This is a genomic window from Polyangium sp. y55x31 (assembly GCF_029946505.1).
GTDB lineage: Bacteria > Myxococcota_A > Polyangia > Polyangiales > Polyangiaceae > Polyangium.
Window position 1 is genome coordinate 1 of the sequence record NZ_JARZHG010000048.1, and the last position, 56,647, is coordinate 56,647.

Annotated in this window: 50 protein-coding genes (1 of these 50 cut by a window edge); 26 read left to right on the top strand and 24 right to left on the bottom strand. The window is 68.5% G+C overall.

The window, feature by feature from the left end; translation table 11 throughout:
• Positions 1–227: 227 nt before the first annotated feature.
• From QHF84_RS44280 to QHF84_RS44290, 3 genes are read right to left on the bottom strand one after another with little or no spacing between them, the layout of a single operon-like run.
• Positions 228–1,022 carry a hypothetical protein gene (locus tag QHF84_RS44280; RefSeq protein WP_281319648.1) on the bottom strand — a complete coding sequence of 265 codons (795 nt, stop codon included), beginning with the start codon at positions 1,020–1,022 and terminating at the stop codon, positions 228–230.
• 56 nt (positions 1,023–1,078) lie between these two features.
• The gene (locus tag QHF84_RS44285; protein ID WP_281319649.1) at positions 1,079–2,251 is read right to left on the bottom strand and encodes an ArsA-related P-loop ATPase; all 1,173 of its coding nucleotides are present in this window, start codon (positions 2,249–2,251) and stop codon (positions 1,079–1,081) included.
• A gap of 49 nt (positions 2,252–2,300) precedes the next feature.
• Positions 2,301–2,699, bottom strand: a complete 399-nt coding sequence (locus tag QHF84_RS44290) for a hypothetical protein (RefSeq protein WP_281319650.1) — start codon at positions 2,697–2,699, stop codon at positions 2,301–2,303.
• Between the two features lie 143 nt (positions 2,700–2,842).
• Here QHF84_RS44290 and QHF84_RS44295 point away from each other — a divergent pair, with 143 nt between their 5' ends.
• From QHF84_RS44295 to QHF84_RS44305, 3 genes are all read left to right on the top strand, one after another.
• Positions 2,843–3,232 (top strand): hypothetical protein, encoded by a 390-nt coding sequence (locus tag QHF84_RS44295; RefSeq protein WP_281319651.1) that lies wholly within the window; start codon positions 2,843–2,845, stop codon positions 3,230–3,232.
• A gap of 88 nt (positions 3,233–3,320) precedes the next feature.
• Positions 3,321–4,049, top strand: coding sequence for a CpsB/CapC family capsule biosynthesis tyrosine phosphatase (locus QHF84_RS44300; RefSeq protein ID WP_281319719.1), 729 nt, complete (start codon positions 3,321–3,323; stop codon positions 4,047–4,049).
• Positions 4,050–4,063: 14 nt separating this feature from the next.
• Positions 4,064–5,365, top strand: a complete 1,302-nt coding sequence (locus QHF84_RS44305) for a nucleotide sugar dehydrogenase (protein WP_281319652.1) — start codon at positions 4,064–4,066, stop codon at positions 5,363–5,365.
• A 5-nt stretch (positions 5,366–5,370) separates the two neighbouring features.
• On the opposite strand, the gene QHF84_RS44310 is transcribed toward QHF84_RS44305, so the two are convergent.
• Positions 5,371–6,090: a hypothetical protein gene (locus QHF84_RS44310; protein WP_281319653.1), complete on the bottom strand. Its 720-nt coding sequence runs from the start codon at positions 6,088–6,090 to the stop codon at positions 5,371–5,373.
• A 141-nt stretch (positions 6,091–6,231) separates the two neighbouring features.
• Between QHF84_RS44310 and QHF84_RS44315 the strand changes: the two genes are divergently transcribed.
• Entirely contained in the window at positions 6,232–7,095 is an 864-nt protein-coding gene (locus QHF84_RS44315) for a HEPN domain-containing protein (RefSeq protein WP_281319654.1), read from the top strand.
• A gap of 6 nt (positions 7,096–7,101) precedes the next feature.
• Here QHF84_RS44315 and QHF84_RS44320 read toward each other — a convergent pair whose 3' ends face one another.
• Both QHF84_RS44320 and QHF84_RS44325 read right to left on the bottom strand, forming a co-directional pair.
• Complete coding sequence (locus QHF84_RS44320) at positions 7,102–8,943, bottom strand: tetratricopeptide repeat protein (protein WP_281319655.1); 1,842 nt, start codon at positions 8,941–8,943, stop codon at positions 7,102–7,104.
• A 9-nt stretch (positions 8,944–8,952) separates the two neighbouring features.
• Positions 8,953–10,263, bottom strand: coding sequence for an ATP-binding protein (locus tag QHF84_RS44325; protein ID WP_281319656.1), 1,311 nt, complete (start codon positions 10,261–10,263; stop codon positions 8,953–8,955).
• Positions 10,264–10,713: 450 nt separating this feature from the next.
• Between QHF84_RS44325 and QHF84_RS44330 the strand changes: the two genes are divergently transcribed.
• Both QHF84_RS44330 and QHF84_RS44335 read left to right on the top strand, forming a co-directional pair.
• On the top strand, positions 10,714–11,484 hold the full coding sequence (locus QHF84_RS44330) for a hypothetical protein (RefSeq protein WP_281319657.1): 771 nt from the start codon (positions 10,714–10,716) through the stop codon (positions 11,482–11,484).
• A 358-nt stretch (positions 11,485–11,842) separates the two neighbouring features.
• On the top strand, positions 11,843–13,363 hold the full coding sequence (locus QHF84_RS44335; RefSeq protein ID WP_281319658.1) for a D-arabinono-1,4-lactone oxidase: 1,521 nt from the start codon (positions 11,843–11,845) through the stop codon (positions 13,361–13,363).
• Positions 13,364–13,382: 19 nt separating this feature from the next.
• Here QHF84_RS44335 and QHF84_RS44340 read toward each other — a convergent pair whose 3' ends face one another.
• Positions 13,383–14,303 carry a LysR family transcriptional regulator gene (locus QHF84_RS44340; protein WP_281319720.1) on the bottom strand — a complete coding sequence of 307 codons (921 nt, stop codon included), beginning with the start codon at positions 14,301–14,303 and terminating at the stop codon, positions 13,383–13,385.
• Between the two features lie 110 nt (positions 14,304–14,413).
• Between QHF84_RS44340 and QHF84_RS44345 the strand changes: the two genes are divergently transcribed.
• A complete protein-coding gene (locus tag QHF84_RS44345) occupies positions 14,414–14,884 on the top strand; it encodes a MauE/DoxX family redox-associated membrane protein (RefSeq protein WP_281319659.1) in 471 nt (156 codons plus the stop codon).
• A complete protein-coding gene (locus QHF84_RS44350; protein WP_281319660.1) occupies positions 14,881–15,882 on the top strand; it encodes a polysaccharide deacetylase family protein in 1,002 nt (333 codons plus the stop codon). The genes QHF84_RS44345 and QHF84_RS44350 overlap by 4 nt, the downstream gene beginning before the upstream one ends.
• Positions 15,883–15,925: 43 nt before the next feature.
• On the opposite strand, the gene QHF84_RS44355 is transcribed toward QHF84_RS44350, so the two are convergent.
• A complete protein-coding gene (locus QHF84_RS44355; RefSeq protein WP_281319661.1) occupies positions 15,926–16,849 on the bottom strand; it encodes a LysR family transcriptional regulator in 924 nt (307 codons plus the stop codon).
• Positions 16,850–17,026: 177 nt separating this feature from the next.
• Here QHF84_RS44355 and QHF84_RS44360 point away from each other — a divergent pair, with 177 nt between their 5' ends.
• The 4 genes from QHF84_RS44360 (at position 17,027) to QHF84_RS44375 (ending at position 19,834) form a co-directional block, all read left to right on the top strand.
• Positions 17,027–17,686: a hydrolase gene (locus tag QHF84_RS44360; protein WP_281319662.1), complete on the top strand. Its 660-nt coding sequence runs from the start codon at positions 17,027–17,029 to the stop codon at positions 17,684–17,686.
• A gap of 102 nt (positions 17,687–17,788) precedes the next feature.
• On the top strand, positions 17,789–18,253 hold the full coding sequence (locus tag QHF84_RS44365) for a hypothetical protein (protein ID WP_281319663.1): 465 nt from the start codon (positions 17,789–17,791) through the stop codon (positions 18,251–18,253).
• Complete coding sequence (locus QHF84_RS44370; RefSeq protein WP_281319664.1) at positions 18,250–18,885, top strand: hypothetical protein; 636 nt, start codon at positions 18,250–18,252, stop codon at positions 18,883–18,885. The genes QHF84_RS44365 and QHF84_RS44370 overlap by 4 nt, the downstream gene beginning before the upstream one ends.
• A gap of 64 nt (positions 18,886–18,949) precedes the next feature.
• Entirely contained in the window at positions 18,950–19,834 is an 885-nt protein-coding gene (locus tag QHF84_RS44375; protein ID WP_281319665.1) for a heparin lyase I family protein, read from the top strand.
• Positions 19,835–19,871: 37 nt separating this feature from the next.
• On the opposite strand, the gene QHF84_RS44380 is transcribed toward QHF84_RS44375, so the two are convergent.
• Positions 19,872–21,248: a hypothetical protein gene (locus tag QHF84_RS44380; RefSeq protein WP_281319666.1), complete on the bottom strand. Its 1,377-nt coding sequence runs from the start codon at positions 21,246–21,248 to the stop codon at positions 19,872–19,874.
• A gap of 263 nt (positions 21,249–21,511) precedes the next feature.
• Between QHF84_RS44380 and QHF84_RS44385 the strand changes: the two genes are divergently transcribed.
• Genes QHF84_RS44385 through QHF84_RS44395 form a run of 3 tightly spaced genes read left to right on the top strand, consistent with a single transcriptional unit; the run spans position 21,512 to position 23,804 of the window.
• Positions 21,512–22,591 (top strand): lysylphosphatidylglycerol synthase transmembrane domain-containing protein, encoded by a 1,080-nt coding sequence (locus QHF84_RS44385; protein WP_281319667.1) that lies wholly within the window; start codon positions 21,512–21,514, stop codon positions 22,589–22,591.
• A gap of 30 nt (positions 22,592–22,621) precedes the next feature.
• Positions 22,622–23,065 (top strand): hypothetical protein, encoded by a 444-nt coding sequence (locus tag QHF84_RS44390; RefSeq protein WP_281319668.1) that lies wholly within the window; start codon positions 22,622–22,624, stop codon positions 23,063–23,065.
• Positions 23,066–23,075: 10 nt separating this feature from the next.
• Positions 23,076–23,804 carry a glutathione S-transferase family protein gene (locus QHF84_RS44395; protein ID WP_281319669.1) on the top strand — a complete coding sequence of 243 codons (729 nt, stop codon included), beginning with the start codon at positions 23,076–23,078 and terminating at the stop codon, positions 23,802–23,804.
• Here QHF84_RS44395 and QHF84_RS44400 read toward each other — a convergent pair.
• From QHF84_RS44400 to QHF84_RS44415, 4 genes are all read right to left on the bottom strand, one after another.
• Complete coding sequence (locus QHF84_RS44400; protein ID WP_281319670.1) at positions 23,801–25,204, bottom strand: FAD-dependent monooxygenase; 1,404 nt, start codon at positions 25,202–25,204, stop codon at positions 23,801–23,803. The two genes, QHF84_RS44395 and QHF84_RS44400, sit on opposite strands and share 4 nt — an antisense overlap.
• A 23-nt stretch (positions 25,205–25,227) precedes the next feature.
• Positions 25,228–29,073 (bottom strand): serine/threonine-protein kinase, encoded by a 3,846-nt coding sequence (locus QHF84_RS44405; protein WP_281319671.1) that lies wholly within the window; start codon positions 29,071–29,073, stop codon positions 25,228–25,230.
• Positions 29,074–29,144: 71 nt separating this feature from the next.
• Positions 29,145–29,972 (bottom strand): hypothetical protein, encoded by an 828-nt coding sequence (locus QHF84_RS44410; protein ID WP_281319672.1) that lies wholly within the window; start codon positions 29,970–29,972, stop codon positions 29,145–29,147.
• Entirely contained in the window at positions 29,969–31,129 is a 1,161-nt protein-coding gene (locus tag QHF84_RS44415) for an endonuclease/exonuclease/phosphatase family protein (protein WP_281319673.1), read from the bottom strand. Before QHF84_RS44415 ends, QHF84_RS44410 begins: the two co-directional genes overlap by 4 nt.
• A 219-nt stretch (positions 31,130–31,348) precedes the next feature.
• Here QHF84_RS44415 and QHF84_RS44420 point away from each other — a divergent pair, with 219 nt between their 5' ends.
• On the top strand, positions 31,349–32,239 hold the full coding sequence (locus tag QHF84_RS44420; RefSeq protein WP_281319674.1) for a hypothetical protein: 891 nt from the start codon (positions 31,349–31,351) through the stop codon (positions 32,237–32,239).
• 9 nt (positions 32,240–32,248) lie between these two features.
• The gene (locus QHF84_RS44425) at positions 32,249–33,481 is read left to right on the top strand and encodes a hypothetical protein (RefSeq protein ID WP_281319675.1); all 1,233 of its coding nucleotides are present in this window, start codon (positions 32,249–32,251) and stop codon (positions 33,479–33,481) included.
• Between the two features lie 7 nt (positions 33,482–33,488).
• On the opposite strand, the gene QHF84_RS44430 is transcribed toward QHF84_RS44425, so the two are convergent.
• Positions 33,489–35,258 (bottom strand): hypothetical protein, encoded by a 1,770-nt coding sequence (locus QHF84_RS44430; RefSeq protein WP_281319676.1) that lies wholly within the window; start codon positions 35,256–35,258, stop codon positions 33,489–33,491.
• A 118-nt stretch (positions 35,259–35,376) separates the two neighbouring features.
• Between QHF84_RS44430 and QHF84_RS44435 the strand changes: the two genes are divergently transcribed.
• Positions 35,377–35,853, top strand: coding sequence for a hypothetical protein (locus QHF84_RS44435; RefSeq protein WP_281319677.1), 477 nt, complete (start codon positions 35,377–35,379; stop codon positions 35,851–35,853).
• A gap of 48 nt (positions 35,854–35,901) precedes the next feature.
• Entirely contained in the window at positions 35,902–37,158 is a 1,257-nt protein-coding gene (locus QHF84_RS44440) for a cyclic nucleotide-binding domain-containing protein (protein WP_281319678.1), read from the top strand.
• Positions 37,159–37,471: 313 nt separating this feature from the next.
• On the opposite strand, the gene boxB is transcribed toward QHF84_RS44440, so the two are convergent.
• Both boxB and boxC read right to left on the bottom strand, forming a co-directional pair.
• Positions 37,472–38,911 (bottom strand): benzoyl-CoA 2,3-epoxidase subunit BoxB, encoded by a 1,440-nt coding sequence (gene boxB, locus QHF84_RS44445; protein WP_281319679.1) that lies wholly within the window; start codon positions 38,909–38,911, stop codon positions 37,472–37,474.
• Positions 38,908–40,602 carry a 2,3-epoxybenzoyl-CoA dihydrolase gene (gene boxC / locus QHF84_RS44450; RefSeq protein WP_281319721.1) on the bottom strand — a complete coding sequence of 565 codons (1,695 nt, stop codon included), beginning with the start codon at positions 40,600–40,602 and terminating at the stop codon, positions 38,908–38,910. Before boxC ends, boxB begins: the two co-directional genes overlap by 4 nt.
• 70 nt (positions 40,603–40,672) lie before the next feature.
• Between boxC and QHF84_RS44455 the strand changes: the two genes are divergently transcribed.
• Together QHF84_RS44455 and glgA are read left to right on the top strand one after the other, a co-directional pair.
• Positions 40,673–41,509, top strand: a complete 837-nt coding sequence (locus QHF84_RS44455) for a shikimate kinase (protein ID WP_281319680.1) — start codon at positions 40,673–40,675, stop codon at positions 41,507–41,509.
• Between the two features lie 4 nt (positions 41,510–41,513).
• Positions 41,514–42,962 (top strand): glycogen synthase GlgA, encoded by a 1,449-nt coding sequence (gene glgA, locus QHF84_RS44460; RefSeq protein WP_281319681.1) that lies wholly within the window; start codon positions 41,514–41,516, stop codon positions 42,960–42,962.
• 36 nt (positions 42,963–42,998) lie between these two features.
• Here the strand turns inward: glgA and QHF84_RS44465 are convergent, their stop codons facing one another.
• Positions 42,999–44,219 (bottom strand): DUF3829 domain-containing protein, encoded by a 1,221-nt coding sequence (locus QHF84_RS44465; RefSeq protein ID WP_281319682.1) that lies wholly within the window; start codon positions 44,217–44,219, stop codon positions 42,999–43,001.
• Between the two features lie 155 nt (positions 44,220–44,374).
• Here QHF84_RS44465 and QHF84_RS44470 point away from each other — a divergent pair, with 155 nt between their 5' ends.
• From QHF84_RS44470 to recN, 4 genes are read left to right on the top strand one after another with little or no spacing between them, the layout of a single operon-like run.
• A complete protein-coding gene (locus QHF84_RS44470) occupies positions 44,375–44,737 on the top strand; it encodes a DUF1232 domain-containing protein (RefSeq protein ID WP_281319683.1) in 363 nt (120 codons plus the stop codon).
• Positions 44,738–44,749: 12 nt separating this feature from the next.
• A complete protein-coding gene (locus QHF84_RS44475) occupies positions 44,750–45,583 on the top strand; it encodes a hypothetical protein (RefSeq protein WP_281319684.1) in 834 nt (277 codons plus the stop codon).
• A complete protein-coding gene (locus tag QHF84_RS44480) occupies positions 45,580–47,034 on the top strand; it encodes a hypothetical protein (protein WP_281319685.1) in 1,455 nt (484 codons plus the stop codon). The genes QHF84_RS44475 and QHF84_RS44480 overlap by 4 nt, the downstream gene beginning before the upstream one ends.
• Positions 47,035–47,089: 55 nt before the next feature.
• Positions 47,090–48,838 (top strand): DNA repair protein RecN, encoded by a 1,749-nt coding sequence (gene recN / locus QHF84_RS44485; RefSeq protein ID WP_281319686.1) that lies wholly within the window; start codon positions 47,090–47,092, stop codon positions 48,836–48,838.
• Between the two features lie 310 nt (positions 48,839–49,148).
• Here recN and QHF84_RS44490 read toward each other — a convergent pair whose 3' ends face one another.
• From QHF84_RS44490 to QHF84_RS44500, 3 genes are read right to left on the bottom strand one after another with little or no spacing between them, the layout of a single operon-like run.
• Entirely contained in the window at positions 49,149–50,675 is a 1,527-nt protein-coding gene (locus QHF84_RS44490; RefSeq protein WP_281319687.1) for an FAD-dependent thymidylate synthase, read from the bottom strand.
• 16 nt (positions 50,676–50,691) lie between these two features.
• Positions 50,692–51,513, bottom strand: coding sequence for a type I methionyl aminopeptidase (gene map, locus QHF84_RS44495; protein WP_281319688.1), 822 nt, complete (start codon positions 51,511–51,513; stop codon positions 50,692–50,694).
• Complete coding sequence (locus QHF84_RS44500) at positions 51,510–52,103, bottom strand: cobalamin ABC transporter substrate-binding protein (protein ID WP_281319689.1); 594 nt, start codon at positions 52,101–52,103, stop codon at positions 51,510–51,512. The genes map and QHF84_RS44500 overlap by 4 nt, the downstream gene beginning before the upstream one ends.
• A gap of 188 nt (positions 52,104–52,291) precedes the next feature.
• On the opposite strand from QHF84_RS44500, the gene QHF84_RS44505 reads away from it, so the two are divergent.
• Positions 52,292–53,128: a hypothetical protein gene (locus QHF84_RS44505; RefSeq protein WP_281319690.1), complete on the top strand. Its 837-nt coding sequence runs from the start codon at positions 52,292–52,294 to the stop codon at positions 53,126–53,128.
• Between the two features lie 77 nt (positions 53,129–53,205).
• On the opposite strand, the gene QHF84_RS44510 is transcribed toward QHF84_RS44505, so the two are convergent.
• The 4 genes in view from QHF84_RS44510 to QHF84_RS44525 are tightly spaced (at most 55 nt apart) and all read right to left on the bottom strand, a layout consistent with a single transcriptional unit that may run on beyond the window.
• Entirely contained in the window at positions 53,206–53,472 is a 267-nt protein-coding gene (locus QHF84_RS44510; RefSeq protein ID WP_271919358.1) for a NifU family protein, read from the bottom strand.
• A gap of 41 nt (positions 53,473–53,513) precedes the next feature.
• Positions 53,514–54,791 carry a M28 family peptidase gene (locus QHF84_RS44515; protein ID WP_281319691.1) on the bottom strand — a complete coding sequence of 426 codons (1,278 nt, stop codon included), beginning with the start codon at positions 54,789–54,791 and terminating at the stop codon, positions 53,514–53,516.
• A gap of 55 nt (positions 54,792–54,846) precedes the next feature.
• Positions 54,847–55,707 (bottom strand): hypothetical protein, encoded by an 861-nt coding sequence (locus QHF84_RS44520; protein ID WP_281319692.1) that lies wholly within the window; start codon positions 55,705–55,707, stop codon positions 54,847–54,849.
• A gap of 41 nt (positions 55,708–55,748) precedes the next feature.
• Positions 55,749–56,647, bottom strand: the 3' portion of a protein-coding gene (locus tag QHF84_RS44525) for a hypothetical protein (RefSeq protein WP_281319693.1). The gene runs 262 nt beyond the window's last position; only the last 899 of its 1,161 coding nucleotides appear in the window; its start codon lies off the right edge, out of view; it ends in the stop codon at positions 55,749–55,751.

The following is a 56,647-nucleotide window of genomic DNA, read 5'->3' on the forward strand; positions in this document are numbered from 1 at the left end:
CGCGATGCGCGGTTTCTCGGACGGGCCCGTGGCAAGACCACGAACGGCGTTGCCAACGGAGACATCAGCGTTGCCCGATGTGCTGGGAACGTGTTCCTGTCGACAGCGCGCATCGCGCGCTGTCGCCCCGGGTCCAGCGCTTGCGCTGGTCCGGGTCCAGGGGTGGACAACCCCTGGTCGGGTCCGGGGTGAAACCCCGGCGCTACGCTACCCTGTGAACTCCGCTCTCACGGGATCCACGACTCCGTCAAACACTCCCCTGCGATGCACTGCTCGTAGGCTTCGAGCAGCTTCCGGCCTTCGGTCGCGTCGGCCGAGTCGTCGCAGGCGGTGCAGTCTCCGATCGTCCCGCAGAACTTCACGCAATCGCGGTAGGCCCCGCATCGCGGGTCGGCTTCGCATGCCTTCTGGTAGCCCGTGCAGTCGCCGTTGTTCATGAACGTCCGGCAGAGATCGTAGTCCTGCGGGTAGAACGCGCAGGGCGGCGAGCACATCACGTCCTGTGCGCAGTTCACGAGCGCGAGGTGTTGATCTTTTCCGGAGGGGAAGCGGTCCTGGCAGTACACGAAGCATGCGCCCTCGTCTGGGGATCCCGTGGCGCTGAGGTTTGCGCACACGGTCTCGATGCATGCCTCGATGCTGCGGCAATCGGGCCCGCATGCTTTCTCGGCTTGCCCGCACGTCCCCTCCAGACACTCGTCGCACTGGCTCCAGGGCCCGTCGTTGGCGCTTGGCCCGGGGCCGGGACCGAAGCCGTCTGGATTGGTGCCGCCGTCGTCTGAACCCGATCCGGGCGGGACCACGCAAACGTTGCTGATGCAACGCAGCGGCACTGCGCAGTCGTCGGTCTTCGTGCAGCTATCGCCGGGGAAGCCGGGGCGCGGCTCGAGTGCCTCGTCCTCCTGGCACCCTGCTGCGCCCGCGATCCACGCGAGCACGAGCGGCGCGCCGAGCAACGACAGAAACGCCCACCGCGCACGCGAACGAGAGAAACTGCTGGCCGCCTTGCCGCCTCGATCCATGCCCCGACCATGCCACGAGGACGGCTCGGGCGGAACGGGGACGATGGGGTTGCGCCCTACGGCGCGAGGACCTCGGCGATCCGCGACAGCCGCTCCAGATCGTGGATGTCGTACGGGAACGCTGGCACGTGCGCGAGCAGGCTCCCGCCTGAGGCCTCGTCCTCCAGCGCTGCTTCGAGCCCTACGAGATGCAGCGCGTCGAGCTTGCCCATGCGGCTCTCGTCCTCCGCGGCGCGCCGCAGCCGCGCCGGCGCATCGGGCCCGAGCGAGATTGCGCTCTTTGCGAGCGCCGCCTCCACCTCCGCCACGTCCGGCACGCGCCCGTATGTCGGGTGCACGCGGTTCACCACGAACGCGTCGCGCCGCATGTCCTGCTCGCGCAGTCGGTCCGCGAAGAACATCACCTCGCGCACTGCGAGCGGGTCCGGCGTCGTCACGAGCACGTACGCGACGTCGGGCCCGCGCAGCGCGGTGCTCACCGCGTCGGCGCGCTTCTTCCATCCGCCGAAGACCGAGTTGATCTCCGCGATGAACGCCGCCATCTGCTCCAGGAACCCGCTGCCCGACACCTTGCCGATGCCGCGCACGATCGCGGCTGCGCTCTTCGCGAGCACGTTCAGCGAGAACTTCCCCGAGCTCTGCACGGCCTGCACGAGCCACCGCGTCGCGGCGCTGTCGATCGCGCCCACGAGCCGCTCCGGCGCGTCGAGGAAGTCGAGCGCGTTTGGCGTCGGCGGCGTGTCGAGCAGGATGAGGTCGTAGCTCGGATCGCCCTTCGTCGCGTAGAGCTTCTCCATCGCCATGTACTCCTGGGTACCGGCGAGCGACGTGGAGATGTACTTGTAGAGCACGTTGTTCAGGATGCGATCACGCTGCTCGGCGGAGGGCGCGAGCTGCGTCACGAGCGAGTCGAACGTGCTCTTCGTGTCCAGCATCATCACGGTCATCGAGCCCGTGACGGGCACGCCGGCCTGCGCGAACAGGGCCGGGTCGATCATCTGCGCCTCGGTCTTCATCTCCTCGATGCCGAGGCTCTGCGACAGGCGCCGCGCCGGATCGATCGTCAAGCAGAGGACGCGTTTCCCGCGGCGCGCCGCGGCGAGGCCGAGCGCTGCCGTGGTCGTCGTCTTGCCGACCCCGCCGCACCCTACGACGAGGAGGACCCGCCGGGAATCGAGGAGCTTGCCGAGCCCGCCGGGCGTGGACGAACGAGAATCCGAGGCTGCCACGGCCGGCCCTTTAGCACGGCTCGGGAGATTCGGGGATGACGGAAAGCGCTCAGGCTGCCCGCAGAATTCGCCGGCATCCCGCCGCCGCGCGGGCGACGTAGGCCGACCGGTCGTCCCCGCCCCCGCGAACCGCGAGCAACGCCTCGGCCGCGCCGAGCGGCAGGGGGCTCACGAGGACCTCGCGCGACAGATCGGCGATCCGCGTGCCGACGGCCGCGGTCGTGGGCAAACCGGGCTCGGCGAGCAGCGGCGCGTAGGCGGCGAGTTCCTCGCACACGGGCCACGAACCGGCGCCGGCGACGAGACAGCCTCGATCGTCGACCAGCACGAGGGCTTCGAGCTTCCCCTCGCTGCGCGCGACCGAGAGCTGGTAGTGCAGCGCCGTGATCGGATCGTCGCTCCTCCGCCTGCGGCGCTCGGCCCCGAGCGACGACGGCGGGGCCTCCATGGGATCCATCCTCAAGAGACAACCTCCTTGCCCCAAAAGGGTCGCCCGGACGCGCCCGTGGGGTCCACTTTCCGGCGAGATCCCGTTCCTGTATGCTCCGCCCCCGGCGTGATCGTCACGCGTTCGAACGGAGGCGGTTTTCCATGGGACTCATCGAAAAGCGGCTCATCAAGGAAGCGAAGGAGTCCTGGCTTCCGGACGAGCAAAAAGCCATCCAGGACGCCGCCGGCGCGCCCGTCGTCGTGGATGTCGACTGGCCGACCTTCGAGACCGACGAAGCCGCGCTGAAGAACGTCCAGCACCTCGGCGTCCGCCTGCTCGCCAACGCCTTCCGCGTCATCTGCGTCGACGACCTCGGCAAGGAGGCCGTCCGCGAGGGCGTGAAGCGTATCGTCGTCACGAACCTGAAAGACGGCACCGCCTCCGTGGGCCTGAAGGACGGCGTCGTCACCCTCGCGTGTGTGTTCGGCAAGGGCTCCGACGGCTGCCTCAGGGATCTCGACATCGCCAAGGTCATCACACGCGCCCTGTAAAAACCCGCGGTTCCCCGTCCTGCCGTCCGCGACGGCGTCCCATCACCGCGCAACCCGCTCAAAAACTGCTAGGTTCGCGCGGCGCGTGATGACGGGGTACATCGACCTTCACTGCCACTGGGTGGTCGGCATCGACGACGGCGTGAGGACCGTCGCAGACAGCCGCGCCCTGCTCACGGGCCTCGCGGGCGCCGGGTTCGGCAAGGTCGTCGCCACGCCGCACATGCGCCCTGGGATGTTCGACAACACGAAGAGCGACCTCGCGCGCGCCTACGAGGCCACGCGAACGGCCCTCGCGGACGCGCCCGGCCTGCCCGAGCTCGCGCTCTCCTCGGAGCACTTCTTCGACGACGTCGTCTATGAGCGCCTCATGCGGGGCGAAGCGCTCCCCTACCCCGGCGAGCGCGCCGTCCTGGTCGAGCTCTCCCCGCGGGCCTTTCCCGCGCGCCTCGCGTCTCGGTTCGCCGACCTCAAGCGGAAGAAAAAACTCCGGCCCGTGCTCGCGCATCCGGAGCGGTACGAGCCTGTCTGGGACGACCGGACCGTGCTCGATCCGCTGCTCGACGGCGGCGTCGTCCTTCTGCTCGACGTCGCTTCGCTCGTTGGCAAGTACGGCCGGGCGACGCGCAAGTGCGCGGAGGCGCTGCTTTCAGAGGGGTACTACTACGCGGCGTGCAGCGACGCCCATGGCCCGCGGGACGTCGAGGACGTGGCGGCGGGCATCGAACACCTCCACCGGGCGCTCGGCGTGGCGGAGGCACGCGACATGCTGATCGAAGGACCGCTTTCCATCCTGGAGGGCCGGGTCGACTCGTGAAAGGGACACGCATCGTGCAGGAGCTTCTCAAGAAGATCGAGGATCGTAGCGCGCACATCGTCGTCGTGGGCATCGGCTACGTCGGGCTGCCGCTCGTCGTGGAGTTCGCCCGGGCCGGCTTCTCCGTCACCGGCTACGACAAGGATCGCGAGAAGGTTCGGCTGCTCGGCCAGGGCGAATCGTACATCGGCGACATCCCGTCTTCGGCGCTCGCGCCGCATGTCGCGGCGGGCCGCCTGCGCGCCACGACCGACCCCGACGTCCTCGGCTCGGCGGACGCGATCGTGGTCTGCGTCCCGACGCCACTCAACAAGACCAAAGACCCCGACATGCGCTTCATCTTGTCGGCGAGCGACGAGATCGCGGAGCACCAGCACCCGAACATGCTCATCGTGCTGGAGTCGACGACGTACCCTGGCACGACGCGCGAAGTCCTGGTCCCGAAGCTCACGGCCGGCCGCTACGAGCTCGGCAAGGACGTCTTCATCGCGTTCAGCCCCGAGCGCGTGGATCCGGGCAACAAGACGTACGGCACGCGCAACACGCCGAAGGTGCTCGGCGGCGCGACGCCCGGCTGCCTCGAGGTCGCGATGGCGCTCTACGGCAAGATCATCGAGACCGTGGTGCCCGTGTCGAGCACGGACGCGGCCGAGATGGTGAAGCTCCTGGAGAACACGTTCCGCGCGGTGAACATCGGCCTCGTGAACGAGGTCGCGCTGATGAGCCGGAAGCTCGGGATCGACGTCTGGGAGGTCATCCGGGCGGCAGCCACAAAACCGTTCGGCTTCATGCCGTTTTTCCCGGGCCCGGGCCTCGGCGGGCACTGCATTCCGATCGACCCGCTCTACCTGTCGTGGCGGATGCGGACGCTCAAGTATCAGGCGCGGTTCATCGAGCTCGCGGACACGATCAACAGCGCGATGCCCGAATACGTGGTGCACCTCGTGCAGCAGGCGCTGAACGGCGAGCGAAAGGCGGCGAATGGATCGAAGATCCTGGTGAGCGGCGTGGCGTACAAGCGCGACGTGGCCGATTACCGCGAGTCGCCGGCGTTCGACATCATTCACCAGCTCCAGGGCCTCGGGGCCGAGGTGCGGTATCACGATCCGTACGTGCCCGAATGCGATGAAGGCGGGATCGTGATGCGCTCGGAGCCGAGCACCGTGGCCTACGGCGAATACGACGCGGTCGTGATCGTGACGGATCACGCGTCGGTCGATTATGCGCGGATGCTGCGAGAGGCGAAGCTCGTGGTCGATACGCGGGACGCGCTGCGGAAGGTCGAAGGCGACAAGGGGAAGGTCGTGCGGCTCTAGAACATCTAGCGCCCTCCGGGCGCTTGCGGCGGGCAGCCGTGCTCTGTGACGTGCCACTTCCCACCCGAGCAAACCGCGCTCGTCCCGCAGCAGGTCGTCCCGCAGGACACGCCCTCGGGTGCGCAGCGCTCACCTTCGGCGAAACCAGCACCACATCCGCCGGAGGTCAATTCGTTGCAGCGCCACACGAACTTGGGCGGTGGCACCTGCCGGGGCACGCCGCTGCACGGCTGCGGCGGCGCGTCGACGTGGTAGCTGCACGCCGTGGCTCCGGAATAGAGGCAAATAGGGCTTTTCTCGAGCGGCGTCTTCGGAGCGCGGTCCCGCTCCGGCTCCGGGGCGCAAGCGCCGTCCCGATGCGCGTCCGTGCACGCCACGGGTAGGGCCACGCGCCACTTCCCGAGGTGGCAATCGTATACGGTCCCGCACCCCAGGGACGAGGCATACGTACAGAGCCGACCGGCGGAACCGCAGGCGCTCTTCTCCGTGGGCGCCGCGGCGGGGCAGCCCTTTTCGACCGGGACCGGCGTATCCGCGCGCACCCTCTCTTCGGCGGATGCAGAGACGACAGGCGCGCCCGATGCCTGAGGCGCGGGCGCGCCCGATGGCTGAGGCGCGGGCGCGCCCGATGGCTGAGGCGCGGGCGCGCCCGAAGCGCAAGCGAAGGCGCCCGCGGAGAGCGTGACGAGCACGTGGAGTGGAACGAGCGCACGGCGCCAGGTCATAGGCCGGCGAGCTTGGACAAACGGGCGGGAGAGGTCAAGCGTGCAGCGGGGTCAGCGGGGAGCGCAGTGGGGCTTGCGTTTCCGGGACGAACTCGGCCAAGCTTGCCGCCCCCCTGCCGTGCCTGTCGCCCGAGGAACCTCATGAAGACGTCGCTCGACCACCTGCCCGCCCGCAAGCAGGAGGAGCTCCGCGCGATCACCGAGATCCTCCGGACCGGCGCGCCCCTGGAGATGCTGATCCTGTTCGGCAGCCACGCCCGCGGCGACTGGGTGGAGGATCCGGAGCACGGTTACTTCAGCGATTACGACCTGCTCGCGATCGTGAAGAGCCCGAAGCTCGCCGAGGACACGGCGCTCTGGTCCGAACTCGGGACGAAGGCGCGTGAGGTGTCGGGCGAGGCGCCGATCACGTTGATCGCCCACGATATCAAGTACGTGAACCGCGAGATCCGCGCCGGGAACTATTTCTTCGGCGACATCCGGAACGAGGGCGTACTCCTGTACGACGCGCGGAAGCACACGCTGGCGCGGCCGAGAGAGGCCACACCCAAGGAGCGCGCCGCGAGGGCGGAGCGGAATTTTTCGTATTGGTTTGAGAGCGCGACCGGCTTTCTCGAAGGGTTCGAGTTCTATACCAACAAGGGCCGCAATGCTCACGCTGCATTTCTGCTGCACCAGGCAGCAGAACGGCTCTACGTCGCCGTAAGCCTCGTGTACACGGGATACAAGCGCAAATCGCACAACCTGGAGGAGCTCGACGAGGAGGTCGCGCTGCTGCACCCCGATTTGCGCGGAGCGCTCCCGCGGACGACGCCCGAGGACAAGCACCTCTTCGAGCTGCTCCGGCGCGCCTACATCGACGCCCGGTACGACAAAAGTTATCGCGTCACGACGGAGGAGCTCGCCACCCTGGGCAAGCGGGTGCGGGCGCTCGCGGCCGTGGTGGAACGGGTATGCCAGGAGAAAATGGCCGGGCTACTCGCGTCGGCGGGCAGGGCCGGATAGCGGCAGTTAATCGCCGCGACCGGACTCGTCGGGCCCCACCGCTTCGCGCGCGGTTGCTTGGGTTGAGGTCTCGACGACGCGCGTTGCAGCTTCGTCGAGGAGGTCTGCCTCCGCTTCGAGCAGGGCGGCTTCTTCGTGCCGGCCGTGTGCCCGGAGCCCCCGAGAGTAGGCGCGGAGCGTCACCGCCAGTTCCTCTGCCGAGGCCGCGCCTTCCCGCTTCAGCCGCAACGCTTCCAGGAACATTGGCTCGGCCTCGGCCCAGCGCCCATTGTCGCACAGGCCGCACGCGAGCTCGTGGAGGGTGATCCCACGGCTGGTGGCGGTGTCGCCTCCCTCCTCCCCCAGCCGGAGCGCCTCGCGGAAGAGCGGCTCGGCCTCGGCCCAGCAACCATTGTCGCACAGGCCGCATGCGAGCTCGTGAAGGGTGATGCTGCGGCTGATGGCGGTAGCGCCTCCCTTTTCTTTGAGCCGGAGCGCCTCGCGGAAGACCGGCTCGGCCTCGGCCCAGCGACCATTGTCGCTCAGGCCGCACGCGAGCTCGTGGAGGGTGAGCCCACGGCTGGTGGCGGTGTCGCCTCCCTCCTCCCCCAGGCGGAGCGCCTCGTGGAAGAGCGGCTCGGCCTCGGTCCAGCGACCATTGTCGCGCAGGCCGCACGCGAGGTTGTGGAGAATTATTCCATGGATTTTGGCGTTGGCACCTCCCTCTTTTTGAAGCGAGAGCGCCTTGCGGAAGAGCGACTCGGCTTCAGCCCAGCGTCCTTCCAGGTGAAGCATGCGCGCCGCGGCGAGCCAGTAGTAACTCCGGGTCACCATCGTCACGCCCGGTTCGTCGAGGCGGCTTTCCAGCGCTTGGAGCTCGGTACGTGCACGGCCGAGCTGCCCCTCGTTGAGCCATTTGAAGATCGCGAAAACGTCGGCACGCAAGCGATCCTTCGCAACCGGTTGGGCCGCCGGATCCAGCCATTTCATGACGCGTCGTGCGCCATGGGCTGGTCTCGCCTCCGGGTACGCAAGCCGCTGGACGCGCTCGCGCAGCAGCTCACGCACGAACTCCTCCGACAGGAACCTTGCCCAGAGGATGATCTTCCGGTCGCGCACCAGCATCCGGCCGCGGAGCGATGCGAGTACGTTCGTGCGCTCGGGCTCCTTCATGGCCGCGGCGAACCCTTTCTCTCCGCGCAGCGCCAAGACAACCAAGCCCACGACCTCGCCTCCCGGCATCGTGTCGAGAAGCCGGCCGAGAATACGCCGGTAAATGGCATCCCGCTGGTTTTCGCGCGCCACGTTCTCTGCATGGACATCGAGCAACGCGTTGTACGTCTCAATCACGAGAATCGGATTGAGGAGCGTCTGGACGAGAGGCTCAACGAGCTCGATCCCATCCGGGCGCAGCCCGAGCTCGCGGACCATCTCCTCGTAGATCTCCTCCGCTGTCGTCTGCACGAGCCGCCCAATCTCACCGAGCTTCCCCAGGCGCTCGTTGGCCACGGGAAAGTCGCTCGTAATGGCCACATGCTGAAAGCCCTGGAGCTCCGGCTGCGCGAGGACGTCGTTCAGATCGACGTCGGGGCGCCGCACCTTCACGACGACGAGGAACTCGTCGGATCCGTGGCGCTCGCGCAGGTTGCGCAGAAACTCCCGGTCCGCATCAACGATGCTGCGATACCACTCGACCTCAGCGCGACGAAGCGTGTCCTCCCCTAGAATCTGCTGGTAAAACGCGAGCAAAATCTCGCGGTCACTCTCCACGAGCCACGACGGCAAAAAGAGCGGAAAGGTATCAGCGGGGTAGAGACGGACCTTCTCACCCGTGGCCGTCCGCAGGCCGATGAGGTGCAGCGCGCGCATACCTCGGGCTCAGAGGTTCGCGCGCACGCTCGGGCGCAGCAAATCGAGCACCGGCTGCATGCGGTACCCCAAGGTGGGCTGGAAGCGGTGCTTCGGGAGCAGCACCTGGAGCTTCACGAGGTCGTCGATCTCCTGCTCGGTCATGCCGGGCGCCTTTCCCGGGTCCGTCTTGGCGCACCCGCGAAGAAGGTCCTCGCGCAGGAGCGTCACCTGAGGCCGTCCTCCATCGCAGCGATCCACGGTCTCGGCCAGACGGCGCACGAGCTCCGGGTCCGCGCCATTGAAGGGATCTGCCGTGAAGACGAGGCGGGCGAGGCTCCCCGGATCGGTCCAGTTCGCCGGCGGCGGCCACGGCTGCGAGCGCATGAGACCGTGCACCCACTTGAGAAAAACCAGGGGATTGCCGGTGCACGCAGCGAGGCGGTGGACGGCGGACCAGTCGGTGTCCAGCGGAAATTGCTTTTTCACCGTCTCGGTCGCCGCTTCGAGCCGCCGGCGAACGAGCTCGAACAGCACCTCGGCTGTGAGCGGCTTCAGGTCGATCTTCTCGGTCGCCTCCCTGGCGACGTTCTCCACGAGGGCCTCCGTCCGGAAGTGCACGAGCGAAACGCAGGGCCGAAGATCGAGGACGTGGCGGAAGAGCATCGCCACGTCTTCCTCGTGGTCCGTGGGGAGCGCCTGATCGAGGTCGTCGAAAAAGACGACGACCATCCAGCGCGAGTCGTCCTCGGCGAGGCGCTCCAGGGTCGCCGTGATGGCCGCGTGGAGCAGCTCGTCGGTCACCGTCAGCGAGAGCTGGACCGCCTGCCCAACGCTCCGTGTTTCCTCCCAGGTGAGCTTGCTCTGGAGCTTCAACAGCAAGTCCGCGCCGAGCGACGCGTCTACGCCGTACCGCCGACCGACCGTATCCGTCTGCGAGCGGTTGATCTGGCTATGGTTCGCGAAGAGCGCGAGTTGATCGAGGACGCGGGCGATACCCTGGCGCTTGAACCTCTCCGCACGCGGCTTGATCGCCTCGACGAGCTCGTTCGCGAACCGGTTCAGGAAGGGCCTGTAACGAAGGCCGCGGCTGTCGATCGTGAGGCAGACGGCATGGTCGGGGTGCTTGTGCGCGAAGCGAGCCAGCGCCGCCCGCGTGAAGATCGACTTCCCGACGCCCCGCGCTCCCGTGATCATGAAGTGCGCACTGCGAAGCTGCGCCTCACGGAGCTCTTCGAGCCGCCGCACGAGGTCGTCGAGTTCCTCCTCGCGGTTCACGAGCAGCCCTGGATCCGTGCTGATCGGCTGGAGCCACGCGGCGTTCACTCGGCTGGGCGGCATGAGGACCTTCCTTCCACGAGATCATTCTGTCGGCATGCCTCGGCTTCGGCCAAGCCAACGTCGCAGGACGCCGGCCAGCGCCGGGGTTCCTGCACAGACGGCCCGCCGACCCGCCGTCCCGGCTATACCACCATGACACCCCCTTCGCGAGCGCCCCGCCTCGCCCCTCGCAGTTCGCAACCTCCCCGCCGCCGCCCCCGCCCCGCCTTCCTCAAACCTGACCCCTCATCCCTTCCCGCCCCCTCCACCCTTCCCCGACGACACCTCCCTCGCCTTCCCCCCCACCACGCCTTTCCCCGCCTGAAACCCGCCTCCCGTCCCGCCCGCCTCGCCTTCCCCCGCAACGACCACGCGCAGCGAACGTATGCCGGCCCTCCACTTTCATTCTGAAACCTGTTCCTTGGCCCACCCTTCCTGTGTTACACAGGCCACCTTCTCCACGGAGGTACCATGAGCAAAGTCTCCAAGATGGTTGCCGATCGTGCAGCCATCGCCCGCGCCGTGCAGGGCGCCGCTGCGGTGCACGGCCCGGAGGTCGCCGGCGAGCTGGAAAGGCTCCTCTTCCCCGGCGGCGCGCCCGACAAGGTCACCGTCGCCGATTTCCTCGCCGCCCTCGGTGATACCCTCGGCCGGTACGTCGCGTCCCTCGAAACCGCCGATCGCGCCCACGCCGTCGAACTGGCCGACGACGATGGCTATCGCGCCGCACGTGACGAACGCGTCGCCGAGCTGAAAAACGTGTATGCCTCGCTCCGCGAGCTCGTCGTCCGCAGTTATGGTCCCGCCCTCGCCGACGCGTATGGGCTCAATAGCGCCCTGCCCGAGGATCCGCAGCTCCTCCTCGGCCTCGCTGGCAAAGCCGAGAAGCTCCTGCGCGAGCGCCCGCTGACCGAGCAGCCCAAAATCAAGAGCCTGACGCTCGCCCCGATCGCCGCCGCCGACGACCTCGCGTTCGCCATGACCGCGCTCCGCTCCGCCCTGCACGACGTCGAACGCGAAAAACGCGAGGCGCAGCTCACGCAAAATGCAAAAGACGAGCTGATGGCTCGCTGGGGGAGCGTTTATCCCGGCGTCGCCGACACCCTGGCCGGCCTCTTCACGCTGGCCCGGCGGCCCGCCCTCGCCGACCGCGTGCGCCCCACCGCCCGCCGCCGCGCCGGCCTGCCCGAGGTCGAGGACGCGGCTGCCGTTCCGCCGGGCGCGGAGCCCGAAAAGGCATAGGCGGGGGACGACTCGGCTCGGCTCGATCCCATCGGTCGAGCCCCCCCCATGACGCGTCCACGTCGGCTGCAATACCGCTTGACCTCCGTAAAGCAAGCCAGTTAGTCTGGCAACATCGCCTGGGGCGGCCCGAGCGTCGGGGTGGGTGGTTCGACGCTCGATGGCCCCGAGCGCACGGCACACGCGATGAGGGGGGGAAAGATGAACCAGTTTTTCGACGTGCGTATCGGGCGCGGATAACCGCGCGCGCTCGGCATTGCATCGACGCCGGTCGGCGTCGCGGATCGTCGGTGTTCGTCGGTGAAACGACGCGAGGCACACCCTCGCCGTCCGGAGGTGAGTCATGGGGGTTTTCGAGATGAGCTTTTTGGAATATCAATGCAGGCGCGCGGCCGATCGTATCGAGAGGATCGCTCGTACCTGGACCATCAACACGGCCAACACGGTCGTTTACATCCTCTCTTTCGGCGAGCACGTCCTGCATGAAGGACGTTATGCGCGCCTCCGGGGCATCTGGTCGAACTGGAGCCGTAGCTTCGAGAGCCAGCCGGCGTCCTTCGAGACCCCGGAGACGGAAGAGGAGATCTGCCGTATCGTCAGGGAATCGACGCGGCTCCGGGCGGTCGGCGGCGGGCACACCTTCAATGCTTCTCCGCTGACGAACGGGACGATGCTCTCGCTCGACCGGTACACGAAAGTCCTTTCGATCGACGAGGTGACGCGCAGGGTCCGCGTGCAGACGGGCATTCGCCTGCGCGATTTGACGGCCGTATTGCTCGACCATGGCCTCGCGCTCTCGGTGCAGGGATCGACCGACGCGCAGAGCCTCGCCGGGTTGCTCTCGACCGACATTCATGGAACCGGGCGCGACGACGGGTTCTTGTCCTCGAACGTCCTCTCGCTCCGCCTCGTCGACGCCGAGGGCCGCGCGCGGACGCTTTACCCCAAGGACGAGATGTTCCACGCGGCGCTCGGCGGCCTCGGCGCGTGCGGGGTCATCACCGAGGTCGAGATCCAGTGCGAGTCGGCGTACAACCTCCGCAAATCAGTCGAGATCGTGGAGCGCGACTGGGTCACGAAGAACATCGATGCGATCCTGGAGGAGCACAAACATGTGAGCTTCTATTACATCGGCGGCGTCTACACGGAGAGCGTCCGCATGAACGTCTGGGATCGGACCGTGGAGCCTCCGACGTCGCTCTACCGGCTGCACAAGATGCGGCTCGAGCTCACCGACATGCTGGTGTCGGGTTATGCGCTCGGCCTCGCGAAGCTGCTCGACCTGTCGGACCTCGTGGCGAACCTCGGCCTCGGCTTCATGCGGCTCACGATGAACGGGCACTCCACCGTCTACCCCGCGCGCGAGGGTTTTCCGCGCAAACTTTTTTATCGCCACGACGAGCTCGAATACGGCGTCCCGTACGACGCGCACCAGGCCTGCCTCGACGAGGTGTTCGCGTACCTCGAAGAAAAGCGGTTTTTGACGATCATCGAGGTCCGCTTCACGCCGGACAAGTCGCAGAGCCTCCTCGGCCCCGGCGTGGGCCGCCGCACCTGCTTCATCGAGCTCGCGCCGAGCCTCTCGGTCGACTCCACGAAGGTATTCGCCGACGTGGAGGAGATTCTGTGGAAGCACGGCGGGCAGCTCCACTTCGGAAAGGCGACACGCGCCGGCGCGAAGGAAATGGCCGCGATGTACGGGGAACGCTTCACCCGCTTCCAGAGGGCGCGGCACGCGGCCGATCCCAGAGGAAAGTTCGTCAACGATTTCATCGCGCGCCTGTTCACGGACGTCGCGCCGGCCCAGCACACCGAGACGGCCACGAGCGGCGCCGAGCACGCCGCGCCGATCCCTGCGTTCCAGCCGATCACGGCATGACCGACGCGCGGCGCTTCCCTCACCCTCGCGCCGGGCCGAGCCGCGCGGCCACGATCCGCGCGAGCACGTCCACGAAGCGGCGCACGCGCGGCGGGAGCAAACTGCCCCCCGCGTGGAGCGCATAAACGCCACGCTCCGGCAAGGACCAGCCGGGCAGGAGCTGGACCAGCCGGCCCTCGCGCAAATCGTCGAGCACGAGGTAATTGGGCACCTGGCCGACGCCGGTGCCCGCAATCACGCAGCGCCGCAAAGCCCCGAGCCCATTCGTGATCACCTGGGGCTCGATCGTCACCGTCCGCGCCTTGCCGCCGCGCGTGAAGCGCCAGCGGCCTCGATCGCTGCCGTGCGCGAGCTCGACGCACGCGTGCTGGCGCAAATCCTCCGGCGTGCGCAAAGGCGGCGCGCCCGCGAGGTAGGCGGGGCTCGCGCAGAGCAAAAGCGCCTGCGTGCCGAGGCGCCGCGCCACGAGCGCGCTCGCCGTGAGCTTGCTGCTCACGCGCACGGCCACGTCGAAATTCCCTTTCACCAGGTCGACCATCCGATCATCGAGCTCGAGCTCCACGCGCATGCCCGGCCATTGCTCGCGAAATGCGCCCACGGCGGGGGCGACGAGGTGCTCGCCCAGCACGGTCGGCGCCGAGACGCGCAGCGTGCCGCGCGGGACCTCCTCGGCCTCGCGCACGTCGCGCTCGGCCACGGCGAGCGCATCGAGGATCCGCGCGGCGTGCTCGCGATAACGAAGCCCCGCGGCCGTGAACGAGAGCGAGCGCGTCGTGCGCTGCACCAATCGCACGCCGAGCCGCTCCTCCAGCCGCGCGAGCTGCCGGCTGAGCGAAGGCGCCGTCACCCGCAACCGGCGCGACGCACCCACGAGCGATCGCGTCTCCCCGAGCGTCACTACGAGCTCCAGATCCCGGAGCGACCCATCCCCTGGATTCATGCTTCCCACGCACGAGTCCTTTTCATGATCATGCGTTGTACGCAAGGCTCGACCGCAGCATCGTCCCCTCCATCGCCGGCGCGATCGACCGGCGACGAGGAGGATTCGCCATGCAAGTTGAAAGGACCGCGGCCGTCGCCGGGATCGGCGGAGCGGCGCAGAGCGGGACGAGGGAAAAGGCGCGGTGGACGCCGCGCGCGTTGCCGCACCTCGGCCTGCGCCTCGTCGTGGGGGTGAACCTCGCGGCGCACGGCCTCGTCCGCATCGGGAACGTGCCCGCCTTCGCCGCGGGCCTCTCGGCCGATTTCGCCGGGGTCTTGCCCGCCGCGATGGTGCGGCCGTTCGCCTACTGCGTGCCCCCGCTCGAGCTCGCCCTGGGAACGCTCTTGTTATTCGGCGTCCGCCTGCGCGAGGTGCTCTTTGCCGCGAGCGCGCTCCTCGCGGCGCTCACCTTCGGCGCCTGCATGATTCAGCGCTGGGAGATCGTCGGTCTGCAGCTCGTCTACGCCATCGCCTACTGGGTGCTCGGCGCGCACCTGCCCGCGCCGGAAGCCGCCGCGCAGGAGGGCAGCCCGTCATGAGCCCCGTCGACGCGGGTCGGGTGAATCGCCGCGCCTTCACCACGGGGGCACTCGCCGCGGGCGCCCTCTTCGCCGCCGGCAGCGGCTGCGCGCCCTCGCCCGTCCCGGGTCCGGCGCGTGATCCCGAAAGGAGCTCCCACATGCCCCTGTCCCCCCGAGGTCCCTTCTGGCCGGGCGGCGCGCGCCTCGCCGTCTCCATTTCGATGCAATTCGAGGCCGGCGCGCAACCCGAGCGCGGCGCGAGCAGCCCATACCCCCCGCTCGATCCGCGGTATCCCGATCTACCGGCCACGAAATGGTACGAATACGGCATCAAGGAGGGCATTCCGCGCCTGCTCTCCGTGTTCGAGCGCCGCAAGGTCAAGGTCACGTCGCACATGGTCGGAAAGGCGGTGGACCTCCACCCCGCGCTGGCGCGGGAGATCGTCGAACGAGGCCACGAGGCGGCCGCGCACGGGCAGACATGGACCCCGCAATTCTCGATGTCCCCTGCTGAGGAGCGCGCGTCGTACGAGGCGAACGTGCAGAGCATCGAGCGCGCGACCGGCGTCCGCCCCGTCGGCTTCAATGCATTCTGGATGCGCGGCACCCCGAGCACGCTTTCGATCCTGCAGGACCTCGGCTTCCTCTATCACATCGACGACCTCAGCCGGGACGAACCTTTTCTGGTGACCGTGCAAGGCCGACCCTTCGTGGTCGTGCCTTACACGCTCGGCACCAACGACATCGTATCCTTCGAGGAGCGGCACCACGACACGGCCGGCTTCGCCGCGGATCTGAAATACGAGTTCGATGCGCTCTACGAGGAGGCCGCGACGCGCCGCCGCCTGATGTCGGTGAGCGTGCACGACCGGATCGGCGGTCGCCCGGGGCGGGCGCGCGTGCTGGAGGAGTTCATCCAGTACGCGCAATCGCACCCCGGGGTATGGTTCGCGCGCAAGGACGAGATCGCGCGATTCGCCCTGGAGAGCCCGATCACGCCGCGGGAAGGGCCCTGATTCCGCTCGCAGCGAAACCCCGGCGCCACGCAGCGGCTCGGATTCAAACCGCCGAGAACAGCTTGGCCAGCTCCTGCCGACGGAACGCTTCGATCACATAATCCACGAACACGCGCGTCTTCGCCGCGAGCTGCTTGTGCCCGGCGTAATAGAGCGAAATCGGGCCGATGTCGGCGTACCACGCCGGCAGGACCCGCACGAGGGCACCGCTCCGCAGATGTGGCAGTGCATCCATGACCGTGACGAAACAGATGCCGAGGTCCATCAAGGCGCACTGGGTGAGCGACTCGGGGTCGTCGAGGATGATGCGCGGCGGCACTTCGACGGAGATTTGCTCGCCGGCGCGATTGCGCAAGGGCCATCCGCGGACGCGTCCGGTTTGGGGGGAACGCAAGTGGATGCCGGCGTGGTGCTGGAGGTCCGCGGGCTCCCGGGGCGGCGTGCGACTGGCGAGATAGGCGGGCGACGCCACCGCAATGAGCTGCGCCCTCGCCAGCTCACGCGCGACGAGACCCGAGGCGAGATCGAATCCACCGCCGATGGCCGCGTCGAAGCCCTCCTTGATGAGGTCCACCGGTCGGGGATCAAAATGCCAGTCCGGGATGATGCCAGGGTAGCGCGCGAGAAAGTCCTTCAGCAGGGGCACGAGATAGCCGCGCCCGAACACGGGGGACGCGCTGACCTTGAGGACGCCGGCGGGCTGGCCGGCGGCCTGGGATACGTTGGCAATGGCTGCCTGGAGCATGTCGAGGCCGCCGCTGACGTCTTGCAGAAAGCGCTCGCCCGCCTCGGTCAGCGTCAGCCCTCGGGTGCTGCGCTGAAACAGACGCACGCCGAGCTTCCCCTCGAGCCGCGCGACGTTTTGACTGACGGCCGCGGGCGATAACCCGAGCCGGCGCGCGGCCGCCGAAAAGCTCGCGGCCTGCGCGCTGCGTACGAACGACTCCAGCGTGACGAGCGTCTCCATGCCCGCGCGATGCTACTGCGCGCCTTGCCCAGCTTGAAGATCTTGTTGAAACAGATTCCGCGGCTTCCCCCCTACTGCGAGGGGACGCCCCCCTTCATCCTCCGCCTCGGACAGCGACCCGCCGCCCTCGGCGCCGGGTCCACGAGCTTTCGACCCCTTGCTGCCGTGGAGACCGACATGAACGCCCCCCAAAACCCGAAGGCTGGCCTCGGAGCCCTGCTCACGCCCGACAACTGCGCGCTGATCCTCATCGATCACCAGCCCTTTCAATTCGCCGGCCTGCGCAGCCACGATACCCAGACCATCATCAACAACGTCGTGGCCCTGGCCAAGACCGCAAAGACGTTCGGCGTGCCGACGCTCTTGACCACGGTCGTCGAGGCGCGCGGCGGATACCTCATTCCGCAGCTCCAGGCCGTCTTCCCCGAGCAAAAGCCCATCGACCGCACCTTCATCAATACCTGGGAGGACGCGCGCGTCGTCGAATGGGTGAAGAAGACCGGCAAGAAGAAGATCGTCATGGCCGCGCTGTGGACCGAGATCTGCCTCGCGTTTCCGGTCATTCACGCGCTCGGCGAGGGCTACGAGGTCTACATCGTGACCGACGCCTCGGGCGGCGTGTCCGTCGAGGCGCACGAGGTGGCCATTCAGCGCATGATCCAGGCCGGCGCCGTGCCCCTCACCTGGATGGTGTTCGGTTCCGAGCTGCAACGCGATTGGGCCCGCACGGCCACGCTCTCCGACATGGCAAAGCTCATGCTCGAGCACATGGGCAACGTCGGCACGAGCTACACGTGGGAGCAGCAGCTCCTCGCGACGCCGCCCCCGGCGAAGTGAATCGGAACATCCCGGGAGAACGAGCCTACGCGCCTCCCCGGTGACGAGCGCCCTCCGCGCTCCCCCAGGCGCCGGACTCCGTGGTAAAATCTTCGGCGGACCATGTTGACCGTCGAAGCCCTCTTCGCGCAGCCCGACAACCACGACGTGCTTCGATGTCTCGGGCTCCGGAGCCCGGAGGACGTTCGGTTTTTCGAGGCGGGCACGGAGGGGAGCCCCTTCGATGAAGGAGGCCAAATCTTCTTTCACGATTATGGCCGCGGCTGCCCCGACGCGTCGCGATGCACGCTCGACCGGTACAACATCATGGCCCACGAGCGCACGGCGCGTATCTTCGCGTTTCACCGAGGACGCCTCACCGTCGCCCTTCGCCGCGGTGCCCCTCGCCATGGCGGCGATCCCACGGAAATGTTGCGTGGTGAGACGGCCGATGGCACGGTCGATCTGCGCGCGCTCGGTCCCGGCTGGGAGCTGTTCCACGGGAGTGATGAGCTGGACGACCCGGAGGAACCGTTTCGATCGGCCTACGAGCTCGCGGGGCGCTCGGAGAATGCATCTCGGCCATGATGTCCTTTCGTCGATGGAGTCACCTCACGCGCGCGTACGTCGGCCTTCTGCTCGTGCGCGCCGCCCTGCTCGTCGCGGCCGGCTTCGGCGTGCGGCAAGACCGAGCCTCGTTCCTCCAGGATCAGGTCCTCGGCATGCTCGTGGGGGTGGCCCTCGGGTTCGCGTGGCTTCATCAAGCCTGGGCACGCATTCCAAAGCCGCACCGTCGGGCCTACGATGGCCAGCGCATCGAGCCGGACGAGGCGCTCTGGAAGCTGTTCATCCCCGTTTATGGCGTCTACTGGCTCTTCGTCGCCAACACGGGCCTCTGCGGCGCCGTCGAGCGTCACCTCCAGCGAAATCATGCGCGCTCGGTCAGCGTCCCGTCGACGCTCGCGTTCGTTGCTTGCCTCGTGCAGCTCGTCCCCGTGCTGAACCTCGTCCTCTCCCCGCTCCTCTGGGGCCTTTTCATGGTGCGCGTCGATGCCGCGCAGGCGGAGGCGGACGAACGGGACCCGGAGACCGTCGCCCCCGAGCCGCTGGGATGGCTCAAGGTCCTCGGCATTCTCCTCGGCGCGGTCCTCAGCCTGTGGGGCGTGCACATCCTCGCGTACTTCGCGCTCTGGCAATTCTTGACCCCGGATCGGCCGTAGCTCCTCGGTGCGGTGCGTTCGCCTCGCTCTCGTCCTGCGTCGACGGTCATACTATGCTGCGTGCATGCATCCTTTCCGTCTCGTTTTTCTGCTGCCGCTTCTCGCCGCCTGCTCGTCCGGCGGCGATCCGGTCGCATGCCTAGCCCCACACGCCGGTGAGATTCGCGCGGACTTCGAGCAAGCGAAGCTCGAAGAGACGTGGTCCGGCGAGGCCGAGGGGATCCCCGAGAACTTCACGCTCGTCTCGTCCCCGACCCGCAAAGGCGCAGGCGCGCTCAAGCTCCGGGCGCGAAAAGGCGACGTCGCGAACGGCGGCGTGCGCTCCGAGCTCACCTGGGACAACCAGGATCGCGCGGGCAGCGACGCATTTTACGCATGGAGCATCCGGCTCGATCCGAGCTTTCCCGACATCGACCGCGTGGAGGACGCGCAGGGCAGGGCCAACTGGCAGGTGATGGGTCAATGGCACGATCAGCCCGATTGCCAGAAAGGGCAGAGCTGGGACGACATCGAGACACGCGGCCCGGCGGTCTCGGTCAATTACCTGTGGCTTTCGAGCGCGGATCCGAAGGTGCAGGCGCTCATGGCGAACGGAGAGCTCGCGACCGTCGTCGGCTTCTCCGACGCTATGCTCGAGCGCCCGCTCTTCGGGCTCATCGTGCAGGACCGCCTTCGCGCGGTGACGCCGATCGAAAAGGACCAGTGGATCGACGTGCGCATCCATCACCATTGGTCGCGCGGGGCCGACGGCCGGGTCCAGTGGTTCGTGAACGGGCAGCTCGTCCACACGTACGAGGGCAGCACCATGTGGAGCGACGCCTCGCAATACTTCAAGCTCGGACTTTACCGAAACCCGGAGATCGTCCCCGACCAGGTGTTTTTCGTGGACGAAGTCTTCGTGACCCGCGACGAGACCGCCATGACGGCCTTCGCCGAAGCCCTGAAGTAAGGCCCCACTGCGCCATGGCCTCGCCCGGGGTGATCCTTCAAGGATCCAGCCGGGTCACGAAAATGGCGCGCGGCTGTCCGCTCTCGTTCACGAGCGCGCCTTGTCCGAAGTCGATCTGGCTCGTGAAGTATCCGGCCATGTACCGACGGCCTTCGCTGTCGAGCGCGATTTGAACAGCGTAATCCTCCCCGGGCCCTCCGTACGTCGCGGACTGCAAGAAAGTCCCTTGCTCGTCGATCTCGGCGACGGTGATGTCTTCATAAGACGGGCCAGTGAGCGTCGACCCGTTGATGTGGATGGTCCCTTCGAGCCCGAGGCCGAGCCATGCGCGCCCGGGGGCGCTTCTCGTGAGCGTCGTGTGGACGGCGTAGAATTCTTCTCCCTCGACGAACCAATCGCTGCTCCCGTCGAGCGAGTGGTGCTGCAGGGAGGCCAAACAATGCTCGGCGGGGTCCTCGGCGCGGGCCATGAAATATCCTTCTTTGCCGTCGGGCGCGAAGGCGAACGCATCGACCCAGCACACGCTCTCGGTCACCTCGAGCTCCATCTGCCCCCATTTTTTGAATTTTTGCACCCGCGCTTTTTGATAATACGAGGAGCGCGCGAGCCAGAAGTCCCCATTCGGCTCCACGTCGATCTTCCAGAACACGGTTTTCATCGCCGGCATCGTGTGTGCGTCCTGGAGCATGGCTTCGGGCGATCGAATCGACACCTCGGAGTCGGTCTGGTCCGACACGAACGGGCTCGAAATCCAAGCGGCGACATACACGTTGCCCTTGCCGTCGGCGCCGACGTCGTTGAAGCGATACGCGGGCGGATCGCTGGGGGTCTGCTGGCTGTCGGTGACGTAGGCCCATCGGATGTTTCCGCTGGGATCGAGGCGCACGACGAACGGAGCCTCGTTATAGGTCTGGAACTTGTTCCCCCAAAAATCGAGGTCCGCCTGCGACGCCGGGTTGCGCTTCGCATAACCAGTGAAAAGCACGTTGCCTTCCGCGTCGGTCTTGATGGCGATGGGCTCGACGTCGATGTCCGGACCGTCGATGGTCCCTTTGAACACGATGTTGCCATAGGGATCGAGCTTCACGATCCAGGCGCTCTCCCATACGGGGTAGCCGGGGATTTCCTCGGTGGAGACCCCGCCGAGCACCCAGGCGGAGCCGTCGGGCGCGACGGTGAGGGGGTACGTCGCGAGCTTGCCCGAGAGCATCAGGCTATAAGGCGCGCCAGGTCCGACGCCTCCGCCGCCGGTGCTGGACGAGCTTACGCTGCTGCTCCCGCCGGCGCCGCCAGCGCCTCCGCCGCCGCCAGCGCCGCCGCCGCCAGCGCCGCTTTCCACTTCGAGGGCGGACTTGCCGCCGCACGCGAAAACGAAGAACCCCACGAGTCCGAGCGCTACGTCGCGATATCTCATGTCCGCCTCTTTGCCCAAGCGAGCACGGAGGGCAAAGAACCCGTTAAGATGCACCTCGCCCGCGGAGAGCCGTTCCCCACGGCCGCCCCGCCTCCGCTTCCGCCTTGCCCCCGCCCGTTCGTCCTGCCACCCTGCGCGCCGTGTCCGCCGCGGACGAGCCTGTTCAGCCCGAGACGAGCGACGCCCCCGCGCGCCCCCAGGCTCTTCAGCGCTCGGGGGCTACGCCCGGACAAGCCGAGCTACGCCCCCAGGCTCTTCAGCGCTTGGGGGCTACGCCCGGACAAGCCGAGCTACGCCCCCAAACCCCCTGGCGCAGCCGCCTCGCCATCTCCCTCCTCTGCGGCCTCGGCCTCGTCTGGATCCTCCTCGATGGCGGCCTCCCCATCTACCCGCCGGACGGCGCGTTCGACCACCTCCGCCCCTGGACCGTCGTCGCCTACGTGGCCTCCCTCGCCGCGGTCCACTGGTTCCGCGCGGCGCGCTGGCGCCACCTGCTCCGACCCCTCGGCCGGCTCTCCCTCCGCGAGGTCGTCGTCGTCTCCTGGGTCGGCTTCGGCGCCATCCTCCTCTCGCCTCTCCGCAGCGGCGAGGTCGTCCGGCCTTACCTCATCACCACCCGCAGCTCCATCCGCATGTGGGAAGCGACGGGCAGCGTCGGGGCCGAGCGCATCATCGATGGCCTCGCGCTCAGCACCATCCTCTTCATCGGCCTCCGCCGCGCCACGCCGCTCGACCCGCTCCCCGATCACATCGGCGATCTGAAGGTCCCCGTCGCCGCCGTGCCCAGCGCCGCCATGGGCGTGCTTTTTCTCTTTTGCTCGGCCTTCCTCGCGATGGCCGTCTTCTATTTCGCCCGCGACTTCGCCCGCCGCACGACCCAAAAGGTCTTCGGCCTCGTCTCCGCGCCGCTCGGCACGCGTGTCGCCGACATCGTCGACCGTGTCGCGCAGGGCATCCGCTTCTTGCCCTCGCCGCGCCACCTCGTGCCGTTCCTCCTGGAGACGGCCGCGTACTGGAGCATCAATGCCGCGGGGGTCTGGCTGCTCGCCTGGGGAACGGGGCTCTCGGGGATCACGCTGGCCGAGGCGTGTGTCACCATGGGCTGCCTCGGCATCGGGATCCTCGTCCCCTCGGGGCCCGGGTATTTCGGCGCGTTTCAGCTCGCCACGTACATGGCCCTCGCCATGTTTTTCCCCGAGGACGTGCTCCTGGGCACCGGCTCCGCGTTCGTGTTCCTGCTTTATGTGTCCCAGGTGGGATTCCACCTCGTCGCGCTCGGGCTCGGGATGAGGCTCTTGCGGCGGGCGCCGGAAAGCTTTCCCAAGGCCGAAGCCTTGGGGTAAATGCTGGGAATGCGACGAAGGCTCCGGGGCATGGCTCTTTGCGCGTTCCTCCTCGGGGGCGTGGCCCTCGTGCCCGCCTTCGAACGCGAGGCGCTCGCGGCCACGGCCTACGAGTCGCCCTACACCTTCGAGCAGACGTGGGGCACCGCGGTTCGCCTCGTCCGCGTGGATCTCGGGCTCGAGATCACCGAGAAGGATCCCGAGCACGGCTACCTGCTCTTCAAGTACACGAGCCCCGAGAGCGGAAAACGCGTGCATGCAGGCTCGATCGAGATCGTGAAGAGCGGCAAGGACGTCGTGCGCGTGACGGTGCAGCTCGCCACGATGCCGAGCTACCACGAGCGGATGATCGTCGACGCGCTCGCGAAAAAGCTCCACGTCGAGTACGGCGATCCGCCGCGAAGGCCCGAGCCCCCGCCCCCGCCGCCCGAGAACGACGGCAACAAGGACGGCAAGGACGGAGCCAATCCCTGAAGGAACGATCATGCTGACGGTTTACAAATTCGGCCCCGCGTTTGGCTTGCCCGACCTCGGTCCGTTCGTCATCAAGCTCGAGACGTGGCTGCGCATGGCGGGCCTGCCGTATCGCAGCGAGCTCGGCGATTTCCGCAAGGCGCCCAAGGGAAAAATCCCCTACGCGGCGGACGGCGACCGGCTGATCCCGGATTCGAGCCAGATCATCGATTACCTCATCGAGAAGCACGGCGATCGATTGAACGACGGCCGGTTCGGCCCGAAGGAGCGTGCGCTCGGCCTCGCCATGAAATCGATGTTCGAGGCCGACTTCTATTTCATCTTCGTGTACCTGCGCTGGTGGCGCGACGAGGATTTCGCCCACGTGCGCCCCGTGATCGCGCAGGGCATGGCGGCCGGCGGGGTCCCGCGCTTCGCCGTGTCTCCGCTCCTCTCGTTCGCGCAGCGGCAGACGCGCAGCATGCTCAAGGCGCAGGGCATCGGGCGGCACACGCGTGAAGAGGTGTACTCCATGGGCCGCTCGCTCGTGGACGCGGCCTCCGAATTGCTCGGCGACAAACCGTTTTTCATGGACGACGCGCCCTCGACGCTCGACACGACGGCGTACGGGCTGCTCGCGCCGATCGTCTTTTCACCCCCCGAGAACCCGGTGAAGGCGCGCGCGCTGGAGAAGGCGAACCTCGTCGCGTTCTGCGAGCGGATCCGCGAGAGGTACTGGGCGAACGAGCCTCTGACCTAGCTCTCGGGGCGCGGCGGCGGGTCTTTCGCGATCGGCCTCGGATGGAGGCGCGATTCGGCCATGTGCGCCGCGCCGCCGAGCAGGATCCGCGCCGCGAGCTCCGGCTCGAAGAGCGAACGCGTCGGCTTCATCATGTAATACACGGGCGTCACCCGCCGGAGCACCTCGGCGTCGCGGATCATCGTGTGCAGGATGGCGTTGCCGAAAAACGCCCCGAATCTCGACGGCCTCGGCAGATCACTCTTCGCGCCCGGAAACCGCATGTCGGCGCTCGTCGCGAGGTTCCACGCGTCCTTGATCGCGCGCTGCTGATTGCCGAAGAAGACCCGCTCGAAGCCCGAATCCCCGAGCGAGACCCGCTCCAGCGTGGATTCGAGGGCGCGCGCCGAGAGCGTGGCCACGGTCATGCCCTGACCATACATCGGGTTGAACGTGCAGACGCTGTCGCTCACGGCGACGAACCCCGGCAAAGGATGGGCGAGTTTGTCGAAGCGGCGCAGACGGTTCTGGTTCGCGCGGCTCGAATAAACCGGCGAGATGGGTCGGCCGAGCTCCGCCATGCGCTGAAGGACCGGCGAGCGCAACGCGCCGAGCGTCCGGAAAAACCCCTCCTCGTCGCTCGGCGGGTAATGCTTGGCGTACCCGACGAGCGTGATGATCCAGCGGCGGCCCTCGACCGGGAAGAGCACGCCGCCGATGAAATGGTTTTCCTCGGGCGAAGGGTCGAGCCAGACCATCTTCCACCAGACATCGGGCGGCATTTGCTCGGGGGCCTCGTACCAGCGGGAGCTATACCCCGAGTAACAATCCACCACCTCCTCGCGCGGGACCTCGGCGCCGAGCGAAGCGAGCCACGAAGGCGCCTTCGACGAGCGGCCGCTCGCGTCGACCACGAGATCGGCCGGGAGCGTGAGGTTCGTCCCGCCGCCCCGCCGCACCGCGAGCACGCCCGCGACCCGGCCGGGTGCGTCCGGACGAACGTACAGGCCCGTCGCCTCGGTCCGCGGCAGGATCTCCACGCGGCCGTCTTCCCGCAGCCGCCGGCGCACGATCGATTCCGTCAGATCACGCGTCGCGAGATAGACCGTGCAGCCGCTCCGCATCGGCTGCTGCCAGCCCGAATATCGCAGGATGGTGCCGTCGTACGCGACGTCGAGCCCGTGCGCGCCCTTGGCCTCGTACTCGGCGAGGAAGCCCGGGAACATGGCCTCGAGCTCCTTCGCCCCGCGCGTGACGAGGGCGTGCACGTGCCTCGCCTGCGGCACCCCGGCGCGCGCGGTGGGCCCCTCCGGGAGATCGTCCCGATCGAGGACCGTGATTCTCTCGAAGAATCGCTCGAGCACCCGCGCCGCCGAGAGGCCCGACATGCCCGCACCGATGACGACCGCGTGTTTCTGCATGCTCGAAGTCTCGTAAAGCGAGGTCAGAAAGCGATCAAGGCCCGGGCGAGGCGTTCCGCCCGCGGGGCGCCCTGCGCGCCGAGCCACCCGTCGACCGCGGCGATGCGCGCCCGCCCCGCCTCGCCGCCTTCGAGCTCGCCCATGCGGCGCTCGGTGAGGCGCGCGTAGAGCTCCATGTCCGAGCGGCGGAACGAAGAGCGCGAGCGTGCATGATAGACGAGGGCGCGATCGACGTCGCCGCGCCGCGCGAAGACGGCCGCGCGAATGCCGAGCGCGCAGGCGTCGGACCAGTTGGATCGCTCCTGCTCGAGGCGCTCGGCGAGGGAGAGGGCCTCGCGGACGAGGGGCTCGGGATTCGCGACCTCACGCGCCCGGGCGAGCGCCGCTCGCGCCTGGAGATCGAAGAGCCGCAGCCGGATTGATTTTGCGGTACGCGGCATCATCGCATCGTGAAGGGCGCCGCTCTCGGCGTGCACGTTCGCGTACGCGCGGCTCCCTTCACCGAGATAGAGCAGGGCCATGGTGCTCGAATAAAACGCGCCCCAGTGCATCGTGTGGTAGCCACGCGTGCTCCAGCGCGACAGGGCGTGTTTGCTCGACGCGAGGGCCTCCTCGGGTCGGTCTTCGAGGAGCAGGCCCATCGGCGCCATGAGCACGCCGAGCGCGGTCTCCATGTAGCGATCGCCGAGCGCATCGGCCTCGCTCCGGCAGCGCGGCAGGAGGTCGAGCAGATCGCGGACGTCGCCGACGTAGAAGAGCGCCGTGAGGAGCCACCAGGCGTACATCGACGCGATCTCCCAGGCGATGTTGCTGCACGCCTCCCGGAAGAGCGCGATCGTGCGCTCGCAGAGCACCACGGCCTCGCGGAACTCGTAGCCGTTGTGCGCCGAGAGCGCCTTGCCCGCGCACGACCACGCGAGCGCGTGCGGATGGCCGATGCGGAGCGCGATCGCCTCGGCCCGCGCCGCGAGATCCCGCGCCTCGGCGATGTTCCGTTCCCCGCCGCCGAGGCCGCGGAGCACGGCCTCCCAGGAGAAGGCCCGCGCAATGCGGTAAGGCTCGCCGGCTTGCAACGCGAGCGCGAGGTGCCGCGCCTGGAAATCGGCGCCGCGGACCGCGTCGACGCCGCCGAGCCCATTGCCGAGCGACCAGCAGAGATCGATGCGGTGGAGCACCGCGGGCTCGATCGCCTGCTCGGGTTTTTCCTGGAAATCGTAGCCGCGGAGCCTCTGCTTCACGCGGGCCACGGCGACGTTGACGAACGCGCGCCGCGGCGTCGCGGGGTAAGGAAGCCCCACGGCCGGCAGGAGCTCCCGGGCCGCGGCGAGGCCTTCGTCCACATGCCCCGCGCGCAAAAAATGCTCGACGGCCCGCTGACGCGCCACGAGCGCCGGGCGCGCGTCGAGCTTCGTCGCCGCGGAGAGAAAGACGTTCGCCGCCTCGGCCCCGCGCCCGGCCTTCGCCAGCGCGCTGGCCAGCGATAACTCGAGCGCCCCCACATCCGCCGCTTCGGCATGCTCCAGCGCCAGCCGATACAACGTCGCGGCCCGATCGAACGCGAGCACGTGCTCCGCCCGCTGCGCCGCGCGCTCCATGTACGCCCGCGCGCGCGAAGGCTCGCCAGCCGTCCGGAAGTGCATGGCGAGCGCCTCCGGATCCGCATTGCTCATCGTCTCCATGGCGTGGCCGAGCGCGCGGTGCCGCGCGCGCAGATCCGCCTCGACGAGCCCTTGCACCACGCACTCGCGGATCTTGTCGTGGTACGTCTCGACGCGCGCCTCGTCGCGCCCGCCTTTCGCGCGGAGCAGGCTTTCGGCCCGCAGCACCGCGAGCGCGCGGCGATTCTCCTCGTCCCCGAGCGCCGCGGCCTCCTTGATCAGCACGGGCTCGATCGGCCGGCCTGCCGTGCTCACGATCTCCAGCACGAGCCGCGCCGGCGCCGGGAGCAACGCCACGCGCGCCGCCACGACCCCACGCATGTCGAGCCCCTCGCTCGTATGACCGGCGAGCAGGTACCTCGAAAGCTCCTGCACGAAAAACGGGCTTCCCGCGGCTTCCCGCGCGATCCGCGCCGCCGTCCGCCGCGCCTCCTCGCCGTCTTCACCGAGGATCGACAGCGCGAGCGCCTCGGCATCCGCGGTCGCGAGTGGCCCCACGACGACCTCGTGCGCCAGAAGGCCCGGCAGAGGCGCGTGGGCCGAGGGCAAACGCCCGACGAGCTCGCTCCCGCGCGCCTCCTCGGTCCGGTAGCTCGCGATGAGGAAAAGCTTCGGTGCCGGCGCCGCGAGCAGGGCTTCGAGCAGCGCCGCGCTGTCCGCGTCGGCCCATTGCAGATCGTCGAGGTAGAGCACCACCGGCCGCTCCTCCGCGAGGTTCACGAAGAGCCTGCGCAGGGCCTCGAACGCGCGCCGCCGGAGCTCGTGCGGGTCGGGCGCTTCCGGCTCGCTCCCCTCGTCCGCGAGCCTCCCGAGCACCGGAAAAAGGCGCGCGAGCGAGGACAAACCGGGGGGCAAGAGCGCCCCGCGATCCTCGGGATCGATCTCCCCGAGCAGCCGCGCGAGCGCGTCGATCGCGCCGTCGAACGCCTTGTACGGCACCCACTCGCGCTCGTGGCAGCGGCCTTCGAGCACGAGCGGCGCGCGCTCCTCGGCGAGCGCATCCAGGAAATGCCGCACGAGATCCGACTTGCCCATCCCGGACGTGCCATGCACGTGCAACACCACGGGCTGGTTTTCCCGGACGCACGCGTCCCACGCCTCGCGCATGGCCGCGATCTCGCGCGCGCGGCCCACGAAGCTCGGCTTCGCGCCGCGCGTCACGGGCGCCGCGGGCGGGGCGCTCTCCCGCGCGGCGCGGGCCACCCGAAAGATATCGTCGGCGCCCGCGCGCACGTTCGGGTCTCGGGCGAGCAACCCGAGGGCGAGCTCCGACAGATCGGCCGGCGCGTCGGGCGCGATCTCCCGCGGATCGGGCGGATCGACGAGGTGCTTCGCGTAAAGCAGATCCTCGACGCTCGTCCCTTCGAAGAGGTGCGGCACGATGCCCGTGAGCGCCTCGTACAGCATCACCCCGACCGAATACCAATCGGAGCTTCCATCCCCCGACGCGCCCGTCGCTTGCTCGGGCGACATGTACGCGGGCGTGCCCACCACGAGCACGCGATCACGCGCGAGCGACTCGAACGATCCCACGAGCCCGAAATCGAGGATTTTTACGTGGCCCTCCTGCGTCACGAGCACGTTCGAGGGCTTGAGATCGCGGTGCACGCGGCCCGTGCGGTGAATGGCGGCGACGCCCTTCGCGAGCCCCACGAGGCTCTGCCGCAGCCGATCCACGTCGAGCTCGCCTTGCGCGTCGGACTGCTTGAGCGGCGGGCGCGGCGGCTGGCTCCCGTCGAGGGGCAAGGTCGCCATGGCGATCGTCCCGTGCGGCCCGGCGACGGCGGGGAGGTCCATCGTCACGGCCGTCGCGAACTCGGCGGCCATCGCGCGCTTGGCCGTGGGCACGGGCGGGAGCGTGATCGCCGACGCGTCGCTCCGCCCTTCGCGGCTCGGGCGCACGTGGCGGAGGAAGCTCACGCCGCGCACGAGCTCCATCGTCAGGTAGAAGCGGCCCTCGTCGAAGAAGAGCTCGTGCAGACCGACGAGGTTGTCGTGCGCGACGTCGGCGAGCGCGCGAAACTCCTGCTTGAAGGCATAAAGCGCCGCCGGATCCATGGAGAGCAGCGCCTTCAGGGCGACGTCCGAGCCGAGGGATCGATCGAACGCCTCGTACACCACGCCGAAACCGCCCTGCCCGAGGCAGCGGCGGATCAGAAAGCGCCGGCTGAGCTCCTCGGAGACCGACGGCAATTGCACGAGATTTTCCACGGTGGAAGCTCCCCTCACCCCCACCCCCTCTCCCGGCGGGAGAGGGGAAAAGAGGAACCCCTAGCCTCGCTTCACCGGGGCCGCAGAATCAAGTCGAACGTCGGGAAAAAATCGTTCGAGCGCACGGGGACTCTGCGCCACCGCCCGTCGTCTCCTTTTTCGAGGACCTTTTCGCGCTGATCGTAATTGTACCAGATCCCCCCGAGCGCCACGCGCACCGTCTTGCCGAGCCCGATCTCGATCCCGACCTCGGCGCTCGCGTAGAACGGCGAGCGCGGCGGGGCGGGGCTCCGCCCGATCGCATATCCGTTCACGGCGGCGCGCGCCCGGAGCCAATCGAGGATCGCGTAATCGTAGGCGAGGCCCGTCCGGACCCGAAACCCGTTCAGCGCCGGCGCGAACAAGAGCTCGAGCGGCGCGTACGTCTCGAGAGGCGTCGCGGGGTTTTCGCCGAGCGAGAGGCCGACCGTCGTCTCCAGCCGCCCCGTCAAAACCCCGCGCTCGCCGCCCGAGACGAAGAGCCCCGCCGTCGGCGCGACCACCCAGCCGGGCCGCTGCCCCGAATTCTCCCACGTCGGGAACAGATACCCCTGCGTCAGGCGCATCGCGCCCGTCGGAACGGAAAGTCCGTATTCGCCCGTCACCACGACGCCCTTGCCGAGGTGGCCGAGCTCGCCGCGGAACGTGAAGTTCGGCGAGAGCAAGAGCCACGGCACGATCATCGTGGTGACCTCCCAGCCGCCGCCGAGCCCGAGCTCGAAGGGCGACATGAGCCCGCCGGAGACCTTTCCTTTGCCCAGAACACGCGCCGTCTCGCGCGCATCCATGGGCTCGGCCTCGGCGAGGGCCGGCGAGAGCAGGGCGAAAAGCCCGATCACGGCAAAACACGCTCGTTTCACGGCGTCCCTCCCCCGAGCACCCACGTCCCCACGACCGGCGCGTGATCACTGAGGAGCAAGGGATCACTCTTGATCCCTTGCCTCCCGGGCTCCTGGAGCACATCCGTCGAGCCCGGCGCCCAGGCATCGGCCTTCGAGACGAAGAGATAATCGAGCGTGCGGTTCCAGAACTGCGGATTGCCCTGCTCGTCCGGGTGCAGCGGCCCGGCCACGGTATGCGTGAAATACCGCCGCTGATCGACCTCGGTGGTGCCGTAGGCTTCGAGGCTCACCCAGGGCACGAAATCGTCGTAATACTTCTGCATGATCTCCGGCGTGTACGGGGGCTGCTCGTATTCGGTGCCGATCGAGCTCGGGTGTTCGTCGGGAAAACCGACCAGCTTGATCGCGGTCGGGGGCAGCTCGTTCCAATCGCCGCCGATCACGAAGGGGAGCGTCTCTTTTTTGATCTCGTCGTAGATCTGGTCGATCTGCCGGCGTTTCGTGCCGTCGAGGTCGTAGGCCTCGGTGTGCACCACGTACGCGGCCACGTCCCTGCCCGCGCCCACGTCGATCACGGCGCGCCCGATCATGCGGTGAATGTAGAACTTGGCCGTGACCGCGTCCTGATCGGTGCGATCCTCCTGCCGGATCCGCTCGGCGAACGTGATGGGGTATTTCGAGAAGATCGCGTTGCCGAGATCCATCCGGCCGACGCCCTCGGAGGGGATGTAGCGGCTGTTCCAGGTCTGGATGTAGGCCGCGTAGTTGAGGCTCGTGGCCTCCAGCATGCCCTGCACCATGTCGTAATAGGCGCTGCGCCGGGAGTTCACCTCGATCTCCTCGGTCATGAGGATATCGGGATCGTACTCGTTCACGAGGCGGTAGAGGTCGGCCATGTTCTCGAGGACCTCGTGTCGGGTCATCTGCACGCGGTCGCCCCAGTAATCGAACCAGAAGTCGATCCGCGCGGCGCCGTATTTCACGTTCCAGGCCATGACCTTGAGCGTGGCAGGCGCGGCATCCGCGGGCGGCACGAGCGTGCTGCGCGTCGTGACCTGGACCTCCTGGCGAACGAAGTCCATGTCGTCCGCGAGCGGCTCGCAGGCCGGGAGCAAGGCGAGGAGCGCCGACATCGAGAGCGCGAAGGACGCGCTGCGGCGGGTGAAGAGTCCCATGACCGTCCATGCTACCCCCCACGCCCCGACCGTTGAAAGATCCTTACGGCCCCCCGTCACGGACCTCTGCATGCGCGCCACCTGATCACCATTCGGACCACCCCTGCTCACGGTGCCGTTCAGCCTGTGCGGAAAAGCGCTGCGATTCTGCAATTCCTTCGAATCACGCGCGCCGGGTTCCCGCTTGACACCCACGCCCCCCTCGATTCTCCTCGAAGGATGTCCCGCGCCTCTCTCCTCCTCGCATTCGCACCTCTGGCTGCCGCCGCGCTCCTCGTCGCTCCGGACGCGTCGGCGACGAACTACTCGCTCTGGATTCACGGCCGGAACACCGGCACGGCGACCAAGGCGGGCAATTACACCGACTTCTCGTACTGGGGTTCGTCGGCGACCTCGGCCGGCATCAACAAGAAGGCCGTCAACTGGGACGGCAAGAGCCACATCTCCGAGCAGAACTTCCGCATCCGCGACGCCCTCGATTGCTACTGTACGGGCGCGAACTGGTGTTACATCGCCGCCCACAGCGCGGGCGACGCCCAGATCGGCTATGCGCTGGCGCAGTACGGCGGCTCGACGCGCAGCATCAAGAACGCGAGCCCCGCGGCCGACGGCACGTGCGGCAATGCGGGCGGTACGCAGACCGGATGGAACATCCATTGGGTCGACATCGCGAGCGGCGCGGGCGGCGGCAGCGAGCTCGCGAACATCGGCGCCTGGGCGGTGAGCGACGCGCTCACGGACGACCTGAAGACGGCCGTGATGCGCGGCCTCTACGACCACAACCAGACCCGCGGAAAATGGTTTTACATGTTCGCGGGCGCGAAGGGCACGCTCTACTCGGCCACGCTGGCCGGCCAGGACGACGAGGCGGTCGGGTACCACTCGACGGGCGGCGTCTCCGTGACGGGCGGCTTCTGCAACGCGGGCGACCTCTTCTGCGACGGCACGCTCACGACGGGCTCGGGCGCGACGAGCAACGGCAAGGCGAAATGGTCGTACCACAACGTCGAGCTCGTCGACACGTCCGAGCAGTACAACCATTACGCGAACGGCGCCTGGGCGGGCATCATCGCCCCGGTGCGCACCGACATGGCCAACTACGCCAAGTAAGCACGGCGCGTGTCGAAACGCTTGGCAGGAAAAACGGCCTCCCCGCGGCCGGGGCGACGGCGCCTCGCGCTCGGGGCGGCCGTCCTCGCCGCGGGCCTCCTGCTCTTCTGGCAACGCGACCGCCTCTCGCCGCGGCGCGCGCCCTCCGAAGAGGAGCTCTTCGCCGCGGCCCCCGCGCGATCCGCCGGGGCCGCGCCGTCTCGCGACCAAAACGGACCGAAGCCGCGCTGGGTGGACACGACAAACGCGGGCGAAGGCGCGGCGAGCGCGCGTGAAATCGCCGAAAAACGCCTGGAGCGAGCGCGGCACACGCTCGAAGGGTACATGCAGGCGACACGTTACCCGCCCGGCGCGCGCCCGCTCTCGGAAAAACCCGATCTCCAGAAGGCCCATTCCGTCGCGAAGAACACGCTGCCGCTCGCGCGCCCGGATCACAAGCTCACGGACGCCCGCGTGACGCTGGAGCAGGATCGCCTGTATCTCGTGGGCGACGAGGCCGCGCGCCTCCGGGTCTCGTGCACGACGAGCGACGGCCCGGCGCGTTGCGAGGTCCTGCGCGCCGAAGCCCGCGTGCCGGAGACGATGCCGCAGGCGAACACGATGCCCCCGGCCCGCGTCGCGTTCGCCGACGAAGGCGCGGGCGGAACCGCGATCACCGCGCTCTTCGCCCCGGCGAAGGAGGGATTCGGCGGGTATCACGGCCCGATCGCGGTGAACCTCGATCTGCGCATCGAAGGCGAGGAGGGCGGGGCGCAATTCAACCTCGTCTACACGCCCGCGCCGCCGGCCCGCTTCACGGGCGACGTGCGCGAGGTGATCGAGGACGGCTCGCTCTGCTTGTACCTGCGCCTCGCGGTGGACAAACCGGGCCGGTACGTGGTCGTGGGCCGCGTGGACGACGCCGAGGGGGACGGATTCGGCTACCTCGAGCACAACGATCCGCTCGGCGCGGGCGCGCAGGAGGCAAAAATGTGCATTTTCGGCAAACTCGTCCTCGACGAGCGAGCGAAATCGCCGTTCGTGCTGCGCGACGTGGAGGCGTACCTTCTCAAGGAAGACACCTACCCCGACCGCGAGCTCGTCGCGGGGCGCGACGGGCCTTTCTACACGACGAAGGCCTATCCGGAGAGCGTGTTTTCCGATGCGGAATGGCAGAGCGAGGAGCGGGACCGCCACATCAAGGAGTTCACGAAGAACGTGAAGGAGGCGGAAGGCGAGCTCGAAGCGGCGGGCGGGCCTTAGCAGCCGGTCATTGCGGCGGCTCGATCTGGAACACGTCCCACGCCGGCGTGTGGTTGTTCTCCTCCGGGACCTGCGACGTCACGTAAAGCGCGGGGTACGTCTTTTCGATCACCTCGGATCCGTCCGCCTGCACGTGGGTGACGACGCCACTCACGAAGAGCTGCGGATTGTTCAGATCGCGCCGCTTCGAGCTGAACGTCAGCCAGTAATACTTCTTGCCCTGGAATACCTCGGCGCTCGGAGCCCAGCGCGGCCACGAGTTCGTGAGGCCCGGGCTCGCCTTGCCCACGCAGGCCGGCGGATCGTTGCCCGCCACGCGCACCGCCTCGCCGCCTTTCGCCGGGACCACGAACACCTCGGCCATCGGCTCGTCGTACGAATCCGCCCACGCCCCGTTCGGCAGCTTGTACGGCGCAAACCGATTGAACGCGAGCAGCGTGTCGTCCGGCGATACGACCGGGTAAAACTCCACGAACGCCGGATCACTCGCGCCGGGCAGCGGCGTCGCATTGCCGCCTTGCCGATTGTTGAAGGGCACCGTGTAGATGTCCATCGTCGTATCGGCGTCCGAGATCCCCGTGATGACGCCCTCGCCGCCGGCGGGCGCGGTCGTGTAAGCGATCGTCGTCCCATCGTGCCACCACGTCGGCGACGCGACCACCGCGCGCCCGTCCCCCACGCGCGGCAAGATACCCCAGCCAGTCGCGGGATCCTGCGCGTGAAGGTCGGTCCAGGCGAGCTCGTACTTGGTCCCCGTGAGCGCGGGATCGAACATCACCGTGACGGCGACGGCGTCCTGCGCCGTGTAATGGGCCCCGGAGAGCGTCGGCGCCGTTTGCTTGTTCCGCCCGAGCAGCCCGAGCGCCACGGCCGAGACCTGCATCTCCGTGGGCAAACCCGCCGTCCCGTCCACCTTTCGCGCCGAGACGGTCCGCGTCCCGCTCGTCGCGTCACGCGTGAAAAACGAGAGCGCGCCGTCCGGCGACGAGGCATGGCAAGCCACGCACGTCGTATCCCCGCCCGTGATCTCGGGCGAGAGCACCGTCGTCACCTCGGTGTCGCCGATGGAAAAACCCTTCAATGCGGTCTTGCCCGAGCCCGGCGCGCCCGTCGTCCAGTAAACGATCGATCCCGGCGCCGCGACGGGCGCCACGTGCACCACGCCCTCGGTCCCGACGAACGGCCCGGCGACGAGCTGTCCCCCGTCGATCTGCGCGCTCCGCACGGACACCTGGATGTCCCGGCCGGCGCTGTGCCCCGCGAGCCCGGACCAGATGTCCTCGGGAATCGTGTACGAGGTGGCCGTCGTGTAAACCACGAGCTCGTTCACCTGGTTGTCGACCTTCAGCCGAAGCTCGTAAACGTTCTGCCCGGCCGGCGCGATCCATTCGAATCGCAGCGGCGTCCAGTTCGTCGGGACGAGCGCCTCCATCGGCGGCTCCGCGACACAAGGGCCGCCCATCGGCTGCGCGGGCATGCCCTGGAAGAGCTCGGGCGTCTGCGCCGGCACGCCCATGTCGATTTGTGGGCCGGCAGGGAAATCGGTGAAAGGCCCATTCGGATTGGGGCCACTGCCGATGAACTCGCCTCCCTCCCCGCCCGCGCCAGCCGTGCCAGCCGAGCCGCCCGATCCGGAGGCCCCAGCTCCGCCCGTTCCCTGGGTCGCAGACGAGCCACCGCCACCACTCGAGGAGCACGACACCCCGGCTGCGCCGAGCGCGGCGGCCGAGGCCAAGGCCAAGAAGAGCGCGATATCGCGCCGAACTGTGATTTTCATGAAGGGATGATCGGGAGCCACCGGGCGGCGTCAAGCACGAGGCGCCGCGCCCGCCCGATTGCGACAAGATTCCCGCGGTTGACATGCAAGCGCCCGGCTCCACGGGACCTCCATGGCGGTGAGCGGGAGACAGAGGTCGATCATCGCGCTCTCGGGCGGCGTGATCGCAGGCATCTTCGGCGGGATCGTCGTGAGCCTGTACGGGCTGCTCTCGACGGTCGCGCGCGGCGGCGATCCGTGGGTCGTGTTCAAGGGAGCCTCGGCTCCGTTCCTCGCCGATCGCGCATTCGCGCCCGGATTCGACGCAGGCGCCGTGGTGCTCGGCATCCTCCTGCATTTCGCCGTGTCGATTGCGTGGGGCGCGCTGTTCGGCCTGCTCGTCTACGGCGCAAACGTGTTCCGCACGCTCGTGTTCGGCGCAGCATACGGCGTGATCGTCTGGTTCGTCATGTACCGCGCGGTGTTGCCCACAGCAGGCCTCCGCGCGCTCGCAGAGAGCGCACCCGTGGGCCCGGCAATCCTCGAACACGTGGTTTTCGGGCTCGCGCTCGCGATCGGGTTTCTCCCGTTCCAGCGGCGCGCACCCGCGGTTTGACGCGTAGCGCCTTCCGCAGCGGACAGACCCTCGACTAGGATGAGGGGCATGCCCCTCACGGTCACGTCGCAGGCCGCGACGCACGTCGGTCGCAAGCGAAAGCGCAACGAGGACAGTCACCTCGTGGACCCCGACCTCGGCCTGTACATCGTGGCCGACGGCATGGGCGGTCAGGCAGCCGGCGACGTGGCCTCACGCCGCGCCGTCGACGTCGCGCGGGCCTACGTGGCCGATCGAGCCCTGGTCCTGACGCGTTTTGCAGAAAACCCCTCGCAGGAGAACCGCATCGCCGCACAGGAGCTCGTCGCAGCGGCCATTCAAGCCGCCTGCGCAGATCTCTGGAGCATGGCCGAGAACGACCCGAAACTGCGGGGCATGGGCACGACGATGGTGCTCTTCGCCGTCGCAGGCGATCGCGCCGTGGTCGGGCACGTGGGCGACAGCCGCGCCTACCTCGTGCGCCAAGGCGTCGCGAACCGGCTCACCGAAGATCACACGATCGTCGCAGCCTCGATCAAAAACGGGACGATGACGAAGGAGCAAGCAAAGACGAGCGCCCTTCGCAGCGTGCTCACACGAGCCGTGGGGACGCAGGAGTCAGTCCAGGTCGACACGCTGCTCGTGGAGCTGATGCCCGGCGATCTCTTCCTGATCTGCAGCGACGGCCTCTACGGCTACATCGAGGACGAGGAGGTCCCCACACTCTTCGCAAGCGTACCGGACGACCTCGCCGAGCAGCTCGTCGACCTCGCAAACGAGCGAGGCGGCCGGGACAACATCACAGCAATCGTGCTGTCGTTCCAGGGCGCGACAGTGGAGGAGCCCGAAGCGCTGACGAAGCACGAGGCGCTGCGCAGCATCCCGCTCTTCATGCACCTCACCTACCGCGAGCAAGCCGAGATCCTGGCAATCTCGGAGGTCAGGACCTACCCCTCGGGCGCAGCCATCGTGACCGAAGGCGAGCCCGGCGAGGACCTCTACGTGATGCTGCGGGGTCACGTGGCCGTCGAGAAGGACAACGTCGCCATCACGTCGATCACAGCAGGCGGCTATTTCGGCGAGATGGGCCTCGTCGACGACTCGAGGCGCTCAGCCACAGTCCGAGCCCTCGAGCCCGTACGCACGATGGTCATCACGCGAACGGACATGATGAACGTCATGCGTCGCGAGCCAGTCCTCGCCGTGAAGCTACTCTGGAGCTTCGTGCAAGGCCTCTCGCAGCGTCTGCGCACAGTGAACACCGAGCTCTCCGAAGCCCGCGCCGAGCTCTTCGAAGCGCAGGGCGTCACGCCCTATACGTCGTAGAAGCGCCGCGCCGGGGCTCTGCCCCGGGCCCCGCGGGGGCTGTTCGCCCCTCGACCCGAACCAGGGCAAGCCCTGGACCTCAGGGGGAAGAACTGCGCGATGCGCAGTTCTTCCCACAGGCCGGTGGCAAGACCGTAAAGGTCGTCGCACGCAGCGACACGTTGGCGGTTGAAACGTCACCGCTGCTGTCTTGGCTGGCTCGATGAACTGCGCATCGCGCAGTTCATCGAACACGAGTCCAGCGCTTGCGCTGGTCCGGGTGCAGGGGCGGACAGCCCCTGCTCGGGTCCGGGGTGAAACCCCGGCGCAACGCTCAAGCCGTGCGCTTGACGTACTCGAAGTCGACTGGGCGCCCTTTGATGCCGTGCTTCGGCGGCGCGATCCAGTTCGCCATCTGCTTCGGGTCGAAGATTGGCGCTGTCATGAGGCTCTTCACGTACGCCTCGTCTGCCTCGCTCGGCAGCCACTCGTCGCGACGACGGTCCCACTCTTCCTTCGTGAGCACGTTGCCGTCCACGTCGAAGTAGAGCCCGCCGTAGATGCCCGTGCGGCGGTGGAAGCGGCGGCTCGGCAGGGTGAGTTTGAACGAGATCCCTGCCTCGGCGAGTGCGCGGTTCCACTTGTCGACCCCGCGCTGCGCGTCTTCGACGTACTCGTCGCGTAGCACCTCGTTCATCGCGTTGCGCAGCGGCACCTCCTCGCGACGGAAGCCTGTCACGACGCCAGGTCCTCCGGTCATGGGCACGTCCATCGCGTAGATGCCTTCGACGGCGCGATGATCCTCGTAGCTCTCCTCCTTCGCGCGCCCCTTCAGGCTCGATGCGAAGAAGTTTGCTGCGTTCGACGAGATCTCGCCGCCGAACAGATCGAGGGACACCGAGTACCAGAAGTTCAAATACTTCTGCATCGTCGGCAGATCGATCCCGCCCTCGGCGCGCGCGTCCTCGTTCTTGTTCTTCTTCATCAGCTCTGCGGTGCGCTGCACGATGCGCAGGATGCCCGTCTCGCCGACGAACATGTGGTGCGCCTCCTCGGTCAGCATGAACCGCGTCGTGCGCGCCAGCGGGTCGAAGCCGCTCTCGGCGAGCGCGAGGAGCTGGTACTTCCCGTCGCGATCCGTGAAGTACGTGAACATGAAGAACGAAAGCCAGTTCTGACACGGCTCGTTGAACGCCCCGAGGATGCGCGGTTTGTCGGGGTTGCCGCTGCGACGCTCGAGCAGTGCTTCCGCCTCCTCGCGGCCGTCGCGGCCGAAGTAGCTGTGGAGCAGGTACACCATCGCCCAGAGGTGCCGGCCCTCCTCCACGTTCACCTGGAACAGGTTGCGCAGATCGTAGAGGCTCGGACATGTCTGGCCGAGCAGCCTCTGCTGCTCGACGCTCGCGGGCTCGGTGTCTCCTTGCGTCACGACGAGCCGGCGCAGCACGTTGCGGAACTCGCCGGGCACGCTCTGCCAGACGGGCTCGCCCATGTGATCGCCGAAGCCGATCTTCCGATCGGCCACGGGGTCCGTGAGGAAGATGCCCCAGCGGTACTCGGGCATCTTCACGTAGTCGAAGTGGGCCCAGCCCTCGTGATCGACGCTCACGGCGGTGCGGAGATAGATCTGGTCCTCCTGGAAGCCCTCGGGACCCATCTCCTTCCACCAGTCGATGAACCTGGGCTGCCAGGCTTCGAGCGCCCGCTGAAGCTTCTTGTCGGACGCGAGATCGACGTTGTTCGGGATACGCTCGGAATTGACGACAGAGCTCACGTTCGCCTCCAGTCGAATTCGGGTCGCTCGGGCCGGCCGTACATGGTGAGCGCGCCCCGCTCGCCGACCGCATTCGGGCGCTGGAAGATCCAGTTTTGCCAGGCCGAGAGCCGCCCGAAGATCTTCGTCTCCAGCGTCTCGGGCCCGGCGAAGCGCAGCGAGGCCTCCATGCCGGTCAGCGCGTCGGGCGACAGGCTCGCGCGCTCCTCGACCGCGATCCGCACCTCGTCGTCCCAGTCCATCTCGTCGGGCGTGAACGTCACGAGCCCGAGTTTTCTCGCGCTCTCCGCGTCCACCAAGGACGTTTGTCCTTCCAGACGTTTCACGGCCGAAGGATCGTGGAGGAACCGCGTCTCGAGGCGCGTGAGGCCGTTCGGCATGGGGAACGGACCGAAGTTCAGCGGCGAAAGACCGATCACGGGCGGCTCGTCGCCGCCGTCGAGCATGTAGGTCCGATCGCCGGCGAGGGCCAGCTCGAAGAGGCTTCCCGCGAAGCACGAGCCGGGCTCGACGAGCGAGAACACGCTGCGCGCCGTGAGATCCAGCCGCTTCAGGACGCGGCGCATCTTGAGCAGGATCTCCCGGGCGAACCAGTCGTCGCGCAGGGCGTGGAGCGCGCGATCCGCGGCGCGCACGGCCTCGGGATCACCCTTCGTCCGGAGGAGGACGAGGCCGGCCTCCGGGTGGTTGAAGCGCAGATCGAGCAGGGCATCGTCGATCTCGCGGAACACGCGGAGCGCCCACACGTCGGAGCCGCTCTTGTGCAGCGCCTCCACCGTGGTCTCCGGCGCGCCCTCGGGCGCGCGCACCTCGAGCTCGGCGACGCGTGTGGCGCTGTCGACGACGAGCGTGACGTACTTGTATTCGGCCTTCGACTTGCTGCCGTCCTCGGAGCGCTTCACCTCGAGCGGGGCGAGCGTGATGCCCGGGCCCTGCTTGTCCTTCGTGCGCCCGGCGATCGCGTTCGCCTCCTCGATCACCCCCTGATCGAAGCGGCTCTTCGGGATCGAACGATCGACGAGCCGCCACTCCTCGGCGCGCTTGCCGCGCACGCCCTCGGCGAGCGTGCTGAACACGTCGGCGAGATCGCGGCGCACTTTGCGTTTGTCCACGAGGCGCGTGAGCCCGCCCGTGCCCGGGAGCACGGCGAGCAGCGGCGTCTCCGGGAACGAGACCGCGCTCGATCCGTCATCGCAGAGCAAGATCTTCTCGCACGCGAGCGCGAGCTCGTAACCGCCGCCCGAGGCCACGCCGTTCAGCGCGGCCACGTAGTGCTGGTCGCTCTCGGTACACGCTTCTTCGAGCGAGAGGCGCGTCTCGTTCGTGTACTTGCAGAAGTTGACCTTGAAGGCGTGCGTCGACGAGCCGAGCATGTAGATGTTCGCGCCGGCGCAGAAGATGCGCGGCTGGCCGCTCGTGACGATCACGACCTTCACCTCGGGGTGCTCGAAGCGCAGCCGCTCCACCGCGTCCGCGAGCTCGATGTCCACGCCGAGGTCGTAGCTGTTCAGCTTGAGCGTGTAGCCGGGGCGCATCGGCGCCTCCTCGACCACATCCATCACGAGCCGTGCGATCGAGCCCTCGAGCGAGAGCTTCCAGTGCTTGTACCGGCTCGGATGTGTCTCGAAACGGATGGCGGGCGCCTTGGCCCCGCTGCTTTCACTCTCGATGCCCATCGCCGAAAACTCCATCACCGGGGCGGGAGGGTGTCAAGCAATATACTGCTTGCTGGAGTCTTCTTCATGAAATATATTGCATGACGTGGCGGCTCGAAAGAAGCCCGACGGAGGCGCAGACGAAGCCGAAGGCGCGGGCTCGCTGCTCTTGCGGACGCTCGGCGAGCGGGTGCGCGAGCGGCGGCGCGCGGCGGGTTTGACGCTGCGGGATCTCGGGGCCGCGTCGGGCGTGAGCGAGCGCTTTCTGGTGCTCGTCGAGGGCGGCAAGGCGAACGTGTCCGTGGTTCGTCTCGACGCGATCGCGCGCGCGCTCGATACGACCGCCTCGGCGCTGCTGGCGAGCGCTCCTGCGGAAGCACCACGCACCACGGAGAAGGGCCCGCTCGTGGCGCTGCTCGGCCTGCGTGGGGCAGGAAAAACCACGCTCGGGACCCGCGCAGCCGCCCGGCTCGGTTTGCCTTTCGTGGAACTCGACAGTCTCGTCGTAACGCGCGCAGGCATGAGCCTGACCGAGATCTTCGAGATGCACGGGACCGCGTACTTCCGCAGGCTCGAACGAGAGGAGCTCGAGCGGCTCGTGGCGCGCGGCGATCGCGGGATCGTCGCGACGAGCGGCAGCCTCGTGACCGATCACGAGACGTTCGAGCTGCTCTGCCGCGAGGCCGTGACCGTGTGGCTGCGCGCGCGCCCGGAAGACCACTTTCAGCGCGTGATCGATCAGGGCGACGCGAGGCCCATGGCGAGCCGGCCGGCTGCGATGGAGGAGCTCCGCGCGATCCTGCGCGCGCGAAGGGCCCTCTACGAGCGCGCGGCCCACATCATCGACACCTCGGCGCTCGGACTCGAACGCTCGATCGACAGGCTCGTGAAGATCGTCAACGCGTCGAGCCGTGGTAGGCTGCCGTCACCGCCCGTCGGTTGAACGCATGCCCCGCCTCCGCATCCTCAACGTCGTCTCCGAGTGCGTCCCTTTCGCCAAGACGGGAGGCCTGGCAGACGTGGCCGGCGCGCTCCCCATCGCGCTCGCGGCGCGCGGACACGACGTCCGCACCGTGATGCCGCGCTACCGCGTGGCGAAGAAACATCCGGCCAAACGGCTGCCCATCTCGCTCGGCGTGCCCGTGGGCGGCGGCGAGGCGTGGGGCGCTGTGTGGGAGGCTCGGCTCGGCGAGAGCACGTCGCGCGTCTACCTGCTCGAGCATGACGAGCTCTACGATCGCAGCGGCATCTACAACGATTCGAACGGGGATTACCGCGACAACCTCGCGCGCTTCACGTTCCTCTCGCGCGGCGCGCTCCGGCTCTCGCTCGCGCTCGGGTTCATCCCCGACGTCGTGCACGTGCACGACTGGCCGACGTGCCTCGTGCCGGTCTACATGAAGACGCTCGACGCACGCACCCCGCTCGGCGGCGCCGCGTCGGTCATGACGATCCACAACATGGGCTACCAGGGCTGGTTCGACAAACGCGAGCTGCCCGTGACCGGCCTCGGCTGGGACGTCTTCCACCATCGCGCGCTCGAGTCTTACGACCGGCTGAACCTGCTGAAAGGCGGCATCTACTTCTCGACGATGCTCTCGACGGTGTCGCCGCGGTACGCGCAGGAGATCCAGACCGCCGAGGGAGGACACGGGCTCGAAGGCGCCTTGCGCGAGCGCGGCGGCGACGTGATCGGCATCCTGAACGGGATCGACGACGAGATCTGGAACCCCGCGACGGATCGGCACCTCGCCGCGCATTTCGACGCCGACGATCTGCAAGGAAAGGCCTTCTGCAAGGCGGAGCTGCAGCGCGAGATGGGGCTCCCGGTTCGTCCGGACGTACCGATCATCGGCCTCATCAGCCGGCTCGTGCACCAGAAGGGGATCGACATCTTCGCAGGCGCGCTCGGCACGCTGCTGAACCACGACGTGCAGGTCGTGGTGCTCGGATCGGGCGAGGGCTGGGCGGAGGATCTCTTCACGCGGCTCAGCCACTCGACCGATCGGTTCCGCGCGTACATCGGCATGAACGACGCGCTCGCGCACCGCATCGAGGCGGGCTCGGATCTGTTCGTGATGCCTTCGCGGTACGAGCCTTGCGGGCTGAACCAGCTCTACAGCCAGCGATACGGCACGCTGCCCGTCGTACGCGCGGTGGGCGGGCTCGACGACACGGTCGAGCACATGGCGACGGGCTTCAAGTTCCTCGACCTCTCGCCCTCGGCGCTCGCGGACACGGTGCTCGAAGCGGCGTGGATCTACCGCGAGCACCCCGAGCATTTCCGCTCGATGCAGCGGCGGTCGATGAAAAAGCCGTTTGGTTGGGATTACGCGAGCCGCCAGTACGAGGCGATGTATCGGCTCGCGATTTCGAGGCATCGCGGCGAGCGCTGAGGCGGGCCCGAGAGCCCGCCCCGCGCTGCACGCGCCTCAATGCGCGTGACCTGCGTGATCGTCGGGGTGCTCGACCTGCTGCCCCGGCGTCGGGATCTGCCGCGTCGGCAAACCCGCCTTCGGCTCGACGACCTGGCCCTTCGCGGTGAGCGAGCGCGAGAGCGCGCGGTGCTTCGCCTCGATGACCGACGTGAACCCGTTGACCAGCGAGAGGAACGCTTCCGGCTCGATCCCCTTGTCGCTGATCTTCGCCTGGGCCTCCTCCGCTGCCTTCTGGAACGCGCTCAGCGGCGGGACCGTGATCTTCGCCCACGGATCGTTCGGGTTGTTCGTGCCGAACGTCTTGATGGCCTCGATGTCCTTCGCGAACGCCGCGACGCCCTCCTTGTAGGCCGCCGCGTCGATCTTCTTCGCGAGCACCGACAGGACGAGCCCGCGCGCCTTTTCGTAAGCCGTGAGCACGAGGCGTTCGCCCTCGTCGAGCTTCGCCGTGTCGACCGGGTGATCCTTGCGCCACGCGGCGATCGCAGCGCCGAGCTTGTCGGCGTTCTCGTCGAGCTTGTTGAAGTCGGCGACGAGCTTCTTGTGCAGCTCCTTGCCGCGCTCGAACTTGTCCTTCGTGTACTCCTCGCGCTGGTAGTACACGCTGGCCGCGGCGATGTTGCGGCTGAGCTCCAGGGAGAACGGGGCGAACGTCGCGAGCGCCGCGTCGACGTCGGGCATCGGCGGCTCCTTCAGACCGGCGGCGACGGTGCAAGCCCGCGCGTTGCGCTCGTGCGGCGCGCGCATGCCCATGTCGGCCATCTTGCGAGCGCCAAGCACGTTCGGCGCACCGGAGGGGCCGGGGCCGGCCGACGGCGCGGGGCCGGCCGACGGCGCCGCGGAGGCGCCGGGCTTCGGCGGCACGAGCGTGGGCGGGGCCGGCGGCATGGCCGCGCCGGGGATGCCGAAGCTCGGGATCTTCTTCTCGCTCGGTTCGTCCTTGCCGAGGCTCGTGAAGTAGGCGTCACGCGCCTGACGCAAGGTGAGCGTACCGAAGTAACAAACCTCGAGGCGGTAGTCCTTCATCGCCTGCGGGTCGAACTTCGGGACGGGCGCGATCGGGGTTCGCAGCGGCAGCTTGCCCTTCCCGCTCGGCAGCGCCGCCGTCGACGGCTTCGCCTCCGGCGCAGGCGCGGGCGGCTCGTCCTTCTTGCAGCCTACGACCAGGGGAGCGAGCGCGAGCACGAACGGAAGAAAAGACCGCAGCCGGATCATGAAGACATGCCTCCTCAGAAGATGCCCTGCGCCGGCAAAGGCCGGGCGAGGCCGGACCGGCATCATGCCCGACCAGCACGGAGTTTCAAGCGCGGCGCCGCAGCGATCCTGCCCCGCCCCTTGCGGCCGCGCGCAGCGGAATCATGTTGGCCGTCGTGAAAAAGACCACCGACGCGCGCCCGCAGAAGCTCGAAGGCAAGAAGGTCTCCGGAAAGGCTCGCGGGCTCGCGCTCGTGCCGCTTCTCCGGGATGCGCCAGCGGCTTGGCGGCTGCTCCGCGACCGGGAAGCTGCGCTCTGGGCGAAGGCGCTCATCGTCCTTTCGGTCGTTTATTGCGTGTGGCCGCTCGATCTCGTGCCCGACGCCGTGCCTTTCATCACCTGGATCGACGACGCGGGCGTGGTGCTCCTCTTCCGGCTGATCCTCCACCGGCAGCTCGCCCGGTACCACGAGCCGGGATCAGAAATCGTAACGGACGTGCGTGGGCCTCGATCCGGGACCGATGTCCGCGTAGCCTGAACGCGGGTTCCCGTGCGACTCCAACGTTACACGCTCGATCAACTCCGCATCGAGGACGAGCGATCCTTTCGACACATCGGTCTCTACACCGAGCTGAAGCGCGCGCTCGTGCGTGATCACGTCACCTTCCTCGTGCCGAAACCCGGCACGCCGGAAGCACGCTGGGATCGCGCGCTCTTCTTGAACCTCACGTTCTGGTCGCCCGACCAGCCCGGCGACGTCCTCGACGGCGACGCGATCCCCGCCGACGTGGTGATGCACGCGGGCTGGCATCACGTCACGCGCCGCGCGCTCGACGCGCTCGGCACGACGGCGAGCCAGAGCCCCGAGGCGCTGCTGCTCGGTGAGGCGATCGCGAGCGCGTTCGATCTCTACCTCGTCGGCCGCTTGCTCGGCCACGCGCCGGACGCCGCGTTCCTCGAGACGCAGGTGCCCGCGATGGCCGAGGCCGCGCAGCAAGCCGGCATGCCGGAAGAGGCATTCGAAGCGATGCTCGACGAGGTGTCGCAGGACCCGGACAAGGCGTTCGAGGATCTGCGCGAGCTGCTCTTCGACGCGAGCACCGCGCTCGTGCGCGCGCCTTCGGTCGAGGAAGCAGCCGAGAGGATCGCGCGTTTCGACACGCATCGTTTCGGGCCGCTCCTGCATCACTACGAGCTCTCGACGTGGATCCTCTATGCGCGCGCCTACGCCAAGGATCTGGGCGCGCCGGATCCGCAGGTGATGGCCGTCGACGCGATGATCCGCCGCGCGGACGTCGCGCTCGATTGGCTCGAAAAGCACTGGATCTCCGGGGTCTCGGGAGACCCGGCCGGACCCGATGACCACGAGGTTCTGCCCCGATGAGTGACAAGAAAAACGACACGAAGGCGGCGGCGGGCAACGTGGAGCCCCCGCCAGAGACGATGAAGTCGATCCCCGAGCGGACGAGCGTCTTCGACCTCGACGTCTCGGCCGAGGTCGTGACAGTGGCGCCGCCCGCGCTCGCAGGCGCCGACAACCCGAAGATCCCGCCTCCGCCGCCGGCGCCGCGCGCGAAAGCCGCCTCGGAGCCCGTGCTCACGAAGAGCGCGACGCCGTCCCCGGCGGCGACGAAGCGCACGCCGACGTTGAAGGACGACGACGACAGACCCTCGTTCTTCGATGTCTTCGATGTCGAACGGCACGAGGCCAAGCACGCCCAGCCCGAAGCCCCCCCGGAAAAACCCGCGGACAAGGCGGCCCAGCGCGGCTCGCGGCCCGATCCGCGCGAGATCAGCCGCAGCCGGAAGATCGTCGACGAGGACCTGTTCAACCTGAGCAGCAGCCTCTTCAACAACCAGTCGCTCACGCCGCTCGTGGCGCCCGACGTGTCTGCGCTCGGCGTGTCCGGGCTCGGCAAGGATCTCACGACCGCGCCGAAGCCGGAGCAAGCCGCGGGGAAAGCCGACGCGGCGAACAGCGGCGGGTCGCTCTTCCTGGCCGCGCCGCCCATCACGGCGCCGCCGGCGCCGGCGACGAAGTCGTCGATGGACGCGATCGATCTGGACGTCGACGTCGCCGCCACGAGCGGGAAGCTCGATCGCAAGCGGATCGGGATCGGAGTCGTGCTCGTCGCGGCGCTCGCGGGTCTCGTGTTCTTCGCGGTGCAACGCTCGTCGACGCCGTCCGAGGATCCGACGGCCGCAATGGCGACCGAGTCGACGACCACGTCGAGCTCCGAGACCGACAAACCGCTCGCGTTGCAGCCCGCGAGCACGAACCAGGCGCCCGCTCCGAACACGAACACCCCGGCGCCGAGTGATCCGGCCGCGGTCGCGAAAGCAGGCACCGAGGCCCCCGCGGACAAACGCGCCGCTTCGTCGACGGAGGCAGCGGCGAAGGTGGATGGTCGGGACAAACCCGCGGCAGGCGGGGACAAACCGCCGGAGAAGGCCGAGACGAAACCGGCCGATACGGGGTCGGGGAACAAGGCGCAGGACCTCGCAGCCGCGATGGCCGCGGCGAACAACAAGCCTGCTGCGCCCGAGGCGCCCTCGGGCGGTGGGAACGAGTTCAACAGAGGCGCCGCGTCGTCCGCGCTCGGCGCCGCCGCCGGCAGGGCCGCAGGCTGCAGGGCGCCCACGGATCCGAGCGGTACGGCCCGCGTGAGCGTGACGTTCGCCCCGTCCGGCCGCGCCACGAAGGCGCAGGTGAACGGCCCGCCGTTCGCCGGCACGCCGACCGGCGGCTGCATCGCCGCCGCGTTCCGCAGCGCCTCCGTCCCGCCGTTCTCGGGCGATCCCGTGACGGTGAGCAAGTCGGTGACGATCCGCTGACCTTCGCGCGGAACGCGTCGACGTTTCTCGCGGCGTTCTTTATCCTCCCGGCCCCGTGCTGGTCGCCCTCCGCGTCAAGAACTTCGTCCTCATGGATTCGCTCGAGCTGCGCCTCGAGCCAGGCTTCAACGTGCTCACCGGCGAGACCGGCGCGGGCAAATCGATCGTCGTCGGCGCGCTCTCGCTCGTGCTCGGCGGCCGCGGCAACGCCGAGCAAGTGCGGCCCGGCGCCGACGAGGCCGAGGTCGAGGCGCTCTTCGACGTGACAGGCAGCGAGCGGCTCGCAACGGCGCTCGACGCAGCCGGCGTGTCCTCCGGCGGCGAGCTCGTCATCCGCCGCGTGGTGCAGCAAAACGGCCGATCACGCGCGTACCTGAACGGGCGTCTCTGCACCGCGGGCGAGCTGCAAGCGCTCGCGTCGGAGCTCTGCGACGTCGCCTCGCAACACGAGAGCGTCGCGCTCACCGATCCCTCGACGCACCTCGGTTACCTCGATCGATTCGGCCGCCTCTCGACCGCACGCGAGGCGCTCGCCGCAGAGGTCGAGAAGCTCGAGAAGGTCGTCGCCGAGATCCGCGAGGTGCGCGAAGCCGAGCGCGGCCGCGCCGAACGCGAGGCGTTCCTCGGCTTCCAGCTCCAGGGCATCGACGCGGTGTCCCCGCGGTCCGGCGAGCTCGAAGAGCTCGCAGCCGATCGCCAGCGGCTGCGCCACGCAGGGAGGCTCCGCGAGCTGACCGAGCACGCCGCCGCACGGCTCGATCAGGGCGAGCACGCCATCTGCGACGAGCTCGCGAAGCTCTCGAAGGATCTGCGCGCCGCCGCGGATCTCGATCCGTCCCTCGAAGCAACGGCGAACTCGCTCGATGGTTTGTTCTCCGAGCTTCGCGAGATCGCCCGCGAGGTCGAGCGATACGCCGAGCGCGCCGAGGCAAACCCGTCGCGGCTCTCGGAGATCGAGGACCGCATGTACCGGCTCGAAGGCCTGCTCCGGCAGCACGGGCCGACGATCGACGACGTGCTCGCGGCGCGGTCGCGGATCGCGGCGGAGCTCGAGGGGCTCGGCAACGTGGAGACGAAGCTCGAAGCGCTGGAGCACGAGCGCGATCGGCTGCTCCGCGCAGCAGGCGAGCGCGCGCGGCAGCTGTCGCAGAAGCGGCGCGAGGCGGGCGAGAAGCTCGGCGCTTCGATCGGCGGGGAGCTCGCCGATCTCGGGATGGGCGGCGCACGCGTGATCGTCGACGTCGCGCCACTCTCGGGCGACCGATCGGAGCTCGTCGTCGACGGCGCGCGCCTCGGCCGCGACGGCATCGATCGCGTGGAGTTCCTCATCGCGCCGAACAAGGGCATCGAGCCGCGCCCGCTGCGCAAGATCGCCTCGGGCGGCGAGCTCTCGCGCGCGCTGCTCGCGCTCAAGCGCACGCTCGCGGAGTCGGGGCCAGCGGGGCTTTACGTGTTCGACGAGGTCGACGCCGGCGTCGGCGGCGCGGTGGCGGACAAGATTGGCCGCGCGATCGCAGACGTGGCGCGCCACCACCAGGTCCTCTGCATCACGCACCTCGCCACGATCGCAGCCTTCGCAGACGCGCATTTCGTGGTGTCGAAGCAGGTCGACGGGCCCATGACGAAGAGCACGGTCAAGCGCGTCGAGGGCAAGGATCGCGTCGCCGAGGTGGCGCGCATGCTCGCAGGCGCGAAGGTCGGCCCGAGCGCGCTGAAGGCGGCCTCCGAGATGCTGGACGAGGCGAAGGCGCGCTCGGCGGCTTCCGCGAGCCCGAAGCGCGGCGGGAAGAGCCGCGCTTCCTGAGGCGCGGAGCGGGGCGTTGCCCCGCACCCCAGCAGGGGGCTGTCCGCCCCCTGCACCCCGGACCAGGCACGGCCTGGACCGAGGGCCGAGAAACCGCGCGATGCGCGGTTTCTCGGACGGCCCGTGGCAAGACCACGAGCGGCATTGCCAACCAAGACAGCAGCGCTGCCGTATGTGCTGGGAACGCCTTCCCTGTCGACAGCGCGCATCGCGCGCTGTCGCCACGGGTCCAGCGCTTGCGCTGGTCCGGGTGCAGGGGCGGATAGCCCCTGCTCGGGTCCGGGGTGAAACCCCGGCGCTACGCTGGCGGTCAAGCCCGCGAGAGCGTGTAGTCGCCGAGGTCTACGCGAACGAGACCTTCGAGCCACGGATGCACCGCGATCGCCGCGCGGAACAGCCCCTGCGCGATGCGCCGGTAGCTTGCGTGCCCTTGCCGCGCCGAACGCAGCTCGATCACGTGGAAAAGCTCGCGCAGGTTGAGCGTCCAGAGCGTGCGGATCCGGAAGCCGAGTGGCACCGCGTACTGCGCTTCGAGTGGCCGTTTGCTTTCGAGCTCCTCCCACGCGTCGCATGCTGCGACCATCGCGTCCGTGTAGACCCGATCGAGCTCGAGCTCTGCGAGCTCCGCGGGCGTTTCGAAGCCGAGCCGGCACGTCAGCCGCTGCGTCGCGGGCAGGAGCATGCGGTGCCGCTGCAGATCCCGGTACGCGCCGTAGTCGAGCATCAGCTCGAACGTCATCGTCGTCGCCTCGAACCCACGCGGCACGGGATCGTATGCGCCACGGCGCGCCACCGATGCCCGCACGATGTCTTCGAGCTCGCGCGACGTCGCGTGCCGCATTGCCTCCGTGAGCCCGCGGGCGTGCACGTTCGGCTCGCTGCTCTCGTATCCGAGGGCGAGCACGATCCGCTCGAGCGCGTCCTTGTCGTGACGCACCAGGCGCACCGGCTGCCCGACCACGTTCGTTGCGGCGGCGTCCCAGGGGCCGGGATCGTAGATCGATCGCAGCTTGTCCCCCACGTCGGCGCGCTGCGCGGACCGATGCTCGCTCCGCGCCGCGTACTTGACCAGGGTCGGCGTCACGGTGCGCGCCGCCGCGTGCATGGCCGTCGCGATCTTCCGGACCTCCGCGAGCGGATGCGAGAGCATCTTCGTGAGCAGCGCTTCGAGCGCGCGCGCGTTCGCGGTGAGGCCGAGGTTCGTCCGCGTACCGGCTGGCAAGAGCCCGCGCAGAAGATCGCAGGCATGCGCGCGGATCGCCGCCGCGTGCGCTGCCTCCGACGCGCCCGGCGGCCGCAGCACGCGCACGCGCAGCGCGTCCATCACGCGCGCCATGAGATCGACGTATGTCGTGAAGAGCCGCTCCGCGCTCGTGCGGTACGTCTCACCGAGCGACCCTTCGAGCTCGGGCAGATTGACGAAACTGTTTCGATCGAAGACGACGTACCGCGTGCTCTTCTCGGTGTACGAGCCGAGCCGGAGGTCCTCGATCACCTTCGAGGCCACGATGCTCACGTTCTCGATCGCGAGGTGCACGACCGCGTGCTCTGCGACCGACGCGTGCCCGTAGCCGACGACCCACTTTTCGTGGAACGCGCGCGCCTTCTCCGTCGCGAGCCCGAACGAAGGGCGCGTCGTCACGCCCTCCTCGACGTCGAGCTCCTGGTCTGCGAGCAGGCGCGCGAGGTTCGTCCGCAAATCATCGCGGCTGCGCGAGTAATAGGCGAAAAGGACCGCGATCACCTCCTCGGGCAACCCCGAGAGGGCGAAGACGTCGTCGTTCAGGCTGGAGACGTACGGCGCGATCCGGCCGCGCGCAGCTTCGTCGAGGGACATGGGACCGATGGGTCCGTTAGCGCGTCGTGGCCGCGGCGGCGACCGAAAACACGTCCCCGAAGACCTCGCTGTTCGCGAGCTTCCGGCTCCGGCGCGTGAGCACCTCGCAGCCGTTCTTCGTCACGACGAGCGTGTGCTCGAACTGCGCGGACAACGAGCCATCCGCGGTGACGGCCGTCCACTTGTCCGCAAGGACCTCCACGTCGTGGTGGCCGAGGTTGATCATCGGTTCGATCGTGAAGCACATCCCGGCGCGCAGGCGCATGCCCGTGCCGCGCTTGCCGACGTGCGAGACCTGCGGCGCCTCGTGGAACACGCGGCCGATGCCGTGGCCCACGAACGCGCGCACGACCGAGCAACCCTCGCCCTCGGCGAACTCCTGGATCGCCGCGCCGATGTCCCCGAGCCGCGCGCCCTCGCGCACCTGCGCGATCGCGAGCTCGAGCGAGCGCCGCGAGACCTCGGTCACGTGCTTGGCCTGGGGCGAGGGTTTGCCCACGTAGAACGTCGCCGACGTGTCGCCGTAAAACCCGTTGTAAATCGTGGTGACGTCGACGTTGATGATGTCGCCGGGCTCGAGGACCCGCGGGCCCGGGATGCCGTGGCAGACGACCTCGTTCACCGACGTGCACACGCTCTTCGGGAAGCCGTGGTAGTTGAGCGGCGCGGGCCAGCCGCCGCGCCGAACCGTGTCGTCGTGGACGAAACGGTTGATGTCCTCCGTGGTGATTCCCGGGCGGATCATCTCGCCGACGTCGAGCAGCGTCTCCGCGGCCATCTGGCACGCGGCCCGCATCCCTTCCACTTCCTTCAACGTTTTGATGCCGACGTTGCTCACGATCCCGACAGCTCCGCGAGGGCGAGGGCATCCGTCACGGCGGCCGCCACCTCGGCGGTGTCCGGCGACAGGTGCCAGTGAAGCCTGCTCGGCTCGTCCCCCTCGCCTGCGAAGCGACGGAGGAAGCCGATGAACGACGCGCCACGCAGGCGCATGTCGAAAGCCTGCGCGACCCCGTAGGACGGGGCCTTGGGCCCGATGACGAGCTCGAACGCCGTCTGCTCGAAGGCCGGCGCGCCGAACGGCGGCGGGACGACCTGCAGAACGAGGCGATAGGTGCGGACCTCGGCCAGCGACTCGACCGTCACCGTGCTCACCCGGACCCGCGAAACGATCTCGGACCCGCGTGCCCGCTCTTTCAACAGCGGGTCTTTTTGCGCGCTGGAGACGTCGGCGCCGAGGCCGAGGGCGGCGGCATCGACGACATCGTCGAAGAGGACACGGTCGTGCCCGAGCCAAGCGGGATGCGTGGGCGTGTTCGTGTCGCCCTGGACGCCCGCGGCGCCGCACCCGGACACGAGCCCCCCGAGGGCCGCGCCGAACGCGACCGCCCTGGCCCGGCTGGCCGTCCGCGTCGAGAGCTGCGCCATGGGGCGTGGACCTAGCACGTCCCCTCCGATCTGTCAGTGCTGGCAGGCTCCTGCCTCGATCGGATCCTTTTCCATCGATCCGGCGCGGGCCTCGTCCAACGCCCCGAAGACCTCGGCGGGCCCCTTTTCCCGCAGAATCTGGTAGATCCCGGTTGCCGGCCGCGGGCCGGCGGGGCGGAGGATTGGAGATGAAGGTGAACAAGCTTTGGGCAGCGCTCCTTGCGACCACGTTCGGCCTCGCGGCGACGGCGACCCCGGTGGTGGTCGAGGCGCAGGCGAAGAAGAAAGCGGCGGCCGCGCCCGCTCCGATGGGCCCGGCGGTCACCAAGAAGCCCATCGCGCTCGAGCCCGCTTCGCTCAAGTGGGGCATGACGACGAAGCAGGTCGGCGAGGCGATCGACAAGCAGCTCGACGAGGCCTACAAGCCGCTCTACCAGAAGGTCTCGCCGGGCGTGAAGATGCGGGAGCTCGACGCGCAGCTCCTCGAAGAGAAAAACGCGTTCCGACGGAGCAAGATCGAGTTCGGCAAGTTGCCCACGGCCGTCGACAACGGCCCGCTCCGCGGCGAGTACAGCTACCTCAACAAGGAGTGGATGCTGTCGCAGACCCGCGAGGGCACGACCCGGTACTTCTTCTTCATCCAGGACAAGCTCTGGAAGATCATCGACGAGATCAAGCTCGCGAAGGGTGGGCCGCACGGCGCGAACTTCCAGGAGGCCGCGGTCAAGCTCTCCACGGTGTACGGCACGCCCGGCCGGATCATCCCGCCGAACCCGGACCTCGGGATGTTCGCCACCGTCGTCGACTGGAAGGACGCGACGACGCACGTGCGCCTCATCGAGCGCGGTGAGACGGCGATCGCGATCGCGTACGAGGACAACGCGACGCTGCAGAACATCGAGTCGCTGCGCCCGAACAAGCCGAAGCAGGAGGACGCCATCGATCCTGCCGTGGCCGCCGCGATCCGCGGGCCCGACCCCGATCCCACGCCTCCGCCGCCCGCCGACAACAAGAAGAAGAAGTGAGCCGACGAGGGCCCCGCCAAACGCGGGGCCCTTCGCTTTTCAGGGCGAAGATCGGTCGCCTTCGCGGACGCGAGGGCTCAGGTGACGAGCGACGCGCCTTCGGGGATGCGGATGCCGCTCGTCACGACGACACGCGCCGAGGGCGCGACCGCATGCACGGCCGGCTCGATGACGCCCTTCGTCGTGAGGTTCGCGCCGGGGCAACCCGCGCACATCCCCGCGAGGTGGAGCGTGATCTGGTCGGGCTCCACGGCCACGAGGTAGAGCTCGCCTTGATCCGCACGCACGAGCGGAGCGATCACCTCACGGCAAACCTTGAGCATCTGGTCGATGTTCGCGGGCATCGTCTCGAGTTATCTCCGGGGCCGAACGTACCACGAAGCGATCAGAGCGTGAAGCAGACCGGATACCGATAGAGCAGGCATTGCAGGCGGAAGCTCGCACGCTCGATCGCCCGGGCATCCTCGGGGGTAAAGACGTGGCCCGGCTCGGCCATGGCCGCGAGGCGGCCGCGATCCCCGAGGATACGCGCCGCGGTGATCGGGCCCGTGCCAGGGATCGAGCTCCACGGCTTGGCGGCCGCGTCGAAGGCGAACCGGAGCGTGTCGCGGTCGGTCGCGAGGTCCTCGCCGCGCGGGTCGAAGGAGACCACGGGCGGCGACGCGGCGAGCGCGGCGACGAGCGAGGCGATCCAGCGCGAGGTGCGCGCCATGCGGTCGTAGTGGAGCGTGTCCGGTAGGTCCGAGGCGCGGTGATACCGAGGCGTGCGGCCGCTCGAGAGAAAGAGGAATGGGACGCCGTGATCGCGGAAGACGTCGTAGTCCGAGAAGGGCTGCGGCGCGTAGCCGGGGATGTTCTCGACCGCGTGGATGCCGAGGCGGCGAACGTCGAGGCCTGGCTCGCGGACGGCGTCGACGATCGCCGGAAGGCCGCTGGTTTTTTCGGCGCCACACGCGAAGATCATGTCGGCGGTGTGGCGCCAGACGACGCCGCCGATGAGGTCGAGGACGACGGCGAGGCGGATCGAGGAGAGGTCGCCGATCTCCTTGGGGAGCGTGGCGGCGAAGCGCTGCGAGCCCTGGCGCGGGGTGTTGAAGTAGGGCGATTCCTCGGTGTTGAAGAAGACGACGGCGATGCCGTACGGGCGCGGGTGCTGCGCGAGGAGCGAGGGGATCGCGCCGAGGAGGACCGCGACGGCCGCGGCGTTGTCGTCCGCGCCGAGGAGGAGGCCTTCGTCGGTGTTGCCGAGGTGATCGAAGTGCGCGCCGAGGACGATGGTGCCGCGCGGTTCGCCCGGGCCTTCGGGAGGGATCCATCCGAGCACGTTGTGCCCGAGCGGCGAGCTCGGCTCGGCGAGCGGCGCGAGGTAGCCGCCGAGCGAAGGAAAAGGTTTTACGTTGGCCGCGGCGAGCGCATCCGCGAGGTAACGCGCCGCCGCGGCGTTGCCCTCGCTGCCGGGGACGCGGCCGCCCCACGCGGGCGCGGCGAGCGTCTCGACATGCGCGCGCAGCGTGGGCGAGAGCGGGTCGGTTTGTGGGAAGTGGCGGCCCGAGAGCTCACGCACGCCGACCTGATCGAGGACGAGGAGAAGCGCGACGGCGAGGACGACGAGCGCGGCGATGCGGCGGCGACGCGAGCGAGGCTTGCGTGGCGCTTTCGCCACGGGATCACGGGCCGGAGACGCTGGCGTGGGAGCGCTCGCCACGACGAACCACGCTTCAGACCGAGGAGGCGATCACGGTGAGGATCGTGCCCTCGCCGAGATCGGGCACGCGCTGGGCCGCGACGCCGTAGGAGCGGTTCGTGATTTCGAGCTTGCCGCGGAAGGGGCCGCTCTGCGTCTTGTTCGCGAGATCGAGTGCCTCGACCGCCTGCGCGTTGACGTCCGGCGTGACGGGCGCGCCGTACGCCTTCCCGTCGCGGACGAGGAAGACGTAGACGATGGGCACGTTCTTTTGCTTCTCGCGTTCGGCGCGGTCGAGGAGCTCGCGCTTCGCCATCTCCTCGAGCCGGAGCGCGAAGCGCCGGAAGGACCAGCCGGTGACGAACATGCCCTTCACCTGGCCGTCCTTGTCCTTCACGGGATGCGCCGCGACCCACTGCGTGTCGGGCCCGGTGCGCACGCCGCGCATCTCCTGCATCTCGCCCCACGCCTCGACGAGGCCCGCGCTCGGCTCGAGGGCCTTCTTGAGCGAAGGGAACGCAGAGAGGACCGACTTCTGCGCGAGCAGATCCGGATCGGCTTCGCTGCGCAGCGCGATGCCCGTGGTGTCGACGAAGGTGAAGAACGTGCTCTTCGCGATGTCGAGGTCCTTCACCGACGCGCGCGCGCCGCGGATGGCCTTCTGCAGCGCGACGAGGTTTGCCCCGGGATCGCTGTCGACGACCTCGCCGAGCTTCTTCGCGCCCTCGGGCAAGCCGCGGCGCACCTGCGCGGCGTCCTCGTTCGCGACAGGCACGAGCTTGTCGAGCACGTAGCCCGCAGCCTGCTCCTGCTCCTTGCTGTTGTCCTCACACCCGGAGAGCGTCGCCACGAGGGCGGCAGGGACGATCAGAGAAGCGAGAGAGCTCGAACGCATCGGGACCTCATGCGCGAAAACGCACGCGCGGGTGCATGCTACTAGAATGTCTCGGGCGTGACGAAGACGATCTCGACGCGCGCATTACGCGCCCGATCGCTGCCCGCAGGATCGACGACGGGCGAGGCCGCCCCCGCGAGGACCACGTCGACACGCGGCGCGTTCGCGGTGCGGAGCGCCGCAGCAACCGCATCGGCACGCGCCTTCACGGCCGCCTGCTCCTTCGCCGAGGGCTCTTTGTCCTGATGCACGACGACCGCGAGCGGGAAGCGCGGGTTCTCCGCGGCGAGCTTGCCGAGCCGCGTGATCTGCTCGGTCGCGGCGGGCGTGAGCTTGTCGCCGGCGAAGAGGTTGCGCAGCGTGACCACGATGCCGCGATCGTCGCGCGAGGGAGAAAACGCCCGCGTCGCGGAGATCTCGCCGAGGAGCGCGTCCCCCGCGCCGGGTGCGCGCGTGACCGGCGTCATGGCGCGGCGCATACCCGTGAGCGCGGAGAGGCAACTCGAACGGGCGCGCGTGGCGAGATCGATCGGCGCAGGGCCGGTCGATGCAAGCGACTCGTCGAGCTTCTTCACGATGAGCTGGGCCTCGTCGAGCTCGGCGACGAGCGCGTCGCGGGTCGGCGCGCCGATGGGCGCGGGCGTGTCCGCCTTCGGCGCGGGGACCTCGGGCAGGAGCAGGCGCGCGGCCGTGCAGAGCATGCGCGCTTCGAGGGCGAGCGATCGCGCCGCGGCGACGCGTGCCTTTTCGCGCGCCGCATCCGCAGGGCCGGACGGCGCGACGGGCTGCGCGTCGCGGGCGACCTTGATGCGGGCTTCGAGCGCGGCGACCTCGGCCGCAGCGCGTGACTGTTCGCCATCGAGCGAGGAGAGCTCGGCTTGGCGCGAGGCAAGCTCGGCCTCGGCGCTCTTCGCGTCCGTCTCCGCGCGCGCGACGCGGG

Coding starts and splice junctions, on each gene's coding strand:
- QHF84_RS44310 (WP_281319653.1), bottom strand. CDS start 6,090: ATGACCTGGCGCCGTGCGCTCGTTCCACTCCACGTGCTCGTCACGCTC.
- QHF84_RS44290 (WP_281319650.1), bottom strand. CDS start 2,699: ATGGAGGCCCCGCCGTCGTCGCTCGGGGCCGAGCGCCGCAGGCGGAGG.
- QHF84_RS44360 (WP_281319662.1), top strand. CDS start 17,027: ATGAACGCCCCCCAAAACCCGAAGGCTGGCCTCGGAGCCCTGCTCACG.
- QHF84_RS44345 (WP_281319659.1), top strand. CDS start 14,414: ATGCAAGTTGAAAGGACCGCGGCCGTCGCCGGGATCGGCGGAGCGGCG.
- QHF84_RS44420 (WP_281319674.1), top strand. CDS start 31,349: ATGTCCCGCGCCTCTCTCCTCCTCGCATTCGCACCTCTGGCTGCCGCC.
- QHF84_RS44335 (WP_281319658.1), top strand. CDS start 11,843: ATGAGCTTTTTGGAATATCAATGCAGGCGCGCGGCCGATCGTATCGAG.
- QHF84_RS44300 (WP_281319719.1), top strand. CDS start 3,321: ATGACGGGGTACATCGACCTTCACTGCCACTGGGTGGTCGGCATCGAC.
- QHF84_RS44280 (WP_281319648.1), bottom strand. CDS start 1,022: ATGGATCGAGGCGGCAAGGCGGCCAGCAGTTTCTCTCGTTCGCGTGCG.
- QHF84_RS44395 (WP_281319669.1), top strand. CDS start 23,076: ATGCTGACGGTTTACAAATTCGGCCCCGCGTTTGGCTTGCCCGACCTC.
- QHF84_RS44430 (WP_281319676.1), bottom strand. CDS start 35,258: ATGAAAATCACAGTTCGGCGCGATATCGCGCTCTTCTTGGCCTTGGCC.
- QHF84_RS44440 (WP_281319678.1), top strand. CDS start 35,902: ATGCCCCTCACGGTCACGTCGCAGGCCGCGACGCACGTCGGTCGCAAG.
- QHF84_RS44330 (WP_281319657.1), top strand. CDS start 10,714: ATGAGCAAAGTCTCCAAGATGGTTGCCGATCGTGCAGCCATCGCCCGC.
- QHF84_RS44480 (WP_281319685.1), top strand. CDS start 45,580: ATGAGTGACAAGAAAAACGACACGAAGGCGGCGGCGGGCAACGTGGAG.
- QHF84_RS44390 (WP_281319668.1), top strand. CDS start 22,622: ATGGCTCTTTGCGCGTTCCTCCTCGGGGGCGTGGCCCTCGTGCCCGCC.
- boxC (WP_281319721.1), bottom strand. CDS start 40,602: ATGGAGTTTTCGGCGATGGGCATCGAGAGTGAAAGCAGCGGGGCCAAG.
- QHF84_RS44350 (WP_281319660.1), top strand. CDS start 14,881: ATGAGCCCCGTCGACGCGGGTCGGGTGAATCGCCGCGCCTTCACCACG.
- QHF84_RS44520 (WP_281319692.1), bottom strand. CDS start 55,707: ATGCGTTCGAGCTCTCTCGCTTCTCTGATCGTCCCTGCCGCCCTCGTG.
- glgA (WP_281319681.1), top strand. CDS start 41,514: ATGCCCCGCCTCCGCATCCTCAACGTCGTCTCCGAGTGCGTCCCTTTC.
- QHF84_RS44465 (WP_281319682.1), bottom strand. CDS start 44,219: ATGATCCGGCTGCGGTCTTTTCTTCCGTTCGTGCTCGCGCTCGCTCCC.
- QHF84_RS44380 (WP_281319666.1), bottom strand. CDS start 21,248: ATGAGATATCGCGACGTAGCGCTCGGACTCGTGGGGTTCTTCGTTTTC.
- QHF84_RS44315 (WP_281319654.1), top strand. CDS start 6,232: ATGAAGACGTCGCTCGACCACCTGCCCGCCCGCAAGCAGGAGGAGCTC.
- QHF84_RS44370 (WP_281319664.1), top strand. CDS start 18,250: ATGATGTCCTTTCGTCGATGGAGTCACCTCACGCGCGCGTACGTCGGC.
- QHF84_RS44510 (WP_271919358.1), bottom strand. CDS start 53,472: ATGCCCGCGAACATCGACCAGATGCTCAAGGTTTGCCGTGAGGTGATC.
- QHF84_RS44490 (WP_281319687.1), bottom strand. CDS start 50,675: ATGTCCCTCGACGAAGCTGCGCGCGGCCGGATCGCGCCGTACGTCTCC.
- QHF84_RS44355 (WP_281319661.1), bottom strand. CDS start 16,849: ATGGAGACGCTCGTCACGCTGGAGTCGTTCGTACGCAGCGCGCAGGCC.
- QHF84_RS44400 (WP_281319670.1), bottom strand. CDS start 25,204: ATGCAGAAACACGCGGTCGTCATCGGTGCGGGCATGTCGGGCCTCTCG.
- QHF84_RS44415 (WP_281319673.1), bottom strand. CDS start 31,129: ATGGGACTCTTCACCCGCCGCAGCGCGTCCTTCGCGCTCTCGATGTCG.
- QHF84_RS44375 (WP_281319665.1), top strand. CDS start 18,950: ATGCATCCTTTCCGTCTCGTTTTTCTGCTGCCGCTTCTCGCCGCCTGC.
- QHF84_RS44325 (WP_281319656.1), bottom strand. CDS start 10,263: ATGCCGCCCAGCCGAGTGAACGCCGCGTGGCTCCAGCCGATCAGCACG.
- QHF84_RS44500 (WP_281319689.1), bottom strand. CDS start 52,103: ATGGCGCAGCTCTCGACGCGGACGGCCAGCCGGGCCAGGGCGGTCGCG.
- QHF84_RS44505 (WP_281319690.1), top strand. CDS start 52,292: ATGAAGGTGAACAAGCTTTGGGCAGCGCTCCTTGCGACCACGTTCGGC.
- QHF84_RS44320 (WP_281319655.1), bottom strand. CDS start 8,943: ATGCGCGCGCTGCACCTCATCGGCCTGCGGACGGCCACGGGTGAGAAG.
- QHF84_RS44295 (WP_281319651.1), top strand. CDS start 2,843: ATGGGACTCATCGAAAAGCGGCTCATCAAGGAAGCGAAGGAGTCCTGG.
- QHF84_RS44340 (WP_281319720.1), bottom strand. CDS start 14,303: ATGAATCCAGGGGATGGGTCGCTCCGGGATCTGGAGCTCGTAGTGACG.
- QHF84_RS44365 (WP_281319663.1), top strand. CDS start 17,789: ATGTTGACCGTCGAAGCCCTCTTCGCGCAGCCCGACAACCACGACGTG.